At 67.6% G+C, this 55170-nt stretch carries 54 protein-coding genes, 3 tRNA genes and 2 pseudogenes (1 of these 59 only partly in view); 18 read left to right on the top strand and 41 right to left on the bottom strand.

Annotation, left to right across the window (positions count from 1 at the left end):
• Window positions 1-58 precede the first annotated feature (58 nt).
• On the bottom strand, window positions 59-955 hold the full coding sequence (locus AC5Y4S_RS27930; protein ID WP_500035794.1) for a helix-turn-helix transcriptional regulator: 897 nt from the start codon (window positions 953-955) through the stop codon (window positions 59-61).
• A 62-nt stretch (window positions 956-1017) separates the two neighbouring features.
• On the opposite strand from AC5Y4S_RS27930, the gene AC5Y4S_RS27935 reads away from it, so the two are divergent.
• Window positions 1018-1965 (top strand): SDR family NAD(P)-dependent oxidoreductase, encoded by a 948-nt coding sequence (locus AC5Y4S_RS27935; RefSeq protein ID WP_500035795.1) that lies wholly within the window; start codon window positions 1018-1020, stop codon window positions 1963-1965.
• A gap of 1 nt (window position 1966) precedes the next feature.
• On the opposite strand, the gene AC5Y4S_RS27940 is transcribed toward AC5Y4S_RS27935, so the two are convergent.
• From AC5Y4S_RS27940 to AC5Y4S_RS27950, 3 genes are read right to left on the bottom strand one after another with little or no spacing between them, the layout of a single operon-like run.
• Window positions 1967-3751, bottom strand: coding sequence for an acyl-CoA dehydrogenase family protein (locus AC5Y4S_RS27940; RefSeq protein WP_500035796.1), 1785 nt, complete (start codon window positions 3749-3751; stop codon window positions 1967-1969).
• Between the two features lie 12 nt (window positions 3752-3763).
• Window positions 3764-4180, bottom strand: coding sequence for an FHA domain-containing protein (locus AC5Y4S_RS27945; RefSeq protein WP_500035797.1), 417 nt, complete (start codon window positions 4178-4180; stop codon window positions 3764-3766).
• The gene (locus AC5Y4S_RS27950) at window positions 4177-4638 is read right to left on the bottom strand and encodes a hypothetical protein (RefSeq protein WP_500035798.1); all 462 of its coding nucleotides are present in this window, start codon (window positions 4636-4638) and stop codon (window positions 4177-4179) included. Before AC5Y4S_RS27950 ends, AC5Y4S_RS27945 begins: the two co-directional genes overlap by 4 nt.
• Before the next feature lie 174 nt (window positions 4639-4812).
• Between AC5Y4S_RS27950 and AC5Y4S_RS27955 the strand changes: the two genes are divergently transcribed.
• Window positions 4813-5034, top strand: a complete 222-nt coding sequence (locus AC5Y4S_RS27955; protein ID WP_500035799.1) for a DUF1918 domain-containing protein — start codon at window positions 4813-4815, stop codon at window positions 5032-5034.
• On the opposite strand, the gene AC5Y4S_RS27960 is transcribed toward AC5Y4S_RS27955, so the two are convergent.
• From AC5Y4S_RS27960 to AC5Y4S_RS27970, 3 genes are all read right to left on the bottom strand, one after another.
• Window positions 5020-5526 carry a hypothetical protein gene (locus AC5Y4S_RS27960; protein ID WP_500035800.1) on the bottom strand — a complete coding sequence of 169 codons (507 nt, stop codon included), beginning with the start codon at window positions 5524-5526 and terminating at the stop codon, window positions 5020-5022. The genes AC5Y4S_RS27955 and AC5Y4S_RS27960 overlap by 15 nt on opposite strands.
• A 165-nt stretch (window positions 5527-5691) precedes the next feature.
• On the bottom strand, window positions 5692-8940 hold the full coding sequence (locus tag AC5Y4S_RS27965) for an arabinosyltransferase domain-containing protein (protein WP_500035801.1): 3249 nt from the start codon (window positions 8938-8940) through the stop codon (window positions 5692-5694).
• Window positions 8937-12224 (bottom strand): arabinosyltransferase domain-containing protein, encoded by a 3288-nt coding sequence (locus AC5Y4S_RS27970; protein WP_500035802.1) that lies wholly within the window; start codon window positions 12222-12224, stop codon window positions 8937-8939. Before AC5Y4S_RS27970 ends, AC5Y4S_RS27965 begins: the two co-directional genes overlap by 4 nt.
• Before the next feature lie 141 nt (window positions 12225-12365).
• Between AC5Y4S_RS27970 and AC5Y4S_RS27975 the strand changes: the two genes are divergently transcribed.
• A complete protein-coding gene (locus AC5Y4S_RS27975) occupies window positions 12366-13505 on the top strand; it encodes a BTAD domain-containing putative transcriptional regulator (RefSeq protein ID WP_500035803.1) in 1140 nt (379 codons plus the stop codon).
• A 7-nt stretch (window positions 13506-13512) separates the two neighbouring features.
• On the opposite strand, the gene AC5Y4S_RS27980 is transcribed toward AC5Y4S_RS27975, so the two are convergent.
• From AC5Y4S_RS27980 to AC5Y4S_RS27990, 3 genes are read right to left on the bottom strand one after another with little or no spacing between them, the layout of a single operon-like run.
• Complete coding sequence (locus AC5Y4S_RS27980; RefSeq protein WP_500035804.1) at window positions 13513-14136, bottom strand: maleylpyruvate isomerase family mycothiol-dependent enzyme; 624 nt, start codon at window positions 14134-14136, stop codon at window positions 13513-13515.
• Window positions 14133-14615 (bottom strand): SRPBCC family protein, encoded by a 483-nt coding sequence (locus AC5Y4S_RS27985; protein ID WP_500035805.1) that lies wholly within the window; start codon window positions 14613-14615, stop codon window positions 14133-14135. The genes AC5Y4S_RS27980 and AC5Y4S_RS27985 overlap by 4 nt, the downstream gene beginning before the upstream one ends.
• Complete coding sequence (locus AC5Y4S_RS27990; protein WP_500035806.1) at window positions 14612-14944, bottom strand: ArsR/SmtB family transcription factor; 333 nt, start codon at window positions 14942-14944, stop codon at window positions 14612-14614. The genes AC5Y4S_RS27985 and AC5Y4S_RS27990 overlap by 4 nt, the downstream gene beginning before the upstream one ends.
• A gap of 74 nt (window positions 14945-15018) precedes the next feature.
• Here AC5Y4S_RS27990 and AC5Y4S_RS27995 point away from each other — a divergent pair, with 74 nt between their 5' ends.
• The gene (locus AC5Y4S_RS27995; protein ID WP_500035807.1) at window positions 15019-15654 is read left to right on the top strand and encodes a PASTA domain-containing protein; all 636 of its coding nucleotides are present in this window, start codon (window positions 15019-15021) and stop codon (window positions 15652-15654) included.
• Window positions 15655-15711: 57 nt separating this feature from the next.
• Here AC5Y4S_RS27995 and AC5Y4S_RS28000 read toward each other — a convergent pair whose 3' ends face one another.
• The 7 genes from AC5Y4S_RS28000 to AC5Y4S_RS28030 form a co-directional block, all read right to left on the bottom strand.
• Complete coding sequence (locus AC5Y4S_RS28000) at window positions 15712-18978, bottom strand: arabinosyltransferase domain-containing protein (protein WP_500035808.1); 3267 nt, start codon at window positions 18976-18978, stop codon at window positions 15712-15714.
• The gene (locus AC5Y4S_RS28005) at window positions 18978-20849 is read right to left on the bottom strand and encodes a galactan 5-O-arabinofuranosyltransferase (protein ID WP_500035809.1); all 1872 of its coding nucleotides are present in this window, start codon (window positions 20847-20849) and stop codon (window positions 18978-18980) included. Before AC5Y4S_RS28005 ends, AC5Y4S_RS28000 begins: the two co-directional genes overlap by 1 nt.
• A gap of 2 nt (window positions 20850-20851) precedes the next feature.
• Window positions 20852-21616 (bottom strand): decaprenylphospho-beta-D-erythro-pentofuranosid-2-ulose 2-reductase, encoded by a 765-nt coding sequence (gene dprE2, locus AC5Y4S_RS28010; RefSeq protein WP_500035810.1) that lies wholly within the window; start codon window positions 21614-21616, stop codon window positions 20852-20854.
• Between the two features lie 11 nt (window positions 21617-21627).
• A complete protein-coding gene (dprE1, locus tag AC5Y4S_RS28015; protein ID WP_500035811.1) occupies window positions 21628-22992 on the bottom strand; it encodes a decaprenylphosphoryl-beta-D-ribose oxidase in 1365 nt (454 codons plus the stop codon).
• Window positions 22993-23023: 31 nt separating this feature from the next.
• Window positions 23024-23389 carry a GtrA family protein gene (locus AC5Y4S_RS28020; protein ID WP_500035840.1) on the bottom strand — a complete coding sequence of 122 codons (366 nt, stop codon included), beginning with the start codon at window positions 23387-23389 and terminating at the stop codon, window positions 23024-23026.
• Between the two features lie 102 nt (window positions 23390-23491).
• On the bottom strand, window positions 23492-23971 hold the full coding sequence (locus tag AC5Y4S_RS28025) for a GreA/GreB family elongation factor (protein ID WP_500035812.1): 480 nt from the start codon (window positions 23969-23971) through the stop codon (window positions 23492-23494).
• Window positions 23972-24141: 170 nt separating this feature from the next.
• Window positions 24142-24681, bottom strand: a complete 540-nt coding sequence (locus tag AC5Y4S_RS28030; protein WP_500035813.1) for a 6-carboxytetrahydropterin synthase — start codon at window positions 24679-24681, stop codon at window positions 24142-24144.
• A 547-nt stretch (window positions 24682-25228) separates the two neighbouring features.
• On the opposite strand from AC5Y4S_RS28030, the gene AC5Y4S_RS28035 reads away from it, so the two are divergent.
• Window positions 25229-26743 carry an arylsulfatase gene (locus AC5Y4S_RS28035; RefSeq protein WP_500035814.1) on the top strand — a complete coding sequence of 505 codons (1515 nt, stop codon included), beginning with the start codon at window positions 25229-25231 and terminating at the stop codon, window positions 26741-26743.
• Between the two features lie 30 nt (window positions 26744-26773).
• Here AC5Y4S_RS28035 and wzm read toward each other — a convergent pair whose 3' ends face one another.
• Genes wzm through AC5Y4S_RS28060 form a run of 5 tightly spaced genes read right to left on the bottom strand, consistent with a single transcriptional unit; the run spans window position 26774 to window position 31919 of the window.
• Window positions 26774-27604 (bottom strand): galactan export ABC transporter permease subunit Wzm/RfbD, encoded by an 831-nt coding sequence (gene wzm, locus AC5Y4S_RS28040; protein WP_500035815.1) that lies wholly within the window; start codon window positions 27602-27604, stop codon window positions 26774-26776.
• A 49-nt stretch (window positions 27605-27653) separates the two neighbouring features.
• Window positions 27654-28580 (bottom strand): galactofuranosyltransferase GlfT1, encoded by a 927-nt coding sequence (gene glfT1 / locus AC5Y4S_RS28045; protein ID WP_500035816.1) that lies wholly within the window; start codon window positions 28578-28580, stop codon window positions 27654-27656.
• On the bottom strand, window positions 28577-29386 hold the full coding sequence (gene wzt, locus AC5Y4S_RS28050; protein ID WP_068102519.1) for a galactan export ABC transporter ATP-binding subunit Wzt/RfbE: 810 nt from the start codon (window positions 29384-29386) through the stop codon (window positions 28577-28579). The genes glfT1 and wzt overlap by 4 nt, the downstream gene beginning before the upstream one ends.
• A 4-nt stretch (window positions 29387-29390) precedes the next feature.
• Window positions 29391-29936, bottom strand: coding sequence for a bacterial proteasome activator family protein (locus tag AC5Y4S_RS28055; RefSeq protein WP_500035817.1), 546 nt, complete (start codon window positions 29934-29936; stop codon window positions 29391-29393).
• 12 nt (window positions 29937-29948) lie between these two features.
• Window positions 29949-31919, bottom strand: a complete 1971-nt coding sequence (locus tag AC5Y4S_RS28060; protein WP_500035818.1) for a DUF6541 family protein — start codon at window positions 31917-31919, stop codon at window positions 29949-29951.
• Between the two features lie 122 nt (window positions 31920-32041).
• Between AC5Y4S_RS28060 and AC5Y4S_RS28065 the strand changes: the two genes are divergently transcribed.
• Entirely contained in the window at window positions 32042-33238 is a 1197-nt protein-coding gene (locus AC5Y4S_RS28065; protein ID WP_068102523.1) for a cysteine desulfurase-like protein, read from the top strand.
• Window positions 33239-33316: 78 nt separating this feature from the next.
• On the opposite strand, the gene AC5Y4S_RS28070 is transcribed toward AC5Y4S_RS28065, so the two are convergent.
• Window positions 33317-34285 carry an NAD(P)H-quinone oxidoreductase gene (locus AC5Y4S_RS28070; protein ID WP_500035819.1) on the bottom strand — a complete coding sequence of 323 codons (969 nt, stop codon included), beginning with the start codon at window positions 34283-34285 and terminating at the stop codon, window positions 33317-33319.
• A 37-nt stretch (window positions 34286-34322) separates the two neighbouring features.
• Here AC5Y4S_RS28070 and AC5Y4S_RS28075 point away from each other — a divergent pair.
• Window positions 34323-34412 (top strand) — tRNA-Ser (locus tag AC5Y4S_RS28075).
• Between the two features lies 1 nt (window position 34413).
• Here the strand turns inward: AC5Y4S_RS28075 and AC5Y4S_RS28080 are convergent.
• Genes AC5Y4S_RS28080 through AC5Y4S_RS28095 form a run of 4 tightly spaced genes read right to left on the bottom strand, consistent with a single transcriptional unit; the run spans window position 34414 to window position 37866 of the window.
• Window positions 34414-35520 (bottom strand): Rv2629 family ribosome hibernation factor, encoded by a 1107-nt coding sequence (locus AC5Y4S_RS28080; RefSeq protein ID WP_500035820.1) that lies wholly within the window; start codon window positions 35518-35520, stop codon window positions 34414-34416.
• A 35-nt stretch (window positions 35521-35555) separates the two neighbouring features.
• Window positions 35556-35747 carry a hypothetical protein gene (locus AC5Y4S_RS28085; protein WP_066941663.1) on the bottom strand — a complete coding sequence of 64 codons (192 nt, stop codon included), beginning with the start codon at window positions 35745-35747 and terminating at the stop codon, window positions 35556-35558.
• A 30-nt stretch (window positions 35748-35777) separates the two neighbouring features.
• On the bottom strand, window positions 35778-37016 hold the full coding sequence (gene lipE, locus AC5Y4S_RS28090) for a lipase LipE (protein ID WP_500035821.1): 1239 nt from the start codon (window positions 37014-37016) through the stop codon (window positions 35778-35780).
• Window positions 37017-37041: 25 nt separating this feature from the next.
• Window positions 37042-37866, bottom strand: coding sequence for a crotonase/enoyl-CoA hydratase family protein (locus AC5Y4S_RS28095; RefSeq protein WP_500035822.1), 825 nt, complete (start codon window positions 37864-37866; stop codon window positions 37042-37044).
• A gap of 23 nt (window positions 37867-37889) precedes the next feature.
• Between AC5Y4S_RS28095 and AC5Y4S_RS28100 the strand changes: the two genes are divergently transcribed.
• The gene (locus tag AC5Y4S_RS28100) at window positions 37890-38474 is read left to right on the top strand and encodes a TIGR03086 family metal-binding protein (RefSeq protein WP_500035823.1); all 585 of its coding nucleotides are present in this window, start codon (window positions 37890-37892) and stop codon (window positions 38472-38474) included.
• Window positions 38475-38527: 53 nt separating this feature from the next.
• On the opposite strand, the gene AC5Y4S_RS28105 is transcribed toward AC5Y4S_RS28100, so the two are convergent.
• Together AC5Y4S_RS28105 and AC5Y4S_RS28110 are read right to left on the bottom strand one after the other, a co-directional pair.
• Window positions 38528-38989 carry a DUF4334 domain-containing protein gene (locus AC5Y4S_RS28105; RefSeq protein WP_500035824.1) on the bottom strand — a complete coding sequence of 154 codons (462 nt, stop codon included), beginning with the start codon at window positions 38987-38989 and terminating at the stop codon, window positions 38528-38530.
• Complete coding sequence (locus tag AC5Y4S_RS28110) at window positions 38986-40062, bottom strand: aromatic amino acid aminotransferase (protein ID WP_500035825.1); 1077 nt, start codon at window positions 40060-40062, stop codon at window positions 38986-38988. The genes AC5Y4S_RS28105 and AC5Y4S_RS28110 overlap by 4 nt, the downstream gene beginning before the upstream one ends.
• Window positions 40063-40151: 89 nt before the next feature.
• On the opposite strand from AC5Y4S_RS28110, the gene AC5Y4S_RS28115 reads away from it, so the two are divergent.
• The 3 genes and pseudogenes from AC5Y4S_RS28115 to AC5Y4S_RS28125 form a co-directional block, all read left to right on the top strand.
• Window positions 40152-40243 (top strand) — tRNA-Ser (locus tag AC5Y4S_RS28115).
• 32 nt (window positions 40244-40275) lie between these two features.
• A tRNA-Arg gene (locus AC5Y4S_RS28120) sits at window positions 40276-40348 on the top strand.
• Window positions 40349-40494: 146 nt separating this feature from the next.
• Window positions 40495-40656: pseudogene (locus AC5Y4S_RS28125) on the top strand (IS481 family transposase); the annotation flags it as partial.
• 39 nt (window positions 40657-40695) lie between these two features.
• Here AC5Y4S_RS28125 and AC5Y4S_RS28130 read toward each other — a convergent pair.
• The 5 genes and pseudogenes from AC5Y4S_RS28130 to AC5Y4S_RS28150 all read right to left on the bottom strand — a co-directional run.
• Window positions 40696-41247, bottom strand: a pseudogene (locus tag AC5Y4S_RS28130) (hypothetical protein); the annotation flags it as partial.
• Window positions 41248-41377: 130 nt separating this feature from the next.
• On the bottom strand, window positions 41378-42664 hold the full coding sequence (locus AC5Y4S_RS28135; protein ID WP_500035826.1) for a PE family protein: 1287 nt from the start codon (window positions 42662-42664) through the stop codon (window positions 41378-41380).
• 389 nt (window positions 42665-43053) lie between these two features.
• Entirely contained in the window at window positions 43054-44643 is a 1590-nt protein-coding gene (locus tag AC5Y4S_RS28140; protein WP_500035827.1) for an amidohydrolase family protein, read from the bottom strand.
• Window positions 44644-44670: 27 nt separating this feature from the next.
• Entirely contained in the window at window positions 44671-45498 is an 828-nt protein-coding gene (locus AC5Y4S_RS28145; RefSeq protein ID WP_500035828.1) for a uracil-DNA glycosylase family protein, read from the bottom strand.
• Between the two features lie 11 nt (window positions 45499-45509).
• Window positions 45510-46259: a hypothetical protein gene (locus tag AC5Y4S_RS28150; RefSeq protein ID WP_500035829.1), complete on the bottom strand. Its 750-nt coding sequence runs from the start codon at window positions 46257-46259 to the stop codon at window positions 45510-45512.
• Between the two features lie 359 nt (window positions 46260-46618).
• On the opposite strand from AC5Y4S_RS28150, the gene AC5Y4S_RS28155 reads away from it, so the two are divergent.
• Entirely contained in the window at window positions 46619-46828 is a 210-nt protein-coding gene (locus AC5Y4S_RS28155) for a hypothetical protein (protein ID WP_500035830.1), read from the top strand.
• A gap of 30 nt (window positions 46829-46858) precedes the next feature.
• On the opposite strand, the gene AC5Y4S_RS28160 is transcribed toward AC5Y4S_RS28155, so the two are convergent.
• From AC5Y4S_RS28160 to AC5Y4S_RS28180, 5 genes are read right to left on the bottom strand one after another with little or no spacing between them, the layout of a single operon-like run.
• Window positions 46859-47401: a GNAT family N-acetyltransferase gene (locus tag AC5Y4S_RS28160; protein ID WP_500035831.1), complete on the bottom strand. Its 543-nt coding sequence runs from the start codon at window positions 47399-47401 to the stop codon at window positions 46859-46861.
• Window positions 47402-47443: 42 nt separating this feature from the next.
• Entirely contained in the window at window positions 47444-48064 is a 621-nt protein-coding gene (locus tag AC5Y4S_RS28165) for an Rv1289 family protein (protein WP_500035832.1), read from the bottom strand.
• 38 nt (window positions 48065-48102) lie between these two features.
• On the bottom strand, window positions 48103-48603 hold the full coding sequence (locus tag AC5Y4S_RS28170; protein WP_500035833.1) for a hypothetical protein: 501 nt from the start codon (window positions 48601-48603) through the stop codon (window positions 48103-48105).
• Window positions 48604-48622: 19 nt separating this feature from the next.
• Window positions 48623-49621 carry a phosphotransferase family protein gene (locus tag AC5Y4S_RS28175; protein WP_500035841.1) on the bottom strand — a complete coding sequence of 333 codons (999 nt, stop codon included), beginning with the start codon at window positions 49619-49621 and terminating at the stop codon, window positions 48623-48625.
• A gap of 47 nt (window positions 49622-49668) precedes the next feature.
• Window positions 49669-50016 (bottom strand): nuclear transport factor 2 family protein, encoded by a 348-nt coding sequence (locus AC5Y4S_RS28180; protein ID WP_500035834.1) that lies wholly within the window; start codon window positions 50014-50016, stop codon window positions 49669-49671.
• A gap of 104 nt (window positions 50017-50120) precedes the next feature.
• Between AC5Y4S_RS28180 and AC5Y4S_RS28185 the strand changes: the two genes are divergently transcribed.
• Complete coding sequence (locus AC5Y4S_RS28185) at window positions 50121-51065, top strand: class I SAM-dependent methyltransferase (protein ID WP_500035835.1); 945 nt, start codon at window positions 50121-50123, stop codon at window positions 51063-51065.
• Between the two features lie 41 nt (window positions 51066-51106).
• On the opposite strand, the gene AC5Y4S_RS28190 is transcribed toward AC5Y4S_RS28185, so the two are convergent.
• Together AC5Y4S_RS28190 and AC5Y4S_RS28195 are read right to left on the bottom strand one after the other, a co-directional pair.
• On the bottom strand, window positions 51107-51508 hold the full coding sequence (locus AC5Y4S_RS28190) for a hypothetical protein (protein WP_500035836.1): 402 nt from the start codon (window positions 51506-51508) through the stop codon (window positions 51107-51109).
• A gap of 103 nt (window positions 51509-51611) precedes the next feature.
• On the bottom strand, window positions 51612-52448 hold the full coding sequence (locus AC5Y4S_RS28195; protein WP_500035837.1) for a hypothetical protein: 837 nt from the start codon (window positions 52446-52448) through the stop codon (window positions 51612-51614).
• 99 nt (window positions 52449-52547) lie between these two features.
• Between AC5Y4S_RS28195 and AC5Y4S_RS28200 the strand changes: the two genes are divergently transcribed.
• The 5 genes from AC5Y4S_RS28200 to AC5Y4S_RS28220 all read left to right on the top strand — a co-directional run.
• Window positions 52548-52958 (top strand): MmcQ/YjbR family DNA-binding protein, encoded by a 411-nt coding sequence (locus AC5Y4S_RS28200; protein ID WP_500035838.1) that lies wholly within the window; start codon window positions 52548-52550, stop codon window positions 52956-52958.
• 90 nt (window positions 52959-53048) lie between these two features.
• Window positions 53049-53294, top strand: a complete 246-nt coding sequence (locus AC5Y4S_RS28205) for a hypothetical protein (RefSeq protein ID WP_068179979.1) — start codon at window positions 53049-53051, stop codon at window positions 53292-53294.
• Between the two features lie 46 nt (window positions 53295-53340).
• Window positions 53341-53496 (top strand): hypothetical protein, encoded by a 156-nt coding sequence (locus AC5Y4S_RS28210; RefSeq protein ID WP_173817459.1) that lies wholly within the window; start codon window positions 53341-53343, stop codon window positions 53494-53496.
• Between the two features lie 147 nt (window positions 53497-53643).
• Window positions 53644-54348 (top strand): response regulator transcription factor, encoded by a 705-nt coding sequence (locus AC5Y4S_RS28215; RefSeq protein WP_067154759.1) that lies wholly within the window; start codon window positions 53644-53646, stop codon window positions 54346-54348.
• Window positions 54326-55170 carry the 5' portion of a sensor histidine kinase gene (locus tag AC5Y4S_RS28220; RefSeq protein WP_500035839.1) on the top strand. It continues 670 nt past the right edge of the window, so 845 of the gene's 1515 nt are visible here — the first part of the coding sequence; its start codon is at window positions 54326-54328; its stop codon lies off the right edge, out of view. Before AC5Y4S_RS28215 ends, AC5Y4S_RS28220 begins: the two co-directional genes overlap by 23 nt.

Raw genomic sequence — 55170 nt, forward strand, 5'->3', positions numbered from 1 at the left:
TTGCGAAATCGTGCGATTCTGCGTCTGCTCGCGGGTGACGCTAGAGCGCCAGCGCAAGCTAGTCGATCAGCGACTGCGTGCCGAGGACGATCGCCAAGGCAAGGCGCTCGGCGTCCTCGGTGTCGGGTTCGGCCGTGTAGATCATGATGCGAGTGTCGTCGGCCGCGACCATGAGTGTGTCGCAGTCCAGCGTGATGCGGCCGACATCAGGGTGCTCGATGACCTTGCGCCGGCCCAAGTCTTGCGGCGGTGCCGGCGCGCCGGATTCCCAGAGTTCGACGAAGCGCGGGCTGTGCGCGGCCAGGTCGCGAATCAGCTGCTTCAACCGCTTGTCGGCGGGATACCGTGCCGCGGTAAGCCGCAGGTCGGCAACCAGGGTGGCTTCGAGTCGAGCCTTCTCTTCCGAGCTGTGCACGACCCGGGTGCCGAGGTCAGTGAGGTTGCGCCACAAGCTGTTTCGCTCGTTTCCCCGCCAGGTCGTCGTCGGGCCCATCAGGGCGTCGTACGGCGCGTTGGCGATGAGCAGGGTCCAGGTGGCGTCGTAGACGGCGACGGGGGTGTGGGCCAGGCGATCGAGGATGCGTTGCAGGCTCGGCGGAACGCGGGACGACACCAGGTCGAGCCCGGGGGCGGCGTGCCCCGCCAATCGGAACAAGAGGTCGCGCTCGGGGTCGGAGACCCGCAAGGCCCGGGCGAGTGACTCCACCACCTGGATCGAGGGCGAGGTGGCCCGGCCCTGCTCGAGCCTGGTCAGGTAATCCACCGAGATGCCGGCGAGCGCCGCGAGCTCTTCTCGGCGTAGCCCCGCCGCGCGTCGCCGGCCGCCGACGGGGACGCCTACGGCCGAGGGTGTGACGCGGTCGCGCCAGTGACGCACCGTCCGCCCAAACTCCCACGAGGCCATCTCCCCACTCTGCGCGACGACGGCGACCCGGGAAAGGACTTTTCCTGGCACTGGTAGTCCTACGAAAACGGGACGACTACCTCCCGCTGCGAAACCGGCCGAGACTGAACACCATGAACTCGAGCAAATTGGGCACGGTGCTCATCACCGGCCCGACCGGAGGACTGGGCAAGGCGGCGACGTTGGCGATCGCGGGGCGCCCCCCGTCGGAGCGCCCCGACCTGCTGCTGGTCGGTAGGCCCGGCCGCGCGCTGACCGACGTCGCCGACGCGGCCCGGGCTACCGGTGCGACCGTCCATGACATCGGCTGTGATCTGGCCAGGCTGTCCGACGTACGCGAGGCGGGGCGGGCGGTCAAGGACGCGCTGGCCGGGGGCGTGGTGCGCCCGCTGCGCGGCTTGGTGGCGAACGCGGGCCTAATGGTCGCCGATACCCACCGCGCGTCCGCGGACGGATACGAACTGACCTTCGCGGTCAACTACCTCGCCCACGCCCAGCTCATCGGTGACCTCCTCGACTCGTTCGTCGTCCCCGCCCGCATCGTGCTGGTCGGGTCAAACACCTATCACCAGAACGTCTTTCGGCGGATGCTGCGCGTTCCCCCGGCGCACTGGCGCGATCCGCTCGAGCTTGCCCAGCCCACCGCCCCCGACGTGTCCTCGACCTTCGAGCAGAGCGGGACCGCCTACTCGAATTCGAAACTCGCGCTGTTGTACTACGCGCATGAATTGCAGCGCCGCATCGACGCCGGGAACCCCGGCGTATCGGTGAGCGTGTTCGAACCGGGATTCATGCCGGGCACCGGGATCAGCAGAGCGCATGGCCGCACCATGCAACGGGTAGGACGCGTCATCGAGCGGATCCCGGGCGTGTCGTCGCCAACCCGGTCCGGTCCGGTGCTCGCGTCGATCGTCCTCGACGAGCGTTGGGCGCACCTGCGAGCAGGAGCGTTCGTCGTCAAAACCCAAGAGCGCGAGGTCGAGCCGTTCGCGCAGGACCCCGAGCGGGAGGCACGGTTGTGGGAGGCGACGGCCCAACTGCTGGCGCCCGCCGCGTTATGAATCAGGGCGAGAACGCGCCATCCAGAAGTTCCTCGAACCGCTCCAGCGCCTCGTCGGATTCGTCCTCGATGCCGCGCAGCGGACCCCGGTCGGCGAGATAGTGCCGGGCGTACAGCCGGGCAACGAGGGCCTTGCGGTCACCGCCGCGGGTCTCCCGTTCCCACGCCGCCTGCTCGGTGAGCAGCGCGCCCGCGTAGACGTCGCCCATGAACTGGGCCAGCGGGAACAGCCGCGCCTCGGCCACCTCCCGGTCGAGCTTGCTCCACGCCGTGATCGCCGCGTCCAGATCCTCGATGCGCCCGGCCACCAGACGCGTCGTCTCGTCATCGTCGGAAACCGACACCGCGTCGCGCAGCCGCGCCAGCAGCGTCTCGTGTGCGCGGGACTGCTCGATGCCGCGCCGCACATCGAGGCACAGGATGTTGTCGGGACCCTCCCAGATCGTGTTGACCTGGGCGTCACGCAGCAGCCGGGCCACCGGCCACGTCTCGATATAGCCGTTGCCGCCGTGGATTTCGATCGCGTCGGACGCCGCGGTGATGCCCAGCCGGCAGACCTTGAGCTTGGTGACGGGCACCGCGATGCGCTGGCGCATGCCGCGGGGCTGGCGATGGTTGGCGGCGCCGGTGCCGTCGAAGACGAGCGCAAGCGCGGCCTCGACGTCCACGATCATCTCGGCGAGCTTGCGCCGCATCAGCGGCTTGTCGATGAGCGCCCCGCCGAACGCGTGCCGCTGCCGGGCGTAACACAGCGATTCCACCAGGGCGCGACGGGCATTGGCGAGGCCGAACAGGGCGATGCCGAGGCGCGCTGCGTTGGTCAGCTCCATCATGCGGCCGAGCCCCTTGCCGTCGGATGGCCCCGCGTCCGAGCTGGGTTCGTCGGACAGCAGGAACGCCTCCGCGTCGACGAACTCGACCTCGCCCGAGGCCACCGACCGGGTGCCGAGCTTGTCCTTGAGCCGCCGCACCCGGACCCCGTTGCGCGAGCCGTCGCGGCGGTTGCGCAGCACGAGGAAATTCGCGACGCCCCGCGAATTGTCCGGGGCGCCTTCCGGTTTGGCCAGCACGACGAACGCCTCGCCCGCGCAGTTGGACGCGAACCACTTGAACCCGTTGAGGATCCACGCGTCCCCGGCGCGCGTCGCCGTCGTCTCCAGCGCGCCCAGGTCGGACCCGCCGGTGCGTTCGGTGAGCAACTGCGCCGTCTCACCCGCCCACTCACCGGAGGCGAACTTGGCCAGCACGTGCTCGCGCACGTCGGCCGGCGCGTAGGCGGCCACCAGCGACTGGACCATGCCGCCTCCGGTGCCCAGGGCGCAGCCCATCCCGATGTCGGCCTGGTTGAGCAGGTAGTTGGACGCGAACAGGGCCAGGCCCGAGCTGACCTTGGCGGCCCGCGCGTCGCTGCGCAGGGCCTGCTGGGCGTCCAGCACGGCGCGCTTGGACTGCGTGAACGACGCCGGCATGACCACCTGGCTGATGTCGTGTCCCCACCGGTCGTAGCGCTCCAGCCGCGGCGGGTTGCGGTCGGTCTCCTCGGCCCACCGCGCCACCGGGCCGCCCATCAGCTCACCCATGCTCGCCAAATGGGGCTCCACCACGGCCAATTCGTCGGGCCGCAGGTAGTAGGCCATCGTGAACTGCAGGGTCGGATCGGTGCGATACCAATTCAAGCCCACGGCGCCTCGGTAGTTCTCGGTCCGGTAGCGCCGCGACTTTTCCTCGGTGGAGAACGGCAGCCGGTCGACGCCCTCTGACCCGTACTGCGGGTCGTATTCGCTCATGCCGCGACGGTATTACCCCGGCGCCGGTCCCGCCACGAAAATCAGGCGGAAATTGCCGATCCGGATCTCATCACCGTTGGTCAGCACCGCCGTGTCGACGGGCTTGCGGTTGAGGTAGGTCTTGTTCAGGCTGCCCAGGTCGACGACGCGGAATTTGCCGTGCTCCCTTCGGAATTCGGCGTGCCGGCGGCTGACGGTGATGTCGTCGAGGAAGATGTCGCTGGCGGGGTGCCGGCCGGCGGACATGACCGGACGATCCAGCTGGTACTGCGAACCGGCGTTGGGGCCCCGCTTCACGATGAGCATGCCGACGCCGCTCTGCAGCGTTTGCATGTCCTCCACCACCGCCTCGGCGACCGCGTCGAAATCGTCGGTGCGCAGCGGCGAGGCGAGATGCCCCGTCGTTTCGTCGGGCGCGTGCTCGGTCACGCGGCGCGCCGGAGATCGGGGTTCGTCGCGGCCGCTTGTGGCTTTGGCTTGTCGGCGACCGGGGCCCAGCCGGCGTAGGTCAGATACAGCCCGACCAGTGCGAAGACCACGCAGGCCGCCACCCACCAGCCTTGCTCGCCGATCATCCGGTTGGCCGCCGTCACGAAAGCGTGGGGAAAGGCGAACAGGAGCAGTCCGCGCAGGGTGATCAGCCACCCCAGCAGGGAGACGGTGATCGCCGCGGCGCCGCGCCAGTACGGGTGCGCGGCGACGACGAAGAGACCGAACAGCAGGATGAACGCGCCGGTCACCCACGTCCACAGCGAATTCGCCTCGAACTGCGACAGCAGCGCCTGCATGTCGGAGGCCCGGGCCACGGCCGTGGCATCGGCGACGACCAGGAATGGACCGAGCGCGCGGGCGAACAGCCGCGTCCGAGCCTGCGTTGAAGCATCCATGATCGTGCCTCCGTTCCAGACTCCTGTATCGGACCATCCGGCGCGGCGCGGAGATAGGGACGGAAGTCCCGTCCGTCCGGGGCGTTCGTCCCCGCTGCCCCTTCCCTGAAGGCCGGTCGCGGCGCATGATCGGCACCATCGGACTTAGTCGGTCAGCGATCAGGGAGGTCGATGATGAAAGCCGATGTAGGTGACTGGCTCGTGATCAAGGGCACGACGACCGAATTGGCGGATCAGCGCGGCGAAATCACGGAGGTGCGCGGCGCCGACGGCGCACCGCCGTACGTGGTGCACTGGACGAGCGGCCACGTGGCCACGGTGTTTCCCGGCTCCGACGCGCTCGTCGTCAGCGCGGCCGAACAAGAGCCCGGCCGAAAGGGCTTATACCGGCGCTAGGAATTCTGACGTATAGAACTCGGCCGGGTTTTGCGAGTTCGGGTTTGCCCGCTCGACAATCACCCAGACGCCCGTCGTGCCCGGCCGAATGCTGTCCGCGACGGTGACCGTGGCGTTGCCGGCCGCGTCGGTGTCCATTCCGCTGAACGCGGTGCCCGGGTCACCGGGACCACAGGTCGCCGACGACGGGCGGGGCTCCTGGATCAGGCCGACGTCGAAGTGGGTGCCCGGCTCGTTGGAAACCGTCACGTGTACCTGAGCGATGGCCCTTGACCCCGAGGTGCTTATTACGGCCGAACCGTCACCAAGCAGCGGCCGCGGCACCGTCGGCGCCGTGCTCACCAGGCTGAAATCGCAACGCCGCTCGGAGCTGTCCAGAGCGACCCGGGTGCCGCTTTCGGCAGTCGCGGCGGCGATTTCGAATGTCGCTGCCGGGGAGATCACGATGGCAATCGCCGCGGTAAATGTCCCTAAGCGGGTCAGCGTGTGCATCGGGTCACCTTTTTAACGGTTGTGTTAGTTACCTCACAGGGGGAGTAGTTATTGACCGGCGACGCACGAAATTAAACATTTGCTGCGGAATTACTCGAACGTAAATTCCGGGCGCACTATTTGACTAATGGCAAATTAATGGCGGGGCGACCTTAAAACCGTTAATCACGGCTTGATTCGGATCGGTCCCGGCGACCACAACCCGCTACGGGTCGCGGTGCCCAGGTCCAGTTGCGCGGGATGCGCGTCGGCGATGGTGTCGAACTTGCGCAGCGAGCCCCAGTCGCGGCCCCAGTCGCGGGACAGGTAGGTGGACATCACGTGGGCCCGCAGCAGCAGGTCCGTGATGCCCAGCAGGCCGCCGTTCACGCCGTCCTCCCAAGTGTCGGTGTCCTGCTTTTTGGCGTTGTAGTCCGGCGTGATGCGGAACTTCGGGATCTCAGTGACGCCGTAAGCGTGCAGCATCGGATGCTGGCACGGGAACGCCAGCCCCACCGCCCAGTCCATCAGCACCGGCTGCGACGAGCCGACGTACTCCTGCAGGGACCGCAGTTCCGGCACGCGCGGCGGGGTGACCGCGATCCAGTCGTCCGGCGTCAGGGAGAGGTCCTCGGCGACCACCCGGACCGCGACCGCGTCGGCGGGCATCTTGTCCCGGGCGAAGCGCAGGTTGCGCCACGCCTTGGGCTGCTCGCCGTTCAGGTCGTAGGGCACCAGCCGCCCGGACGGCACGATCTCGCCGCCGGGGCCGGGCCGGCCGTATTCGAGCACCACGGTCTGACCGCTGGTGTGTCCGTGCAACACGCTGTTGCCGGCGATGGTCCCGGCCGCGGTCACGACCAGGAGGGGATGCCCGTCGTCGGGCTTGGGCAGCTGATACCACGCCGAGGTCAGCCTGCTCTGCTGCTGGGCGCCGGTGGTGTAGCTGCCGGCCAGCGGAACCTGGTCGGGGTTGAGGCCGTACGGCAACGGAACCAGGGACCCGTTGATGCCCGGGGCCTTCAGCTTGGTCGGCGCGCGCCAGTCGTAGGCGTACCAGTCGTAATCGGTGCCGGGCTGCGGCACCGACGTCTCCTGAAGCGCCTCGGCGACGGTGTGGTCGGGTACGCCGTTGGGGGTGAACCCCGTTGGGTTGACGCCGCCGAGCGGGCCGAGCGGGCCGTAGTCGCCCGGGAGCGGCGCCATGAAGCCGGCGTTGCTGTCCGGCTCGACGAGCACGTCGTCGGCCAGCGCGCAGCCGCCGGCGAATTCGCGCAAGTTGTCCCAGCCGTTGGAGTAGGTGGGGTACTGACGCACGATGCCGGCGACCATCGAGGCGATGAACACCAGCACCATGAATCCGGCCGCGATCGGCACCGGCGCGGCCGTCACCGCGCGCGCCAGGCGGCCCTCGCCGTGTTCGCGCGACGCGAAATGCAGCCAGAAAGCCCAGATCGCCGTGATTGCGAACAGCACGAAAAAGACCGTGCTGACGCTGATTCCGGCGAACCTCGGCATGACGTTGTTGAACGGGACACCGTAACTGGAGACGTACCACCAGCCGTTGGTGGTGGCGAAGCACAGCGCCAGCAGGAACAGCACAGCGGCCGTGAACGCCATCCGGTTGCGCGACCAGCGCAGCACCTTCGGCGAAACCAGCACCGTGGTCAGCGCGGCCATCGCCGCGCCCACCGCGGCGAACAGCCCGAAGTGGTGCACCCACTTGGTGGGCGTGAACATCAGGAAGAACATGGTGCCGAAGATGACGCCCATCAGCCGCCACGCCGGGCCGCGGGCCACCCTCGGAATTCGCTTGCGCCGCAACATGATGAATACGGCGGTGAACAGGCACAGCGCGCTGATCAGGAAGCCGAACCGGCGCGACAGCGAGCCGTCGACGGTGGGCAGGATCAGGTAGTAGTAGCGCAGGTTCTCGGTGTACCAGGCCTGGCTGGGCCCGATCGCGGTGCGAATCCTGGTGGCCTCCAACACCGTTGACAGCGTCTGGTCGGCGAACACCACGGTGAGCACGACGAACCCGGCCGCCAGGAACGGGGCCACCAGCGGCCAGGTGCCGACCACGCGATGCCTGCGCACCAGAATCCGCAGGATCGGTCGGCCGCCGGCGACCAGGGCGGCCACCGCGATCAGGCCGGTGGGCTGGACGCCGAGCGTGAACGCCGCGGTGATGACGGCCAACGCCGCCGGCGTTAGCCGGGAGGCGCACATCGAGCGCTCGATAAGCACGTAGGTGATCAGCGAACCGACGGCGATGATTGGCTCGGGACGCAGGCCGTTGTTGAACGGCATCCACCCCGTCAGCAGGACCATGCCGGCCGCCCAGTTGGCGGCGGTGCTGGACGTCACCGCCGGCCCCAGCCGCGGCAGCACCTCACGCGACAGCAGCAGCCAGCACACCAGCCCGGCGACCAGGTCGGGCAGCCGCATCCACAGGCTAGCGTCGCTCACGTGGGTCATCAGTGCCAGCAGGTTGTAGTACCAGCCGAACGGGTCCTCCGGGCTGCCGAACCAGCGGAAGTAGTTGGACATGTAGCCGGCGTGATCGGCGACCCGGGCCATGCCGAGGATGTAGCCGTCGTCGGAGGAATTGGCGCCGATCAGATGCCATAGCAGGAAGGCGAAGATCACCGTGGCGTCGACGAGGGTGAACTTGCGCCAGCGCGTGGGGATCAACCGGTGCATGCGCCGGCCGTCGAGCTGGTCGAGGCGCCACAGCGCGATCAGCGCGACGATCGTGGACGCGATCGCCAGCACCATCGCGGCCAGCTTCAAAGTCGTTGGCGTGGTGGAGAACCGGGTGTCGATGGTCGCCGAGAACCGCAGGCCGGGCGGGGCCGGACCGGTCAGATCGGTGAACACCCCGACGATCTGCGGGCGCAGGTTGGGATCGGGGAAACCACCGCGCACCGGCTTGCCCGCCGGATCGGTCAACCCGACGAAGGTGGCGAACGTGCCGGCGAGCGTCGACGTGATCTCGATGTGCTGGCATTGCGGCGACGCCGCCTGGTCACGGGGCACGCTGGCAATGACCACATTGCGGTCGGTGACGTCGACGCGCTGGCTGCTGACGACCACGAACAGCGCGTTGAGCGCGGCGTCCTTACCCTTCTTGGGCGCGGTGCTCAGCACCACCCCACCCTCGGGCGGCAAGCTACGCACCACCGAGCACGGCACCGTCACCGACACGTCGACCGGCGTCAGCGAAATCAGCGGCGCCGTAACGTTGTTCAACTGACCGTTTTGCGGCCAGTTCAGCATCGCGGTGGTCTGCACGACGGGCAGCAGCGGCGTGGCGACCGACAGCACGAAACCGATCAGGCCCGCGATTGTCGCGACCCAGCGCGTCACCCGCACGTCCCGAACGGCGTCCGCCGCCGGGGTGGCCACCGAGCGTTCGTGGTCGGTGACGCTCATGGCAGCGCCCTGACGGGTCCGGGGCGGCTCCAGCCGCCAACGGTGGTCACGCCCTGGTCGACGATGGCTGCCGGCGCCTGATCGGCCGGCACTAGCGCGTGATACTGCTCGACCGATCCCCAGTCGCGATACCAGTCGCCGCGCAGGTAGGTCGAGATCGTCGAGGTGCGCAGCATCGCCTGGGTGATCAAGAACGGACCGCCCGTCTCGCTGGCCTCCCACCCGTTGGACGACGACGCCGTCTGTTTGTGATCGGGCAGGATGCGGTACTGCGGAAGTTCGGCCACGCCAAGGTGTTCGGAGTACGGCCGCTGGCAGGGGAAGTTGGCGGCGGTCGCGATGTCCATCAGCACGGGGGCCTGCGACCCGATCAGCTGCTGCAGGGTCTGTAGCACCGGCACGCGCGGCGGCGTGAACGAGAACCACTGCTCGGAACTCAGATTGGGGTCGTAGGCGACGATGCGTGCCGCGTTAGCCTCCGGCGGCGCCCAGGCCAGCGGGAACCTCAGGTTGCGCCACGCCGGCTCCGGGCCGATGTCGATCGGCTGCACCTCGCCGAGCGGCTGGGTGCTGCCGTCGGGGCGAGTCATGCCCCACTGCAGTTTGAGCGATTGGCCGTAGGTGAAGGTGCCGTCCTCCTTGTACGACCAAATGGCGCCCGCGGCCGACACCACCACCAGCGGCTGGGCCGGGATGTGCTCTTTCCAATCTGCGGGCAGTTGGTACCAGGACGACGTGGCGGTCGCGGCCAGCGAGTTTTCGCCGTAGCTGCCCATCACCGGGGTGCGGGCCGGATCCAGGCCGAACGGCAGCGCCGCGTGTGACCCGTTGATTCCGGCCGGGCCCTTCCCGCCGGCGGTGCCGGCGGAGTCACTCATGGCGGCGTTGGGCTTATTCGGCGAGGCGTCGGAATTCACCACCCCCGGCTTGGTGACCACGGGGTTCGACCGCAAGTCCTCGCCCACCCCCTCGGGTTTGAAGCCGACCGGGTTCAGGCCGCCGAGCGGTCCGTCCGGCCCGAACGTCTGCCCCGGAACCGGTTGCAGCAGACCGGCATTGGGATCGGGCTCGGCCAGCACGTCGTCGGCCATGGCGCAGCTGGTTGTCGACAGGCCCGACGTGATCGCGGCGAGGTTGGCCTTGCCGGTGGTGTAGAGCGGGTAGCGGACCACCGCGCCCTTGGCCAGCGAGCCGACCTCGCCCAGCACCATGATCGTGGCCACCACCAGCAGCGGCGTGGAGGCTAGCACGCGGTTGCGCCGGCTGTCCTTGACCTCGGTGTGCCCGGCGTAGTCCATCCGGAAGTGCTGCCAGGCGCCCAGCAGCCCAGTCAGGATCGACAGCGTCAGGAACATCGACGTCACCGGGTGGCTGGCGATGACGGGCTGGATGTCCCACCACGGCACCCCGTAGTTGCCGACGTAGAACCAGCCGTTGACCCCGGATGTCGCGACCGCCAGCACGAACAGCAGCGCCGTCACGTACAGCGTCAGGTTGCGGCGGTTGTGCAGCCCGATGCGGGCGAACGCGAACGCGGTGAGCGCACCCAGCGGGGCGGCCAGCCCGGCGAACGCGCCGAACTGCACGGCCCACTTGGTCGGCGTGAACGTCAGCAGCAGCAGGCCCACCGCGGTGGTGCCGATCAACCGCCATGCCGGTCCGCTGGCCACACCCTGGACCCGGCCGCGGCGCAGCAGCACCACCAGCATGACGAACATGCAAAGCAGCAGCACCAGCACGGCGAAGCGCCGCGCCATCGACCCGTCGGGGTTGGACTCCACGGTGAGGAAGTAGTAGCGCAGCCAGTCCTGGTACCAGGCGATCGTCGGGCCGACCTTGTACTTGATCCGCGCCGACTCGGCGACCGTGGCCAGCGTCTGGCTGCGGAACACCACCACGGTGATCAGCGACAGCGACGCCGCCAACACCATCAGCGGGGCCAGTAGCCCGTCGGTCGCCCTGCGGCGCCGGATGGTCTGGGCGATGGCCCGGGCCCCGGTCAGCAGCGCGGCGACGGCGATCAGCCCCTGCGGAGCCAGCGTCGCGGTCAGCATCGCGACGATGATCGCGACCGCCGCCGGAGCCAGCCGGCCCAGTGCGATGGCGCGTTCCACCAGCACCCAGGTCACGATCACGCCCAGCGCGATGATCGGCTCCGGTCGCAGGCCGTTGTTGAACGGCAGCCAGGCGGCCAGGAAGACCGCACCGGCGGTCAAGACCGCCACCCGGTTGCCCGCCAGGCCGCCGCGGCCGGGCCCCAGCCGCCGCAGCACCCAGTGGCCGATGATCAGCCAGCAGGCGATCCCGGCCAGTGTGGCCGGCAGCCGCATCCACACGCCGGCGGTGCTGACGGCGGCCAGCTTGGCCAGCACCGCGAGATACCAGTCGAACGGCGCGTCCGTCGTCCCGAAGTAGCGGTAGTAGTCGACGACGTACCCGGCCTTCGGGGCGACCCGGGCGATGGTCAGGTTGTAGCCGTCGTCCGACGACGTCGCGCCGATGACGTGCCAGACCAGCAGCGTTCCGATCACGCCGACGTCGGCGAGCCAGGTCGCGGCCCCGACGCGGACCCAATGGAAACGCGGGCGATACCGGGCCAGCCGGCCGCGCCGATCCAGCACCGCCATCGCCGCGATGGCGGTCAGGACCGCCAGGGTCCCCACGGCCATCACGAGCGTCTTGAGCGTCGTGGGCGCCGTGATGAACCGGGTGTCGACGTCGACGCGGGCCGACAGTCCCGGCTGCGGCTGCACCTTCAGGTCGGTGAAGATGCCGCCGACCTGAGGCTTCTTCTCCGAGGGCAGGGTCCCCGACGCGCCGGGGATGCCGACGAAATCGGCTCCGGCCGCGCCCGCGTCGGCCCACACGTGCAGGACACTGCAGGCGCCGGCGGCGACGGCCGCGCGCTTGGCCACCGCTGCCACGGTGTCGCGGAACGCGACGACGACGATGTCCTTGTCGGCACGCACGAAAAGCCCGTTCTTGCCGGTGTCCACGCCACCGACCGGCAGCGTCGAGACGACCAATCCGCCGCTGGGCGGCAGCGTGGCGATCGCCGGACACGGGATCGAGATGTCCAGCGCCCGCGGCGCCCCCGACACCAGCGGGGCGGTGATCTGCGTGACGTGCCCGTCGGCCACGCCCTGGGGCCACAGCACAGTCGCCGTCGTCTGCCTCACCGGAAGCAGCGGGACGACGAGGCACAGCAGCAGACCCGCGAGACCCGCGACTACGGCGATCAGCCGCGGGACGCGCAGCGATCGCTCATTCCGGTCGGGGGGCACGAGGCTCGATCGTAAGGGACGCTGCTTGGTGCGGTTCGGACGCAGGGCCGCCTTGACGGCGCGCTAATTTGCCGCGCCCGGGCTGCGAAATAGACTCTCGTTTCAAGAACGGCCCCGATAACCCAGGAGGCTGGCTGCGCGATGACGAACACAGGTCTCGGGTTTGGCGTCTTGGGACCGTTGCTGATGACCAGCCACGGGGTGCGGGTGCCGGTGGGGGCGCCCAAGCAACGGGCGGTCCTCGCCATGCTGCTGATCAACCGCAACCGGCCGGTTTCCGTCGATTCCTTGATCAACGCGGTGTGGGACGAGGATCCGGTGCCGGCCGCGCGCACCAGCATCCAGGCCCACATCTCGAACCTGCGCCGGTTGCTGCGCGACGCCGGGGCCGACCCGTACCAGGTGCTGGCGAGCGCCCCGCCGGGATACCAGCTCAGCGTCGCCGACGCCGACTGCGACCTGGGGCGCTTCATGGCCGCGAAGCTCGCGGGAAACCAGGCCGCCGCGGCGGGACGCTTCGAGGACGCCAGCCGGCATTTCTCGCTGGCGCTGGGCGAGTGGCGCGGGCCGGTGCTCGACGACCTGCGCGACTACGCCTTCGTCGACGCCTTCGCCACCGCGCTGATGGAAGAAAACGTGGCCACCCACACCGCCCGCGCGGAGGCAGAGATCGCCTGCGGACGCGCCGGCGAGGTCATCGGCGAGCTGGAGGCGTTGACGGCCGAGCATCCCTACCGCGAACCGCTGTGGGCGCAGCTCATCACCGCCTACTACGTCACCGAGCGGCAGTCCGACGCGCTCGGCGCCTACCGTCGGCTGAAGACGGCTCTGGCCGAGGGGCTCGGCATCGACCCCGGCCGCACCGTGAGCGCGCTGCACGAGCGGATCCTGCGGCAGGAGCCGTTGGGGTTGCGGCGGGCCGACCTGACCACCCACAAGCGCGGCGCCTACAAGCAGGAGTCGACGACCGCGGGGATCCAACTGGCCGAATCCGCCCTCGCCCGGCTGATCGACCAGACCGGGCGGGCTCACCCGCTGACCGGCGCGACCACCCGGATCGGACGCTTCACCGACAACGACGTCGTCCTCGACGACACCGACGTCAGCCGCCACCACGCCGTCATCACCGACACCGGAACCGGTTTCATGATCACCGACCTGCGGTCCACCAACGGGGTAGAGGTGCAGGGCCAGCGCATCCGCGGCAGCGCCATCCTGGCCAACGGCGACCGCATCCGCATCGGCGGCCACGAGTTCACCTTCGAAGTCGGCCCGGGCTGACGGTCGGCTACCGACCCAGCCGGTGCGCCAGCGTGTCCCGCCCGGGACCCCCGAGCTCCGCGAGCGCCGCGGGGCGCCCGGTCATCGCCATGAGCAGCGCCTCCCCGGGTCCGCTGACCTCGGGCCCGTTGCCGTGTGCCCAGTCGACGTCGGTGGCGAGCAGGCGCAGCCCCCGGATCCGGCGCCCCGCCCCGAGCCGCGGGTTACCGGGCACCAGGGCCAGCACCCGTTGCAGCCGATCGGCAGGGACGGTGCGGGGCCGGCCGAGCGAGCGGCGGATGTCCTGGTGGTGGACCGTGCCGTCGACGAGCGCGATCATTCCGCCGAAACCCGCTGTCAGACCGCGGGGTTCGAGATGGCCGCGGAGGAATTCGAGCAGCTGCTCGGGGCTCAGCCCGGAGAACTCGTCGACGCCGACCTGGTTGGCCCGCACGACCCAGCCCTTGGCGAACCGCTTCAGCAGCCCGGCGGCGCCCAGCTCCTCGTAGCTGATCACATGCGCGACAACGTCTTTCACGGTCCATTTCGTGCACAGGCTGGGCGCCTCCCAGTCCTGCGGCGCGAGGGTGGACAGGAACTCGGCGAGGTCGGCCCGCTCGGCGCGCGCCATGGTCATCAGGGTGGTCGTCATCGATGCGCCTCGACGCTGAGCAGGCGGCCGTAGCGGTCCAGGTACAGCGGCCAGCCGGCGCCGCCGTCGACGCCGTCGGCGACGGACTCCCAACCCGGGCCGTGCCGGTCGAGGTGGCGGTGTTCGAGCTCGACGCGCGTGCGGTCGTCGGACTCGGCGGTGAACCGGACCTCGACCTCGCTGGCCTTGGCCGGATCGGACTCCACCTGCCAGGTCGGGCCGATGTCCCAACTGAACGTCACCCGATGCGGCGGCTCGTAGACCAGGATGCGCGCCCATCGGCAGACGCTGCCGTCGACGCCGCGGTCGAAGATGTGCCCGCCCACGCGAGGCTCGAACACGGTCTCGGCGATCGGGACGGCGAGCAGGTTGTGCTCGCGGGGCTTGAAGTCGCCGAACCGTTCGGTGAAGACGGCGAACGCGCGCTCGATCGGCGCGTTGACGACGACGTGGTGCGCGACGTTGGGTGTTCGGGTCATGACGGTTCCCCCTCGCTTTCATCGATTGTTTCCGCGTAGGCGGCCAGCGCCTGGGACCAGAACCGGTCGAGCTCGGCGCGCAGCGCCTCGAGACCGGTCGGGTCGAGTTGGTAGACGCGACGCGTTCCCGCGGCGCGGTCGCGAACCAGGCCCGCGGACTTGAGCACCTTTAGGTGCTGCGACACGGCGGGCCGGCTGACCGGCAGGTCGCGGGCCAACTCGCCGACCGCCGCCGGGCCGTGGGCAAGGCGTTCCACGATGGAGCGCCGTGTTCCGTCGGCCAGCGCCAGCCAGGCGTCACCGTCGCGGACGGCTCGGTAAGTGGCCACGAACCGTAAGCCTAGGCTTACCGAGAACGCGGATCAACGTTCCGCTTCGGGCGGCGTCAGGCTACCCTGACAGCATGAGTCTGACCGACGCGTGGGCGCAGGCCCAGCAGGCGTGGCGAAGGCTCGCCGCACGGGGCGGGCTCCCCAGCGACGACGGGCTCGAGGCGCTGTCGGACATTGGCGTGGTTCGCCGGACGCTGGATCAGGCCGAGCTGGCTGCCGTCCGGACCGCCCGGCGGCACGGAAAATCCTGGGCGGAGATCGCCACGCAGTTGGGTGTCACGCGGCAATCCGCGTGGGAACGCTGGCGGGATCTCGACGAGTCACCGCCGGTTGCCGAGCCGACGGCGGTGGGTGACGCCGCCGCGGAGGTGGTTCAGGTGCGGGTCCGGGAGGCGCCGTGGAGCGCGAGGGTGACGGTGCCCAATGTCGTTGGTCTCGAATGGATCGCAGCCCGCGAGGCGCTCAACGACAAGGGCCTCGTCGCGATCGGCGCCGAACCGGACTTGTCGACCCTGCCTGGGTACGAGGGCTGGATCGTCACCGATCAGAGCCCGGAGTCCGGCGCGCGGGTCAAGTCGGGATCGGCGGTCCGGCTATGGCTCACCGGTGACGGTGGCGCCGGGGTCCGCGAACCTCGCCGTCCGCGACCGACGCCGGTGACGGCCCGCGAGATGCGGCCGGAACCCCGCGACCAAGCCGTCGGGTAGACGTCGTCGGGCGACAGCCCCGCGCCGAACCTGGGCAGCATCCCGGGCTGACGGTCGCTAGGTCTTTCGCAACGGCGCCGGGTTCCATAGGCCGCTGCGCGTCGCGATCCCGAGCTGCAACTGGGCGGGCTGGGCGTCGGGGTAGTAGGGCGTCAACCGTTGCAGCGAACCCCAGTCGCGCGACCAGTCGTCCTTAAGGTACGTCGCCATCGTGGTCGCCTTCACCAGCAATTCGGTGACGCCCAACGGACCGCCGCCGTTGTTGTCCATCACCGGGGAGTTGGCCTCGGCGCCGAAGCGGTCCGGCAGGATGCGCCACTTCGGCGTCTCGTCGACGCCGTTTTGGTGGCCGAACGGGCGCTGACACGGAAATGCCAGTCCGACAAGCCAGTCCAGGAACACCGGGTCCTTGGACCCGACGACGTCCTGCAGCGTGCGCAGTTGCGGAATCCGCGGCGGCGTCAGCGCGATCCAGTGTTGGGGCGCCAGGTCTTCGTCGTCGGCGACGAGGCGGATCTGGGTGGCGGCGCTCGGGATGGCCGACAACGGCAGCCGCAGGTTGCGCCAGGCCGGGGAGGCGCCGACGTCCGACAACTGGAACGACCCGCCGGCGTGCCCGGCCGCCGCCTCGTCGTCGGTGGCCCACTGCACCTGAACTTCGCGGGGGTCGAAGCGGCCCGCCGCGCTGACCACGAGCAGCGGGCGCGCCTGCTCACGGGCGGGTAGCCGGTACCAGCCCGAGCGCAGGTGCGCCGGAACCTGGATGCCCGCGCGCCAGCTGCCGAGCACCGGTGTGCGGGCCGGGTCGAGGTTGTAGGGCAGCTGGGCGACCGACCCATTGATTCCCGGCGCCGGGTTGGTGCCGCCCTCAGTGCCGGGCTGGTTGCTGCCGGTCTTCTCTTCGTCGTTGACGAAACTGCGGTCGCCCGGACGCTCCATCACCGGGTCGGCGCGCACGTCGGCTGGAATGCCGTTGGCGGTGAAGGCCTCCGACAGACCCGCTCCGAGGGCGTCTCCTACCGGGCCGGTCACTGGGGTCAGGATGCCGGCGTTGGGATCGGGCTCCACAAGCACGTCCTCGGCCAGCCCGCAAGCCTTCCCGGTCAGCGCCTCAAGGTTGGAGCGACCCACCGACCACGCGGGGTATTGGGCAGTCATCGCCAGGGTCAGAGATACGACCTCGAACACCACCAGGATCCACGTCGCAATTGCCAAGGGGGACTGGATGATTCCGGCCATGCGTGCGCCGTAGCGGGTCTTGGGTGGCCCGTTGTCGGGGTTGACGAAGTGGAACCAAGCTGCCAGCAGCAGCACCAAAAGCGCCAGCCCGAGCAGTGCCGTGGCAAAGGCGTAGTGCCACGCGGGGAACGAATTCGACCACGGCACACCGAAGTTCGACACGTACCACCAGCCGTTGACACTGGCGAACGACAATGCCAGCAGGAACACCACCACGGCGGCGTATACGGTGCGGTTGCGTCGGGACCGCATGGCGACGGAGGTCACGGCGACCGCGGCCAGCGCGCCCAGCGGCCCGGCTAGCCCGGCGAACACCCCGAAGTGGTGGGTCCACTTTGTGGGGGTGAACATCATCGCGACGAACGAGATGATGGTGATTCCAACGATGCGGCGGCTCGGCCCGGCCGCCGTGCCGGGAATTCTGCCCTTGCGCAACGACATTGCGACGGTTATCGCCAGCGCCAACACCAGTGCCAGCACCGCGAATCGGCGGGCGACCGATCCGTCAGGGCTGGCCATGAACAGCCGCTCGTAGCGGAGGTGCTCGTCGAACCAGCTCAGGCTTGGCCCGAGCGCGCGCTTGAGCGCGGTCGCCTGCATTTCGCCGGCCAGGGTCTGGTCACGGAAGATCAGGATCACGGTGACGGTGGCCGCGGCCAACAGGGGCGCCACTAGGGGGAGCACCCCGAACTGTCTGGATCGCCGGTGGAGGATGGTGCGCAGCGGACCGATCGCAACCAGCAGCGCGCCGATCGAGGCGATGCCCGTCGGACCGGAGAACAAGGTCAGCGCGCCGATGATGCACGCAATCGCCACCGGCAGCAGCCGGTTGGTGGCCACCGCCCGTTCCACCGAGCACCAGGTGAGCAGGATGCCCAGGGCGATGATCGGTTCGGGGCGAAGCCCGTTGTCCAGCGGCAACCAGGTCGCCAGGAACAGCCCTGCGGCCGTCCACGCCGCCGCCCGGTTGGTCTTCACGGCGTGGCCCAGGCGGGGCATGACCTCGCGGCTGATCACCCACCAGCACGTCAGCGCCATCGCCAGGGTGGGCAACCGCATCCAGATGCTGGTGGTGCTGACGTGGGCCCACACCGCCAGCAGGTCGTAGTACCAGCCGAACGGGGCCTCCGGCGTGCCCAGCCAGCGGTAGTAGTTGGCCATGTAGCCGGCGTGCTCGGACACCCTCGCCATGGTCAGGATGTAGCCGTCGTCGGAGGTGTTGGCGCCGACGAAATGCCACCACGTCAGCACCGCGATGACGAGCGCGTCCAGGCCGCCGATTGACCACCATCGGGCGGGCAGGAAGCGTCGGTGCCGGGTGCCGTCGGCGGTGTCGAGGACGTGCAGCGCCACCAGGGCGGCGGCGGTTAGCACCACCCCGAGGATCATCGCCGCCATCTTCAGCTGGGTGGGGCTGCTGCTGTAGCGGGTGTCGACGGTGGCCGAGAAGCTCAGGCCCGGCGGGGCCGGCCCGGTGAGATCGGTGAACACGCCCACGATCTGCGGCCGGAAGTCGTAGCCGCTTTTCTCGCCGCGCAGCGGTGCGCCGGGATGCTCGGCGTTGGGCCCCTGGGTCAGGCCGACGAACTCGGCGGTGACGCGGTCGGCGTGCGCGGTGAACGTCAGCCGCTGGCAGGCCGGGCTGAGCACCTGGCTCAGCGGGGCGGTGACCACCGCGACGTTGCGCACCACGAGCACCAGATAGTCGTTGGCGCGCTGGATCAGCAGTCCGCGGTCGACGGCCTTGGGGGCCTGCTTGGGCACGGTCGACAGCAACACCGTCTTGCCGGCGTTCTGCGGGCCGGCCAGCCCGGCGGCGGCCTGACACGGCACGGCGACGTTCAGATCCGTTGCCACGTAACCGATCAGCGGCGCGTCGACGCTGCCGAACGTGCCGTTCTGCGGCCAGTTCAGTTGGGCGGTGGTCTGGTTGACCGGCAGCACCGGGGTGGCGATGGCCAGCAGGGCGCCCAGCAGACCCGCGACGGTAGCAACAATCCGGGCGATCCGGTGGTTACCTCCCGCGTCCTCCACGGGGGTAGATGGTAGTTGTGCGGCCAAGTCAGCCGGGGTTTCGGTGGCCATCAGCTCGGCTTGCGGACGGCCAGCACGAAGGGGCCGACGGTTTCGACGGCGAAACGGGGATCGGCGAACAGCGCCGCCGGCAAGTCAACGGTGTACCGGCGCACGTTGGGCTGGTTCGGGTAGACGTCCTGGGCCAACCGCAACGTGTAGTTGCTGTTCGCGCCGCGCCGCATCAGAAACACCGTCGGCGGCGGCCACGGCGAGGTGTCCAGCGCGTGGATGAACTCGTCGGGGGTCTTGAGCTTGGACCACTTCTCGATCTGCGCGGCTCGCAGGTCGAACTGCGCCAGCGGGTTGGCGTAATGCGATGTCAGCCCCTGGAATCCCCAGTAGGGGTAGTAGGACAGGAAGCTGTAGTCGGCGGTCATGACCACGATCTGGTCGCGCGGCTTGCCGGTCACCTTGAGGATGGCGGCGTCGATGGCCGGGTAGAACTTCTCGGAACTCGGCGGCCGGCGATCGCCGCGCTGGCCGTATCCGTCGGTGTCCGTGTAGGCGATGGTCAGATCCGGCCGCAACACGTCCGGGATGTCCTGGCTGAACGCGATCGCGGCGGCCAGGCCGACGGCGGCCGCGACCGGGGCTATGGCACGGCTGCGTGGGGCGAGCGCGTTGACGGCCTCCACGAAGCCGAACGCCCCGGCCGCGACCAGCAGCACGGTCAGCGTGGGTTGCAGCCGGAACGACAGCAGCGTGGTGCGCGCCAGCGTGGTCAGCATCGACAGCAGCGACCACAGGTAGACGGCCAGCACGCCCATGGCCAGGGCGCCCGCCCGCACGGACGACCGCGCGCGCACCACCAGCCACAGGGCGCCCAGCAGGCAGACCGCCCCGAGCAGCGAGAACTGCAGCATCGGGAAGGTCAGCACGGCGCCGTCGGCCGGCAGGTAGTGGAAGGCGCTACCGCTGTTGCTGACCGGGCTGCTCGCCACGCGCACCAGGAAAGGTAGCCAGGTGATGCTGGCGATGGCCGCCGCGATGGCGGCGATCACGGCCAGCCGGCGCAGCGGGTCGAGCGCGGCGCCGAAGCCGCCGCGCCGCCAGCGCGCCCCGGCCAACAGCATCGCCATGAGGAACACCGTGAACGCGCTGAACCCGAACAGCAGCGTGTACCAGGTGGCCGCCCAGCCGAGGAACAGCCCGGCGCCGACGACCGCGGCCCACCCGCCCCGCTGGCCGGCACGCAAGCCCGACCACGTCAACACGAGGACGGGCGGCAACAGCACGGTGATCATCGCGGCGTAGGGCTCCGGCGAGCCGTAGGCCAGCGTCACCGCGGCGGTGGCGGTGGTGACGATCAGCGCGTACTCGAAGCGGATCATCCGCCACCACAGCACCAGCGCGACCGCGACCGCGATGGTGATCGAGGTGATGGCCCACGGCTTATACATCTCCCAGGCCGGTGTCCCGGTGAGCGCCGCGACGCGGCCGCCGATCCAGAACCAGCCCGGCGGGTAGAACGTCGGCAGCCCGCGATAGGTCATGTCGTGCAGCGCCGGGCTGTCGGCGAGCCGCGTGAGGTATTCGGTGCGGAACTGCTGGTCCACCGAGATGCCGAACAGATAAAGCTTGGTGGCACCCAGCGGCATGCCCAGCGTCACGACCGTGAAAGCGGAGACGAACACCAGCCCGCCCACCTGTGCGAGCCGTCGGTTTCGCGGACGCCCGGAACGCCGCCACAGCCAGCCGACGGCGACCAGGCCGGCCAGGCAGCCGACCTGCCCGACGGTGGTCAGCGCGTGCAGCTGGTTCGACGACGGATACGCCGGCCATTGCACGCCGGCGATCGCGATCAGCGACGGCACCGCCACGGCGACGGCGACCGCCACCGCGGCGGCCATCTGGCCCAGGGTGGCCAGCGCGTTGCGCATCGTCAGATTGGCAGCTTGCGGAAGATCCTCCGCGGGACGTGTCGCAACACCATCATCACGTAACGGAATGCTGCTGGTGCCCAAACCAATTCCTTACCTTGTGCCGCCGCGGTCACCGCGAGGTTGGCGACATACTCCTTGTCGACGGTGAGGGGGGCCTCCTTGACATGCGCGCTCATCCGGGTACGCACCTGGCCCGGACGGATCACCAGCACGCGAACCCCATACTCGCGCAGCGCTTCTCCGAGTCCGAGATAGAAGCCGTCCAGGCCCGCCTTGGTCGAGCCGTAGACGAAGTTTGAACGCCGCACCCGCTCGCCGGCGGCCGAACTCATCGCGATGATCTGGCCGAAGCCCTGAGCGCGCATCTTCTCGCCCAGCAGTACGCCGACGGAAACCGCCGCGGTGTAGTTGATTTCGGCGGCCAGGACCGCCTTGCGCTGGTTCTGCCACAGCTCCTCGGCGTCGCCGAGGATGCCGAACGCCACGATGGCCACGTCGACGTCGCCATCCGCGAAGGCCTGGTCAATCATCTTTGGGTGGCTGTCCGCGTCGGTGGCCTCGAAGTCGATCAGCTGCACCGACCGCGCGCCCGCGGCCGTCATCTGGGCCACCGCGGCCTCGCGGCCGGGGTCATCGGGCATGGCTGCCAACACGATTCGCGCGTGCGCGTTCTGCAGGTAGCGTTCGCAGATGGCGAGCCCGATCTCGGAGGTGCCACCGAGCAGCAGGATAGTCTGCGGATTTCCCACGGCATCTAAAACCATTGGAGCACCATCTACAACAACTCCAATCGTCGGGCCATGTCGGAGGCGAACACCCGCAGGGGATCGACCTTGCGGCGCAAGGCGATCCACTCGTCGATGCGCGGATACATGGCGTGGAAGATTTCGGCGTTCACTCGCGAGTCCTTGGCGGTGTAGACCCGTCCACCGAATTCCAGGACTCTGCGGTCGAGTTCGTTGAGGAACTCGTTGAGCCCCGGCTTGATGGGGAAGTCGACGCAGACGTTCCAACCCGGAATGGGAAAGCTCAGCGGGGCCTGATTGCCCGGCCCGAACAGCTTGAACACATTGAGAAATGAATAGTGCCCGGACTTTTGGATGTCGCGGATGATGCCCTTGAACTCCTCGACGGCGGTAGTTGGCACGACGAATTGGTACTGAGTGAAGCCAGCAGGTCCGTACGCCCGGTTCCATTCGCCGAACATGTCCAGCGGGTGGTAGAACTGCGTCAGGTTCTGAACCTTGCCGCGGTAGGTCCCGGACTTGCGGTACCACAACTCGCCGATCGACCCGAACGTGTATTTGTTGGCCAATCCGTTCGGGAATGCGTCGGGAAACGTAAGCAGTTGTGGCGCATCGAATTTCAGCGGATTGCGCCGGAGCTTTGGCGGCAACTGGTCGAGCTTGGCCAGCGAGCCGCGTGAAATCGCCGCGCGACCTAGCTTCGGCGGCGCGCTGATCGCGTCGAACCACGCGCTGGAATAGGTGTAGTCGGCCTCGCTGCCGTCGCTGTGAAATGCGACGGTTTCGTCCAGGCTGGCGGTGACGTCGCCGTCGGCAATGAAATAAGCGGTCTCCGTCGGCGTCATCTCGATGGTGGCCCGCAGGATGATCCCGGTTAGACCGTTGCCCCCGACCGTGGCCCAGAACAGCTCGGAGTCCTCACCGGTTCCAGTGAGGTGGCGGACCTGGCCGTCGGCGGTCAGCAGGTCCATGCTGCGCACGTGGTTCCCGAAGCTGCCCGCGCTGTGATGGTTCTTGCCGTGGATGTCGCAGGCGATCGCGCCGCCGATGGTGACCTGCCTGGTGCCGGGCAGCACCGGCACCCACAGGCCGAACGGCAGCGCGGCCTTCATCAACTGGTCGAGGTTGACCCCGGCGTCGAGGTCGGCCAGCTTGGTATCGGCGCTGATCGAGTGAATGGTGTTCAGCTCGGTCATGTCGATCACCAGACCGCCGCCATTTTGCGCGTTGTCGCCGTACGAACGGCCCAGCCCGCGGGCGATCACACCGCGGCCGCCGGCGTCGGCCGTGTTGGCCACGGCTTTCGCGATCTCCTCCGGGTCCGGCGTGGAAAGCACCGTCGCCAAAGAGGGCGCGGTACGCCCCCAGCCCGCGAGCCGCTTGGTGGTGAACATCGTCAAAGAGGGTACCGCTTGGCCAGGTCGGTCAGCGGAGGCGGAAGATAACGGCTCGCTGCACGATGAAGTTGATCACCGTGGCCGTGCCTTGCGCGATCACGAACGCGACCGGTATCGCCCAGCTGCGATAGTGCAAAAGCGACAGGCAGAGGTGGTTGAGGCCGACCTGCACCGAGAACGTGACCGCGTAGAGGACCATGACCGCGACGAATCGCGCGGTGCTGGGCGCCGCCTGAAACGTCCATCGGCGGTTGATCAGGTAGGCGGTGATGGTGCCGACGACGAAGCTCGTCGCCTTGGACAGGTCGACCTGCAGTCCCACCACCTTGTAGAGGACCAGGTAGAGGCCGAAGTCGACGATTCCGGCCATCCCGCCGGTGACGACGAAGCGCATTACCTGTGTCGTCAAACCCAGGTGCGGGCGCGCAGGAGCGGCGTCGGGCTCGGGCGGGATCATTGCGGCGAGTCTATCGGGGCCGGTGTCGACGGCAGGGAGTTAACGGGGCAGCTTCACCGCGATGAGCTCGACCTGGTTTTCCCCTTGCGGCGTCGTGTAAGTCACCGTGTCGCCGGCTTTGCGGCCCGCCAGGGCCTGCCCCAACGGGCTGCGGGCGGTCAACGTCTCGGCCTCGCGGCCGATGGGGGTCTCTTCGACGATGGAAATCACGTGCATGGTGACGACTTCACCGTCGGGGAACCGCAGCGTGACCTCGGTGCCGCCGGGCAGCGTTTCGGAGTCGTCCGAGGGCGACGGTCCGCTGCGCAAGCGGCGGTCCAGTTCGTTGATCCGGTCGCCGAGCACGACGAGCTCGTCCGCGCGTTGTATCGCCTCTGCCGCGTCTCCGTGGTCGCCGACCATGCCGCGGTCGTTTTTGACCTCGACCTCGAGGCGATCACGCCGCTGCTTGAGGCGGTCCAGCTCCGCGGCGAGGTTCTCCCGCGCCTCATCCACCGCCGACTTGGCTTTTTTGCTCACGTCAGTCGACCCGATCCTGTCTGCCGTCACTTGCTGACCTGTAGCGCTACAGTGTTGCACCACCGCCAGGCAGCCGCCACCTTACGCGTAGGGAAACTTGGTTGTTGTACACATACCCAGTAGTGCGGCGAATCTATCCTCGTTTGCTGGCGGGCGCTGATTTCGCGCGGTCACGCCCAGCCTGTGGCCCCAATCGGTCCTGCCGTGAGGGTGACCACGTTGTTGCGGCTTTCCCGCGCCTCGATCCGTGATACCCACACCCGGCCGCCGGTCGCCAGCGCGACGATCCGTTCGGCGGTCTCGAACACCCAGGCCGCCGAGCCCTCCATGCCGGTGTTCTCCATGATCCGCAGGTCGACGACGCCCCGGTCGGCCAGCAGTTCGAACAGGTCGCGCTGCGGGTCGTCGTGTGCGATCAGGGTGGTGTGGTCGAACTGGTATCGCACTGCCGACCGGACTTCGGCGATCGCGCTGCCGTCCACCACCAGGCCCGTGCCGGGTTCGGTCTCGGCGCAAGCGAATTCGATTTCGAAGGCCCGCTCGTAGCCGTGCAGGAAGAAACGCTTGCCCCGATTGGCCCACGAGCGATGGCAGCACGGCAACTCGTCGAACAGCTTGCTGATGTGGAATTGCGCCGCCCGGCCGATCGGTGTGTCGGCGCGATGGATGGTGGCGACGTACACGTCGTCGTCGAAAGCGATGTGGCTCATGGGCCCAGCGTTGGGCCGCAGCCTCGATGGATTCTTGGAGGATTCTTGGCGCGCCTAGAACTCCGGCGGCTCGCAGCTCGCGGCGATGCGCGCGGCGCTCTCCTGGGCGCGGGTTCGTCGCCGGTTGGGCATCACGAGTCCGCGGCGGTCTCCCCCCGGGGTGGCACACTCTTCGGCAGCACGAGCGCTCCGGTGGGGACGGCGAGGGCCTGAAACAGCAGCTTCCATCGGGTTTCTCCGCGTAGTCTTGCCCCGACCGAGAGGTCGACACCATGGTGCAGTGGGCTAGCTGTTGATCCACCCAGCCATCCACGCCGTCCAAAAGTCTTAAGCGACTGGGGACGAAAATCACAACCGCGCTGAGCCCCTACCGGTTCTTCTCGCCCGAGCGGGTCGCTGACGGGACGAGAGTAAACGTCAGCAGAACACTCCTTGGCCGGTGAGATGGTCGTCTTGGAGAAGCTTCCGTGGGATCAAGGTCGGGCGTAGCGTCCGTCAAGCGGAGCAAATCAGCGGGTCCTGTCCTGGGATCGAATGGAGGATCGCCATGCCTGCGACGGACAAGCCGAACATCTTGTTCATCATGAGCGATGACATCGGTTGGTTTAATCTCAGCTGCTACAACCACGGAATCATGGGGTATCGAACCCCGAACATCGACCGCATCGCCGCTGAGGGGGCGATGTTCACCGACTTCTACGGTCAACAAAGCTGCACCGCCGGACGCGCCGCCTTCATCACCGGCCAGCAACCGATCCGCACCGGACTAACTAAGGTCGGGATGCCCGGTGCCAAAGAAGGGCTGAGCGCCGAGGACCCAACCATCGCGCAGTTTTTGAAGAATTTCGGCTATGCGACAGGCCAGTTCGGCAAGAACCATCTTGGTGATCGCAACGAGCATCTGCCCACGGTGCACGGCTTTGACGAGTTCTTCGGCAACCTGTATCACCTCAACGCCGAGGAGGAACCGGAGAACGTCGATTATCCGAAGGACCCGGCGTTTCGGGAGCGCTTCGGCCCACGCGGTGTCCTGCGCTGCAAAGCCAGCGACACCGACGACCCGACCGTCGACGACCGCTTCGGCAGGGTCGGCAAGCAGGTGATCGAGGACACCGGCCCGCTGACCCGCACGCGCATGGAGACAGTTGATGAGGAATTCCTGTCCGCCGCAATCGATTTCGTTGAGCGCAACACGCGAGAAGAGGTGCCCTGGTTCTGCTACTGGAACACCACGCGTATGCATGTCTTCACGCATCTGAAGCCCGAGTCGGAGGGCAAGACGGGGCTAGGCGTCTATCCCGACGGAATGGTGGAACTGGACGACTACGTCGGCCAAATGCTGGCCAAGCTCGAGCAGCTGGGCGTGGCTGACAACACGGTCGTGGTGTTCACCACCGACAACGGCGCGGAGGTGCTGTCGTGGCCGGACGGGGGCACCACGCCGTTTCGCGGCGAGAAGGACACCAATTGGGAAGGTGGTTGGCGCATGCCGTGCGTGATGCGCTGGCCCGGTGTGATCGAGCCTGGCCGAGTGATCAATGACATCGTCTCGTTGCAGGACTTCATACCCACTTTCGCTGCTGCTGCCGGGGAGCCGGACCTGGTCGAAAAGGTGAAGAAGGGCTATCAGATTGGCGAACGGATGTTCAGGGTGCACATGGACGGGATCAACATGCTTCCATTCCTCAGCGGTGAGCAAGAAGAGTGCCCACGGGAGGGATTCGTTTACTGGAGCGATGACGGCGACTTGCTGGCGTTGCGGGTGAGGCGCTGGAAGGTGGTGTTCGCCGAGCAGCGCAGCACCGGGATGGCGGTGTGGCGCGAGCCTTTCTCGCATCTGCGATGGCCAAAAACGTTCGACCTGCGCTCCGACCCGTTCGAGCGCGGCGACGAAAGCGACGTGTACTACGCCAAGTGGGCAGCCGAGCGCACCTTCCTGCTCTACCCCGCCCAAGCCCTCGTCGCCCAATGGTTGGAAAGCTTCAAGGACTTCCCGCCACGGGCCAAAGCGGCCAGCTTCTCAATCGACAAAGTCATGGAACAGCTAATGCCGAAAAGCTAAGGGATGTATCGGCTAACCACGCGGGCCGCGCTAAACCCAGTACGGCACCCGGGCGCGGTACTGCCGCATTCCGAAGGCCGCCAGCAGCCACCCGACGACCGTCAGCACCAAGACCACCACCCAGTGCCGCAGTTCCTGGTGGGCGCCCAGCAGCGGGGCGCGAACGATGTCGAGGTAATGCAGCAGCGGGTTGAGTTCGACGATGCTCGCCCAGTGTCCGGCGCCCTGTTGCCGCAGCGTGTCGTCGTTCCAGATGATTGGCGTCATGAAGAACAGCAACTGCACGACCGAGAACAGCAGCGGGCCGATGTCGCGATAGCGGGTGGCCAGGATGCCGAAACACAGTGACACCCAGATGGAATTGAGCACGATCAGCGCCAAAGCGGGGATGACGGACAGGTCGGCCCACGACCACGGCTTGGGGAAGATGATCGCGACGACGACGTAGATCACGATGTTGTGCGCGAACAACAGTATCTGCCGCCACACCAGCCGGTAGACGTGCACGGAGAGCGGTGTGGGCAGCTGCTTGATCAGCCCCTCGTTGGCCACGAACACGTCGGCGCCCTCCAGGATCGAGGCGTTGATCAGGTTCCAGATGATCAGCCCAAGCGTGACGTAGGGCAGGTGGACCGCCAGGTCCAGGTGGAACAGCTTCGAATAGAGGCCGCCCATCGCGACAGCCGTCGTCCCGGTGGCGATGGTGATCCAGAACGGCCCCAGCACCGAGCGGCGGTAGCGCTGTTTGATGTCCTGCCAGCCCAGGTGCAGCCACAGCTCGTGCCGACGGAATCCGTCGACCAGGTCGTTGCGGGCTCGGGCGAAGGTCCGCGACTGCGCGGCGGCGTCGATGAATGTCATTTGCGCCGCTCCTCCTCATCGCTTCGCTCTGCATCGTCGCCGGCGCGTGTCACGCGGTCCCTCCCGGCTTGCCGAAGCGCTCGCGGCGCCCCAAGCGGCGCAACCGAATCCAGTCGGCCAGGCCCTTGGGGTCGCGGCGGGTCACCAGGAAGAACCAGCCGAATCGGACCCATTCCTGGAACAGCAGCTTGCGCAGGCCCGGCTGCGCCATCAGGTAGCCGCGGTTGCGGTAGGTGAAGAACCGCTTGGTGGCGTCGTCGGGATACTGCGTGTGCATCCGGCCGCCCAGGATCGGCTTGAACTCTTCTGATCCGCACGGATGCAGGTAGACCGCGTCCAGGCAGGTGCCGAACGGCAGGCCGGAGCGAACCAGCCGGCGGTGCATCTCCACCTCGTCGCCGCGCACGAACAGCCGCAGGTCCGGCACGCCGATCGACTCCAGCGTCGACGCCTTGAACAGCGCCCCGTTGAACAACGACGCGATCCCGCGCAGCAGGTCCTGCCCTTCCTCGGTGCGCAATTCGCTTGTCCGCCTGCGCCATACCAGGCCGCGCCGCAGCGGGAACGCCAGCCGCTCAGGATCTTCCAGGTTGCACACCATCGGCGACACCTCGGCCAGGCCGTACTTCTTGGCGCAGGCCAGCAGCGTCGCCAGCACGTGCGAGTCCTGGGGCCGCCCGTCGTCGTCGGCGAGCCACACCCAGTCGGCGCCCTGCGCTAGCGCGTGCAGCATGCCCAGCGCGAAACCGCCCGCGCCACCCAGGTTTCGGCGCGAGCTCAGGTAGGTCGTCGAAATGGGTTGGCCGGCAACCAGGTCGCGGACGCGGCCGGACGCGGCGCCTTCGCCGGAAAAATCATTGTCGACCACGATCAGGTGATCCGGCAGCCGGGTCTGGCTGCTGAGCGCGTCCAGCGATTTGGCGAGCTCGTCGGGGCGCCGGTGGGTGACCACGACGGCGAAGACGCTGTCGCTCATGGCTGTCCGGCGGTTTCGGCCAGCACCTCGCGCACGTGCCGGGCCGCGTCCTCGCCCTCGTACGCGCGCACCACGTCCTCGATGCCGCCCGACATGCGGATGACGCCGTGATCGATCCACATCGCCGTCTTGCACAGCCGGGCCAGGAATTCGTTGGAATGGCTTGCGAACACCAGGATTCCGGAGCGCTCGACCAGGCGCTGCAGCCGGGTCTGGGCCTTCTTCAGGAAGTCGGCGTCCACGGCACCGATGCCCTCGTCCAGTAGCAGGATCTCGGGGTCGATGCTGGTGACCACGCCCATCGCCAGGCGGACCCGCATCCCGGTGGAGTAGGTGCGCAGCGGCATCGACAGGTAGTCGCCGAGCTCGGTGAACTCGGCGATCTCGTCGACCTTGGACATCATCTGCTTTCGGGTCTGCCCGAGAAACAGGCCACGGATGATGATGTTCTCGTAGCCCGAAATCTCCGGGTCCATGCCCACCCCGAGGTCGAACACCGGCGCGACCCGGCCGGTTACCTTCGCCCACCCGCGGGTGGGCTCGTAGATGCCCGAAAGTAGGCGCAGCAGAGTCGATTTCCCGGCCCCGTTGTGGCCGACGAGACCGACCCGGTCGCCGAGCTCGAGCTTCATCGTGATGTCGCGCAACGCCTCGACGACGACGACGTTGGAGCTGTTGCGACCGATCGTGCCGCCCGCCTTGCCCAGGAACGCCTTCTTCAGCGACCGCGATTTGGCGTCGAAGATGGGAAATTCCACCCACGCGTCGCGCGTCTCGATGTGCGGACCCGGCCCCGGCAGCGTCATGTGCTTACAGGTATTGGCCGGTGCCCGAACCCGGGCCGTGGCCCGACCTGATGCCCGGCGGAAGCGCACCCTGGCGCATCTGCTCCAGTTGCGCGCGGGCGGCCATCTGCTGGGCGAACAGCGCGGTCTGGATGCCGTGGAACAGCCCCTCCAGCCACCCGACCAGCTGCGCCTGCGCGATGCGCAACTCGGCGTCCGACGGCGCGGCGCCCTCGTTGAACGGCAGGGTGAGCCGATCGAGCTCCTCACGCAGTTCCGGCGCCAGGCCGTCCTCGAGCTCGCGGATGCTGGTGGCGTGGATGTCGCGCAGCCGGTTGCGGCTGGCCTCGTCCAGCGGTGCGGCGCGCACCTCCTCCAGCAGCTGCTTGATCATCGTGCCGATCCGCATCACCTTGGCGGGCTGCTCGACGAGGTCGGTCAGGGAGCGCTCGTCGGAGTCAGCGTCACTGTCGGCCTCGTGGAGCGCCATGATCCGGGGGTCGACGCCGCCGATCACCTCGATGCCGTCGTCGTCTGGGCCGTCGTTGCCGTTAGTCAATCCGTTCACCATCCTCTTGTGCGTCTAAGGGGGCGGCGCCGCGCTGTCCTCGCGCCATTCGAAGATTCGAGCGCCGCCATTGTCGTAGATCATCGTCCACGACTTCGACTTATCCAGAGACACTAGTCCTTCGGGTGTGGCAAACCCTCTGACGTTGGGCGCGCTGGTCAGGATGTACCTGATATTGAGCGCTTTAATCGCCTCGACCACCTTGGGATCGGATTCACCCCTGCGTGCCGCAATCCAGAAGATGTAGCGGTAGTAGCCCGGACCCGTCTGCTGTGGGAAGTCGTAGTGGGTCCACAGCGGGTGCAGGTCGGCCACCGCGTACATCCACGCGGTGCCGTCGACGTTGGAGTTGCCGATCAGGGTGTTGCGGGCACCGGGCAACTTGGCCAGATACGCCATCGCCATCAGGTCTCGCTGGTCGATGATCACCGAGTCGTACTTGTCGCCGAACAAAACCAGGTGCCGGTAGAGGTATTGCCGGCCGGCGACGAGGACGGCCGCCACCAGCAGGAACGCCGTCGCCGCGGTCCAGACCGGGGCGGGCAGGCGGGTGAACCGCTCGGTGAGCCGCCTGGCGAGGGCGACGAAGCCCACGACGATCGCGAACAGCGCGATGCCCGCCATCGGCGTCACCAGCATCGTCACCACCGCCGAGAGCCGGCGCGGATCGTTGTAAAAGAACTGGCTGAACACCTCGATCGCCCGACCGAGGGGATTGCGAAACGGCGCCCCGGAATAGATGGTCGCCACGGTCAGCACCACCCAGACGGCGGGTGGCCACCAGATCCTCTTGTACAGCAGTATCGCCATGCCGATGAACGCCAGAAACACCAGGCTGTATTGGGTCGGGAAGTCGTTGAGGTGGCGGGTGTGCAGCAGCAGCGCGTCGATCACGCCCTGCTTCACGCTCTTGAAGCTGGGGAACGCGTGCCCGGCGATGATGTCGGCCTGCCGCAGCACGCCGAGGAATTGCGGCGCCAGGATCGCGGCGGTGGGCACGGCCACGGCGGCCAGGGTCAGCGCGTCGGTGAGGCGTCCGCGCACCGGATGCCACAGCGCGTCGAGCAGCCACCAGGCCAGCAGGAAGAGGATGACGATGAATCCCCCGGTTAGGTGCACCGAGAGGACACCCACCAGCGCCAGCACGGCCGCCGGGATGCGGTCGCGGTGCCGCAGCGTCGAGGCGATCAGCACGAACGTCGGGATCGCGACGCCGTACGCGGCCAGGTTGGGCATCGCCGCGACGCCGAACTCGACGTAGGGCACCGAGGTGAACGACGCCGACAGCGCGGCGGCGGTGGCGGACACGCTCGCGGCGCGCCACTGGCTGCTGATGGGGCGCAGCAGGAACCAGGTGAGGGTGGCCGCGCTGGAGGGAAACAGCCAGACCGACGCGGCCAACGAGTTCAGGGTGTAGCCGGTGGTGGGCGCCGCGCCGGTGAGCTGACAGTAGACCGCGGTCAGCGCGTGAAACACCGACGGGTAGTAGAGCGGTTGGTGGGTCTCGACGTTGCGAAGCTCGCCCATATGGGTCGAGGACGCCTGGCCGGTGTCGAGCATGAAGCGCACCTCGTTGGCGTGCCAGACGGCGTCCCAGGTGCTCGGGATGGACTGCCAGTGCGTGAGGCCGCGATAGCCGGCCCACATGATCAGCGCCGCGCCCAACAGCACACCGGCGGCCACCGTCACCGCCGGCCAGCGGCTGACCCCGCGTGCCTCGGCCTCGGGGTCCCGATAGCGGGCGAGCGCCAGCTGCAAACCCGTCGCCACCACACACACCACCGCGAGCGTGGCGAGCGCGGTCCACCCGTTCCACGGGATGCCGAGCGCACCGAGCGGGATAATCGCCAGCGCCACAACGCCGTACGTCAGCGCAGGACCAACCGCGATGGCCACCGGCCACGTCAGCTGGGTGATGCGCGCGACTATCACACCCGGCGCGATCAGCAAGAACAGTGCGATCAGCGTTCCGGTCCACAGGCCCACTGGACTAGTATGGCTGCCCGGGTGACTCGGCTCGCCAAGCCACCATCCGGCTTGGATCGCCGAGGGGGCACCCGCTACCGTCACAATTTTCGCGAAATTGCGGAAGCCTTAAGGTGGCTGTCATGGCTTACGACGTCGCCCGGGTGCGCGGACTGCATCCATCGCTGGGTGACGGGTGGGTGCACTTCGACGCGCCGGTCGGCATGCTCATCCCGGACTCCGTGGCGACGACGGTGTCGACGGCCTTCCGCCGGTCCGCCGCCACCATGGTGGGGGCACACCCGTCGGCGCGGCGCAGCGCCGCCGTGCTGGAGGCCGCGCGTGCGGCCGTCGCCGACCTGTTCAACGCGGACCCGGCGGGCGTCGTGCTCGGTGCCGATCGCGCCATCCTGCTGTCGTCGTTGGCCGAAGCTTCGTCTTCGCGGGCCGGCCTGGGCTACGAGGTGATCGTCAGCCGGCTCGACGACGAGGCCAACATCGCGCCCTGGCTGCGCGCGGCACACCGCTACGGCGCCAAGGTGAAATGGGCCGAGATCGACATCGAGACCGGTGAGCTGCCGACCTGGCAGTGGGAGAGCCTGATCGGCAAGTCGACGCGGCTGGTCGCCGTCGCGTCGGCGTCGGCGACGCTGGGCACGGTCACCGACCTGCGGGCGATGACCAAGCTGGTGCACGAAGTGGGCGGGCTGGTGGTCGTCGACCATTCCGCCGCGGCGCCGTACCGACTGCTCGACGTCAAGGAGACCGACGCCGACGTCGTCGCGGTCAACGCCCTGGCGTGGGGCGGTCCCCCGATCGGCGCGATGGTCTTTCGCGATCCGGCGCTGATCAACTCGTTCAGCGCCGTCTCGTCCGACCCCCAGGCCGTCGGCCCGGCGCGCCTCGAGGTCGGCGCCCATCAGTTCGGCCTGCTGGCCGGGTTGGTCGCCAGCATCGAGTACCTCGCGTCGCTCGACGAGTCGGCCCGCGGCAGCCGGCGCGAACGCCTGTCGGTGTCGACGCAGTCGGCCACCGCGTACCTGAACCGGGTCTTCGACTACCTCATGGTGTCCTTGCGGTCGCTGCCGCTGGTGATGGTCATTGGCCGGCCCGAGGCGCAGATCCCCGTGGTCAGCTTCGCGTTGCAGGACGTCCCCGCCGAGCGTGTGGTGCAACGCTTGGCGGACAACGGCATTCTCGCCGTCACCAACGAGAGCTCCCGCGCGCTGGACGTGCTAGGCGTCAACGACGTCGGCGGCGCCGTCACCGTCGGCCTGGCGCATTACTCGACGACGGCCGAGGTCGACCAGCTGGTGCGGGCGCTGGCGTCGCTGGGCTGAGCCTTTCGTCGCGAGCCTAACCACACTGCGAAAATTCAGGCCCAAACTCGCAGCCAGGTTAGGTTCGCGAGCCGGCCGCTAGACGGTCAGCACGATCTTTCCGGTCACCTTGCCGGCCACCAAGTCTTGGTGCGCCTCACCGGCCCGCTGGATGGGCATGCGCGCGCCGATGATCTCCCGCACCCGGCCCTCGGCGATCATCGGCCACACCGACCCCGTCACCGCCTGCACGATCTCGGTCTTGCTGTTCGGGCCGGTCACCGGTCGGGCGCGCAGCGTGGTGCCGATCACCCGTGCCCGCTTGGCGAGCAGCTTGCCGATGTTGAGCTCGCCCTTGATCCCGCCCTGCATGCCGATGATGACCAGCTGACCGTCGGTGGCCAGCGCGTCGATGTTGCGGTCCAGGTAGGCGGCACCCATGATGTCGAAAATCACGTCGGCACCGCCGTTTTCCTGCAGGCGCGCGACGAAGTCCTCGTCGTGGTAGTTGATGGTGATTTCGGCGCCCAGCTGCCGGCAGAACTCCAGCTTCTCCGCCGACCCCGCGGTGACGGCCACCCGGGCGCCCAGCGCCCGCGCGACCTGGATCGCGTGTGTGCCGATACCGCTGGCTCCGCCGTGCATCAGCAGCAGCTGCCCCTTGCCCAGGTGCGCGACCATCACCAGGTTCGACCACACCGTGCACGCCACCTCCGGCAACCCGGCTGCGTCGACCAGGTCCACCCCGTCGGGGACGGGCATCACCTGCCCCGCGGGGACGGCGACGTATTCGGCGTAGCCGCCGCCCGCCAGCAGCGCGCAAACCTGTTGTCCGACGGGCCATTCCGTCACGCCCGAGCCGGCGTCGGCGACGACGCCGGACACCTCCATGCCGATGATCTCGCTGGCCCCCGGCGGGGGTGGGTACTTGCCGGCCGCCTGCAACACGTCGGCGCGGTTGACGCCGGCCGCGGTGACCTTGATCAGCACCTCGCCGGGGCCGGCGGTGACGTCGGGCACCTCTTGCCAGGACAGTTGGTCGGGGGATTCGGCGACAATCGCGCGCATGACCGCGACGTTACTAGCCCCCGTTACCCTTATGGGCGGTGGCGTGGCAGAGCGGCCTAATGCACTCGCCTTGAAAGCGAGAGACGGCTAAAACCGTCCGGGGGTTCAAATCCCTCCGCCACCGCCAATCAGTGCAGGGTCGGCGCGTAGCGCAGCACGGCGCCGACACCGTCGGCCGGGGTGATCCGTTCGTCGGTGCGCACCAGCGACGCCCCGACGGAAACCGCGAACATGGGCAGCGCCTCGTCGGCCCGCAACGTTTTGTCGGGAGCGGCGCCCTGCTCGGACAGCACGTTCTCGTCGGGGGCGACCGTCGTCAGGCCCTCGTCGGCGACGACGGTGGCGTCCCCGACGTCGCCGATGATCAGGGTCTCCACCGCGCCCTGGCGCAGCGCGGAGCAGACCGGCCCCAATCCCTCAGCGGCCAGGCCGGATTCGCGGCCGATCTCGGCGCTGAAGCGCTGCGCGGCAGCGTCGATCGTGCGCAACTGGCGGTTGACGAATTCGTCCTCGATGGCCTGCTCGATCTCGCCGAAGTCATGACCGCTGTGCCGCGCCCCGACCTCGAGCGGGACCGCCCGGTCGCGCAACCGTTCCGGCAACGCCGCGAGCAGGTCCGAGCGCGACCGCACCTCGCCGACGACGAAGATCACGTCGATGCCCTTGTCGTCGACGAGTTCGCCGACGCGGTCGGCGACCGCGCGCATGTTCTTGCGGGCGGCCTCTTCGGTGCGCAACTGCGGGTCGCCGTAACCCGCGTTCTCGGCGCCGGCGGCCTTGTGCACGGGGTGGCCACCGCCGTCGACCGTTTCCGAATGCAGCGTGCCGCCGAGTTGGGTGGTGATGTCGGCGCCGCTGTGGTCGACGACCACCAGCACGTAGTCCGGGTGATCGAAGCTCTGCTCGAGAATCGGTACCAGATAAGGTAATTCGGACACACGGACGACGGTCATCGCGGTGGGCCGCGCCAGATGCTCGTTGATCACCACGCCGTCGGCGCTGGCGACCACCGCGCGCCCGCTGCGGCCGATCGGCGGCCGCAGGTCCATGACGGCGGCTTCGATCTCGTCGATCACCGCTTGGGCGGCGCCCTTCTGCTCGAGTTCCTCGCGCGCCGCCCGCCACTTGAGCTCGAGCTGGGCCTCGGCGTCGTGGGTGTCGTGCGAGTCCTCGAAGTAGACCGAGGCGAACGGCCCCGGTGCGTCCAGCAGCTTGCGGAAGCGTTCAGATTGCATACGTAGTTGGTTGCCCCGCCCGTCGGGAGGCAAAACTAGTAGCTTCGATCACCCTCGCTGTCGTCGAAGAAGTGCCATTCGCCGTCGCGCTCGACCTCCATTCGCCAGCCGAGTTCGTTGCCCTCGACTTTGTTGTCGGCGAACCACGCGTGCGCCTTGTCGGCGCTTTCGATGTCCTCGGTGGCGACGACGTCGCCCTTCGGGTTGAGCACTCGATATGTAGCCATGCGTTGCAGTGTTCCCACCGCCGCGCGGCCTCAACCGGTGCGGATCTCCGCGGCGATGGTGTCCATCAGGGCGGTGTATCGGCGGACTTCCGGGTCGCGGCCGGGCTTGCCGCTGCTGATCACGCCGGCGGCCATGTCGCGCTCCGGGTCGGCCCAGACGGCGATGTTCGTCAGACCGAGGTGACCGAACGCCGCCGTCGCGTTGCGACCGAACGGTCCGAACCGCTTGGTTCCCAGGATGAATCCGGTGCCCCAGCGGGCCGGCATCAGGCCGATCGCGAAATCCGGTCGCAAACGCCGGCATTCGGCGGCCGCGCCCCGCATCGTCTCCGGGCTCACCACCCGAACGCCGTCGAGTTCGCCTCCGCGGCGCCAGATTTCGGCGAACCGAGACAGCTCGTCGGCGGTCGAAATGGTGTTGGACGACGGGACGATCGTGGTGAGGAACATCGGGGTGTTCGTGTACGGGATGATCTCGTGCACGGTTCCGCCGATCGCCTTGCGGAAGATCTGGGCGATCACCGGCGGCAGGGTCCGGCCGGTGGGGTGACTGGGTGCGACCAGCGGAACGTCTTGCTTGGCGACGCCGAAGTTGGTCCACCGGAAGCCCAGCGGGTCGAGGATCTCCGTGGCGAGGATCTCGCGAATCTCCTTGCCGGTGGCCGCGTAGATGATCTCGCGCATCAGCGGGCCCCACGTCAGCGCGTGATACATGTGCACCAGCCCGGGGCGGTAGAGGGGCCGCAGTTCGCCGAGCTTCTGCTGCGCGTATTCGTGGTCGTCGGCGCGCTTGACGTCCGGCCTCGGCCCGGTGGGGAAGGGCAGGCCCGCGCTGTGGGTCATCACGTGCCGGATCGTGATGCGGTCCTTGCCGTGGCTGGTGAAGGTGGGCAGGTATTCGCAGACCCGGTCGTCCAGCGAGAAGACGCCCCGCTCGGCGAGCATGTGCACGACGGTCGCGGTGATGCCCTTGGCCGCCGAGTACACGCAGAAGGGTGTGTCCGTGGTGACGGGGATCTTCTCGGCGTCGGGCGGGTCGGTCGGCGCGTTGCCCCAGCCGTGGCCGATCGCGCGGTTGAGCACGACGCGCCCGTGCTGGCGGATGCACACCTGGATCGCCGGGTGCAGGCCGGCCTCATACCAGTGCCGCGCGGCCTGCCAGATCCGTTCGACCGCCGCGCTGTCGATCTCGGAGTGATCCTCTGCGCCGATGGCCGTCACGGAGTCCAGGTCGGCCGGGACGCGGATTCTTCCGTCGGTGGTGGTCACTTCAGCGAGAGTAGCCAAGGGCGCGCTACTCGCCGGTGAACTGCGGCGGACGCTTCTCGAACGTCGCGGCGATGCCTTCGGTCAGGTCCTTGGACGGCAGGAAGGCGGCGTTCCAGGCGGCGACGTACCGCAGGCTGTCCGAGACGGCGGCGATGCGCTGCTGGTCGAGGACGTCCTTGACGCCGTGGACGGTCAGCGGCGGGTTGGCGGCGATCTCGGCCGCGGTGGCGTGGGCGGCCGCCAGCGTGGCGTCGGCGTCGTCGTACACGTCGTTGACCAGGCCGATCTTCTCGGCCCGGGCCGCGTCGATGTCCTTGCCGGTCAATGCGAGCTCGCGCAGGTGCCCGTCATTGAGGATCAGCGGCAGCCGGGCGAGGCTGCCCACGTCGGCCACGATCGCGAGCTTGACCTCCCGGACCGAGAACTTGGCGTCGGCGCTGGCGTAGCGGATGTCGACCGCGGAGATCAGGTCGACTCCGCCGCCGATGCACCAGCCGTGCACCGACGCGATGGTGGGGGTGCGGCAGTCGGCGACGGCGTTGATCGCGCCCTGCATGCGCTTGACCTCGCGGTGGAACACCGCGCGGGGGCCGGCCAGCGCGACGCCCGACAACAGCGGGGCGAACGAACCGCCCATCGCGGGCACGTCCAGGCCATAGCTGAAGTTCTTGCCCGATCCGGTGATCACGATGGCCCGCACGTCGGGGTCGGCGTCCAGCGCCGCGAACACCTCGGGCATCTCCGACCAGAACGCCGGCCCCATGGCGTTGCCCTTGCCCGGGCCGATCAGCGTCACCTGTGCGACGTTGTCTTTGGTCTCGATGGTGACGGATTCGTATGTCTCGCCCATATCGAGACCGTAGCGTGGCAAATATGGCTCCTGACTTGCGACCCGGCCCTGATTCGCCACCCACCGACGAGCTGCGCAGCGCCGAGAACACGCTGGCGGTCTTGCAGCGAGTCCTGCACCCCATCGCGACCGACGACCTGACCCGGCAGACGCCGTGCCGCGAGTTCGACGTGACACGGCTGACCGAGCACCTGCTGAACTCGATCACGGGTCTTGGGCGCATGGTAGGCGCGGAACTTCCGGAGCGCGACGCCAGCGATTCGGTGGAGCGGCAGGTCGTCGCCGCGGCGCGCCCGGCCCTGGATGCGTGGCATCGCCACGGCCTGGACGGCACCGTGCCGTTCGGCAAGGGGGAGATGCCGGCCAGGGGCGCGTGCGGCATCCTGTCGCTCGAATTCCTGGTTCACGCCTGGGATTACGCCAAGGCCGTGGGGCACGATATCGACGCTCCGGAGCCGTTGGCCGAATACGTGCTGGGCCTGGCGCACCAGATCATCCGCCCAGAGCAACGCAGCCGCGCCGGGTTCGACGAGCCCGTCGACGTGCCGGCCGACGCCGGTGCCCTCGAGCAGCTGATCGCGTTCACGGGCCGCGACCCGGCGCGGTAGCTTTCCGCCGTATCGCCGAGCGTGCGGCCAGGCGCACGCTCGACGCGTAAGAGCTACACCCGCTCGAGGAAGAAGTAGTAATAACGGCCGGCGTCTAGCACGCCCTTGCCGTTCATGATGCCCATCACCGCGTCGTCGTCGATCTTCTTGAAGTGGTCGTGCACGGGCTGACCGTCGTAGACCATGGTCGCGGTGACTTCGCCGCGGAACTCCTCCAGCCACAGGCTGGCCTCGCCCTTGCCCATCGCCTTGTTGGAGAACTTGTTCCCGTCGGCGTCCAGGCACACCAGCGGCTGCACGTCGCCGGCCGACTTGAAGGTCTTGCCGTACCAGCCGGCCTTTTCCAACTGGCCGTTCATCTTGTGGCCGGTGACGAACTCGCCGCCCTTCCACTCGCCCATCATCTCGTCGATGGCGGCCGGCTGCAGCGTCGCCCAGAAGTCGTCGAGCTCGGCATCGGCGATGTCGCCGGCGCGTTCCTTGAATTCGGTGAACTTCTTGCGCGCCAAGCTCATTGGTTCTCCTTTATCCAGTCGCGGGCAAACCGCAGCAGCGCGTCGTTTTCCTCCGGCGCCCCGATGGTGACCCGCACCCCGTCCGGCGCGAACGGGCGCACCACGATGCGCGCCTCGGCCGCCCGCGCCACGAAGTCCTGTGTCCGTGTCCCCAGGGGCAGCCAGACGAAGTTGGCCTGCGACGGCGGCAGGGCGAACCCGGCGTCGCGCAAACCGGCACTGACACGAGCGCGCTCGGCGACCACGGCGTCGGTGCGGGCCAGCAGCTCGTCGGCGGCGTCCAGCGAGGCCATGGCGGCGGCCTGCGAGATGCTCGTCACCGCGAACGGCACATAGACCTGGTCCAGCGCGGTGATCACGTCGGGATGCCCGACCGCGTAGCCCACGCGCAGGCCCGCCAGCCCGTAGGCCTTCGAAAAGGTCCGCAGCACAACGACATTGCTGTGGGTGCGGGCCAGCTGCAGGCTGTCGGGCAGCATGCCGTCGCGGATGTACTCGACGTAGGCCTCGTCGATGGCGATCAGGATGTGCGGCGGCACGGCCTCGACGAAACGGGCCAACGCTTCCGGGTCGACGACCGTCGACGTCGGATTGTTGGGGTTGCACACGAAGATCAGCCGGGTGCGCTCGGTGACCGCGGCAAGCATCGCGTACAGGTCGTGCGTGTGGTCGGTCAACGGCACCTTGACGGCGGCGGCGCCGGCCACCTGAACCATGGGCGGATACAGCTCGAAGCTGTGCCACCCCATCACCACCTCGTCCCCCGCGGCGGCGGTGATCTGGATGACCTGCTGGCACAGGCTGACCGAACCGCAGCTCACCGCGACCTGCTCCGGCGCGAAGTCCGCGGCGCTTGCCGAGCTGAGGTGCTTGGCCAGCGCCGCCTTGAGCTGCAGGTTCGCGCTGTCCGGGTAGCGGTGGATCGTGTCGGTGGCCCGTTCGATCGCCGCGCGGACGCTGGGCAGCGGCCCGTGCACCGTTTCGTTGCTGGCCAGTTTGATCAAGCCCGGCACCGTCTTGCCGGGAACGTAGACGGGAAGCCCCGCCAGCTCGGGTCGCAGGCGGGCGGTCACTTCGACAGCATATGTCGGCGCTGTGTACGCTATGCCTCCGGCGGTTCAGGGACGGCTGTAAGGGTTCGGGTACCCTCAGGAAGTCCGATGGAGGCGTGCCAGAGCGGCCGAATGGGGCTCACTGCTAATGAGTTGTCCCCCTCAAAGGGGACCGGAGGTTCAAATCCTCTCGCCTCCGCCACGCCCTTTCGGGGGCGAGACAACTGAAGACAGGCGCCCGTAGCTCAACGGATAGAGCATCTGACTACGGATCAGAAGGTTAGGGGTTCGAATCCCTTCGGGCGCGCACATTTCCTGTATTACCTCGGCTGATGGTTGACATTTCGTCTTCGGGTGATGCCTGACAGTGTTTCGGCTGATGCTTGACAGTTACTTCGGCTGATCCTTGACACTCCCTGGATGAGGGAGTTGAGCGTGGCCGAGCAGCGGTATCTGGCCGTGGGCCGCCACTATGCCGGCGCCCGCTGCGATGTCCACGTCGACGGTGAGCTACTGCGGTTTTGGATCGGCGACGATCTCGTCAAAACCGCCGCCCGCACCAGCCGCGGCACGGTACGAAATAAACGGGCCCTGCGCACCAGCGCACAGGCCTAACCACAACATGAGTGTCAAGGATCAACCGACATAGAAACGTCAAGCATCAACCGACTCTGAACAGGCGCGCACATTTCCAGCGGAAACGCACCGCAGCACACTCGCGACACGCGTATCACCCGCTACTTTCCTGATACTTTCCGTTGCTACTTTCCCGGCGGCGTAGCGGTCGAGGGTTTCGCGGACGTCGGGACCGCTGGTTCGGCGCTGCAGATGATGCGCTTCGGTCGTCGCGAGTTTGGCGTGACTCAGTTGCTGCTGCGCCGCCGCGGGACCATGACGTCGCGCACTGCGGTCGCAACAGATCTCCGGAATGGGTAAGGCGTCACCCACGCCAGATCGTCGGGCAGCGCGGCCCGTAGCGCGCGGCGCATATTCGCCAGACTCATCCATCCGCCGTCACGGTTGGCGAAGACCGGCCCTTCGAGGCCGCCTGTCGGCGATGAGCGCCGTCAGTGCCTCGACACAAAACCGGAGGAGCACCACCGTGTGTGGCGGCGCACGGTGCTTGCGGTGGTCCTGCCGATGTAGCGGCTTGCGCCGGATCTTGCCGCGATCAATCAGAGTGCCGGTCGCCCGCGCGGACAATGGTTGGACCCGACCATGATTCAGCCGAGCCTCTGGGCGCGCTCGCGCTCGATTAGGGTTTCATGAGTCGCGGCGTGAGCCTCTGTGCTTTCTGCTGCACCCAAAGAACTACTCGCCTGGGGTGAATGCGGGATCAGGGGAAGGTATTTGCCAAGTAATTCAATAGAGCCGCCTGGCCGGGGAGGCCGCCCGAGAAGGAGAAGTGGGGTGACCCCCCAATTGGGTTGGATACGGATCCCGACTCGCTGATGCCGAAAACGGTCGCGCTTTCCGTCGCCATGCCTCCGTACATATCGGCGGCCGACATCCCTTGGAAAGAGCCGACCTGCACGTTGAAGGGCCCAGCTCCGAAGGTAAATACCCCCGTCACGTCTTGCTGGATTCCGTCGGCGCCCCACGGCCCGACTAAGTCGCTGGTAATGGTAACGCTCGGACCGAATCCATACCAGCCAGAAAGGGATCCGCCGGTGCCGAACAGAGAATTTATATACGATGAGACACCCGCAAAGGGATTTTGCCCATTGAGTAGCTGCGTAATACTATATTGAAGGCCCAGTTGACCTATCGCGTGTCCAAGCCAATCCGGATATTTGTATCCAAGATATCCTCCGACAAGAGCACCACCTAGAACGCCCCACGGCCCACCTGGTATTCCCAGTTCAGCACCAGTTTCAATACCGAGCCAAATGGTTTCACCACCAACAATTTTACCGATAATCCAACTCCCCACTTTATCCGAAATCTGCTCTCCAAACCAATTGTTAAAGTCCTGAATGGTCTTGCCCGACGTAAGGTCATTCCATAGCTGTGAGTCAATCTTAAATAAGTCCCAGTTGAGCGATATTTTGTCAAGTAACGACGACGCAGAGACTGCCTCGGCGCCAGCATAGGTGCTTCCGGCCGCGCCCAGCAGCTTCACAAACTGACTGTGAAACGCCGCCGCCTCGGCCTGGGCGGCCTGAAATCCTCGGGCGTGGGCACCGAACAGTGCCGCAATCGCCACCGACACCTCATCAGCAGCGGGTGCCGCGATGGCCGTCGTTTGACTCGCCGCCGCCGCATTCGCGCTGCGTAGCGCGGAGCCCAAGTTCTCCAAGTTCCCACTCGCTGCTGCCACGATGTCCGGCGCGATGCTGAGGGACGACATAGTTGACTCCTTTGCGGACGTCTTTAACGTCACCCCCGGGATGGGCGAGTTTACTATGCGGATCGTATGAGTTTCAATGGGCTGCTTGACTTCCGGTCTTCGATCTGGAGTAAGTGCAACAACGCGGCATCCGTCCGCCACAGCTTGCGGGTTTCCGGTTATGCGCACGAGTCTGCCGCGATCGCTTTCAAGATCTGTCAGGTAGGCGATCTGCTCGGGCGTGAGCTGGTCGGTCAGGTCCCGCCAGCCCGCGGCGCTGTTTTCGGGTGTCATACTTATTGTTGTCGAACTCCTTGGTAGCTCGTCCATTCCCCCGGGCTGTTCGCGCAGCCGCCGGAGCCTTTGGTTTCTCGGATAGGGTCTCGGATCGCTCTGACATCGGCGGCCCGCGAACGCGATAATCTCCACTTTCCTGATACAAACGCCCGCGAATCGGCCCGGATTCGCCCGCACTTTCACGGACGGTCGTTTCGGTAAACCACTGCGCCACAGGGCGATAACGGACCCATGCGGACTCCGGCGGACGTTGGGAAAGTATCAGAAGGTTAGGGGTTCGAATCCCTTCGGGCGCGCACATTTCCGCACATTTCCGCATCGGATGCCGGTGAAAGCGACGCGCGGCCTTCGCATTCAGTCACAATTCAGCGCTGTGCCACGGCGGGTCAGTAGTAGGCCTTTAGAGCCTGCTTGACCTCAGCGGGCAGATTCAGCTGGCCTTGCAGGCCGTCGCCGTACGCGGCGTCAACCGCCACGCACACGGGGTCGAGGCTGAGCGACTTGGGCGCCGCTGCCGCTGCCGCCAACGCCGGTAACCGCGCGTCCGGCCCCGTCTGCTGCCCGGCAAGGGGCAGGCTGGGACGGAGAGCAAACCCGCTCAAGTGCTCCTCATCGAGCGCCAGGCGCATCTCGGGTTCCGACGCGGCCGTCAGGCTTCGCCCGGCGACACCCTGCCCGCGCTGTTCGTCCGCGAGCAGGGTCGGCAACCGCTGCAACGCGTCGGTCAACGCGGCCCGGGCGTCGGCAAAAGTGATGGGCGGGACCTTCGGATCATTCGGCCCATAGTCCGCCACGCGCGTATCGGTCCCGAGCGCCAACGCCTCGCCGGCGACGCCGAAGCCGGACATTAGGTCCCTGGTTCCGATGACCGGGCGCCCGTCGACCAGCACCAGCACGACGTCGGTTTCCTTGGCATCGATCAAAGCCGCATAAGGATCTGCCGACGGCGCCGCCGCAATCACAGTGACGCCGGCGCGCTTGGACGGCTCGATGCTGCCGATCAGTGCGCCCCATTTCACGATCGCCGCCGGTGCGCTCGTCGCCATCGCGACAATGTCGCGGTCGGAGAGTCCTATCTGATCGATCTCATTGACGATCTTGGCAACCTTGAGCTCGTTCAGCAGGTTCTTGCTGCCCGAGGGCGACCAGTCCGAGCCGAGGGCGACGGGCACTCCGGCGGCGCGGGCGGACTTGACGTCCGCGGTGCCGCCATAGAGTAGAAGGTTGCTCAATGGCGACCACACCATCGACGCCTGGTTCTGGGCCAGCACGGCGAAGTCCTCTGGTTTGAGCGCGGCGCAATGGATGCCGGCCAGTGCCGGACCGATCGCCCATTGCGTGCCATTGTTCAGCGCGAGGAAGGCGTTGCGCGCTTCGTCGTCCAGGCCTTCGCTCAGGTGGAGCAGCAGACAGGACGCCTTGTCGACCTCCTTCTTGAATTGCGCCCATTGCGACGCTGCCACGTCGGGAATGTGCGTCGTGGCTCGATGAAACGCGGCGTCGTTGGGATCGTCGACCGCCCGTAGGGCGCCGTGGTAGTACGCCTGCAACTGGTCGGACTTGAGCGAGATGCCCTCACTGGTCGTCACACCCCCGAGCAGGCACTTGGTTTCGGCGTAGCGCGCGACCGCCGCAAGCAGGTGCGGGTCCTTGGAATTCGCGATTGTCGTCATCGGGGCGGACACCGAGCGGACATAGTCCTTGTCGTTCTGCCATTGGCCGCGGTTCGTGTAGAGCTTCGGAACCTGCCACATCGGCAAGGCGTCGTAGCTCAGGTGATTGTGCAGCTCGATCAGTCCCGGGAAAATGAACCCGCCCGTCTCGACGACCGGGGCTCCGGCGAACCCCTGGGGCGCCGCGGCGCCACGGTCGCCGGCCGAAACGATCTGGTTGCCGTCGATGTAGACCGCACCGTTCGGCCAGGTATCGAAGGCGGTGTTCATCGTGACCACAGAGCCGTGCAGGACGAATTTCATGGGTCTACTCCCTCCGCGAGGGTCGCCTTAAGGGGTGGCCGGGATGATGCCGTCGGGGACCTGGACGGTAATGGTGCGCCGCTTCAGCGCCGCCGTCGTGCCGGTGCGCGTCGCCCATCCGCTATCGCCCTGCATCCAGGCCGGCGTTCCCGCCGGCAGATCGAATGCCGGAATGGGCGGCAATTCGGCCGGAAGGAATGTGGCGCCATAGGGAACGAACTGGCGTGCCGCGTCGGGCTGGGTGACCGCGCTGCGGAGAACCTGCAGCGCCGCGTTCCATTGGACCAGCATGGCCGTGGTCGCGGCGGCGATCTGTGCCGGCGTCCCGCCCGTGCCCTCCGGCGAGGTCGGGTGGGGCACATGCTGATACGCGAGTGCCTTCCAGTCCGCATTGGCCGGATCCTGAAGAAAGTCACGCCAGGCTTGATCCGCGAGGGAGCCGAACGCCACGACCGCCTCGATCGCCCCCGGTGCCAGCAGCGCGGAGAGCCACCGGTTGCGGTACTGGACGACGGGCGGGTCGCTGACATGCTGGTTACCCCCGCTCTGACCGTAGACGCTGTAGAGGAAGGTATTGACCATCACATAGCTTCGGTCGAGGCCGAGCTTCGCCAGAAAGCCCTGGACGCGATGTCCCGCCGTCCCGACCAGGATCCGGCGGACCACCGCCTCGTGCTGGGCTGGATCCTGGCCGATGCAGAGGAGACGCGCCGTACCGTCGAGCCGGCCACGATGGAAGATCGGGCCCCATTCGACTCGGAACGCGTCGTAGGGATACACCGCCGCCGCCGGCGCCTGATCGCAGAGGGTCAGGAACGGCTCGGCGACGTAACCGGGATCAAAGGTCTGGGGCATCAGACTGAGCGTCACTGGTTGCCCCGTTCTTGCCGGGTTTTGTGCGATGTCGCGGGCGTCTGCGAAGCAGTGACCGGGACAGTAACGTCGCCGCTCTCGGCGAGTAGTTGTTCCCAGGTGCCGAACGACATGCAGAACCGTCCGCCGCGACCGAAGTTGGTCCCCCAGCTATTCCATAGCCAGATCAATTGGTTGTCGGCGTCGATGCCGTCGACCACCACCTCGTGGCCGCCACGCACGGTGGCATCGTCAGTGATCGTGACCAGGCCGGTGTTCGGGTCGGGCTCGTCGAAGCTGGTGTACCAGTTGAAGCCGGTGATCACCGGCTGGATCACCAGCGCCGTCAAAGCGTGTTGCAGCCCAAATGCGTGCCGGTACGAGGAGATCCAGCCGAGCTGTTGGGCGGCCTTGCACACCATGAGCCCCGAGCCGCCGGGGTCGTTGGGCGGATACGGCTGGCCCTCGAGTTTGGTTTCCAATTCGTAGAGCATGACCGCATCGGATTCGGTGTAGGACTTGGCGCCGGTGTAGTCGGGCGCGGAATTTAGCGCCCCGCACAATGCATTTGCGGTGCACGAGCCGATCTGGCCCTGGTCGAGTGGCAAGCCGGTCGCACGATGGTCGACCGAGACGATGGCCTGCGCCCTCTCGGCCGGGAAGTCACGCGACCGCGGGTCGTGTTCGATGTGTCGTCCAAGGCGCCGAGTTTGCACGACGGTCTCGGCGAGTCGCTTGCGGACGATGTGGGTCTGGCTTGCCATCAGTTTCTCCTTGGAATTTGAAAAGCAAACGGCGCGACCGCTAATGCGTCCACGTCGTGGTCCGCCGAGCGGACCGAGGCACCATCGAACAGGTTGCACCGATGCTCTGAGTGCCATCACCGGTTCGTTCGGTGTCAGAACTATTACGCAAGGTCACGCGGAGCACATGAGTAGCGCACTACCCCACTTACATTCGCATCCCGGCTTTGTCGGCGGCCGTGGCGGATTCAAGATCGGAGCCGGTGTCGGGCGCGCTCACGAGGTGGTGGTCGACTTCCCCAAAAAGATTCGAATCGTTAAGAGTCCGTTCATTGTGGGTGCGCGGTTTCGGCGCTAACTTCCGCACATGACTAACAGCATTGCGCGAATCGGTGGTGGCGGCGGCGGCTTCGTGGGTGGCGGCGCCGGTGGACGTGTCGGGGGTGGTGCCGGTGGACGCCTCGGCGGTGGCGCCGGTGGCCGCGTGGGCGGTGGCGCGGGTGGACGCCTCGGCGGTGGCGCGGGCGGCCGCGTGGGCGGTGGCGCCGGAGGCCGCGTCGGCGGTGGCGCCGGCGGTCGCTAGCCCCTAACTCTTTTCATTCGGTAAAGGCGCCCCCGGCTCAGACGATCGGGCCGGGCGGCGCTTCCGTGTCGGCCGAACCGGCCAGATCGAGCTGCATCCACGCGACGTCGTGCCAGCGGCCGTGTTTCCATTCGACGCGCCGGTACAGCCCGGCCTCTTCGAATCCGAAGGATCGATGGAAACGGTTGCTGGCCTCGTTGGGTTGGGTGATGCCGGCGAGGGCCTGCCGGTAGCCGCGTTCCGTCAGCCGGCGCAGTAGCCGGGTGTAGAGCGCGCGGCCGACGCCCGCGCGGTGGTGGTCCGGATGGACGTAGAGTCCGGTCTCGGCCGTCCACCGGTAGGAGGGCAGGCGATTGAGCGTGTGCCCGAAGGCGAATCCGACAATCCGATCGTCGCGTTCGAGGACGAGCCACTCGTGGGTCTCGCGGGCGGCGGTGATCCGCGCCGCCATCTCCGCTTCGCTCGGGACTTCGAGCTCCCAGCTGATCGCCGTCTCCAGCACATAGGGGCGGTAGATCGCGACGCAGGCGGCCGCGTCGTGCGCGGAAGCGGGGCGCACCAGGCCGATGCTCGTTTGCATGTAAGCAGTCTGTCACTGCTTGCAGGCGAGCGACTTTGGCCGCTACACCGGCGACCAGTCGTCCCAGGACTCGGCGAAGTCGAGAGTCGTCCGCGGGATCTGGGCGGTGGCGATGATCTCGCGAAAGTGGTCCTGCCAACCCCACCACATGGAGACGTGAAAGACGTACTGGTACCAGCTGAGCTGGTACCCATCGGGGATGTCCTCGCCCTTGTTCTCGGGGGAGAACACCGCGACGGCCAACAGCCCGATCACCGTCGAGGCGGGAAGCTGGATCCTCCCGGTTCGCCAGATCTGCACTCCCGCGGGGCGGGGCCCATGCGGCGTCAGTTCGAAACCCTCGCGCAGTTCGGCCTCGTGGCCGTGGTTCCAGCGGTGCACGCCGTATAGGACGTCGGCGATGTCGGGACGGCCGTCGGGCAGGTCCGATTTCACCGCGATGGGAAAGCGGCTCTGATCGAAATCGATGCCGGGCGCGGCCATCACCTGAAAGATGTCCAGCGAGTCTCGGATCGTGCGCTTGAACCGGGTCGCGATGCCCTGCTGCGAATAGCGCTTCTTCGAGGTGCCGTCGACCGCGTTGCAGGCGTGCAGCATCGCCGCGTCCCAATCGCGGTGCTCCCAATGGTCAAGCGAGCGCCTGACCGATTCCCCGACGTCCACGGATGGAGGCTAGCCCCGTGGCCCCCAACGTGTCCCGGTTATGGGCGCGGTTGGAACGGCCGACGCGGCGGGATGGTCACCGTCTGGGTCACCGTGCTGGTTTCGGTGCTCGGCGAAACGGTGACCGTGCTCGGCGGAACCGTCGTCGTCGGAGTGTCGGTGCTCGGGGTGCCGGTGTCGGTGCTCGCCGGCGGGGCGGTCTCGGTGACGGTCTGCGTCGGCGCGCCACCGCCGCCGCCGTGGTGGTGCGGCGGCTCCGTCGTGGTGGGCGCCGCCGAAGCGGTGGTGGTGGGAGCCGGTGTCGTCGTGGTGGTGGTCGGAGCCGGCGACGGCGAACCGGCCACCAGCTTGACCACCGCGTACGCCGCGAGGCCGAGCACGATCACCCCGAGAGCGCCGGCCGCGACCAGCGCCGCCGGGCGGCGATACCAGGGAGTCGGTGGCTCGGGCGGCTGAGCGGCCGGTTCGTCGTAATAGCCGCCGTAGGCGGCCTGGGTCGGCTCGGAGTAGAAGTCGGGGTTCTCGGGGTAGGGCGGCACGAAGGGAGATGTTAGTGGGTCAGGATTCGTCGCCGATAAGCGTCAGCGCCCGCTCGAACAGGTGCACCGTGGCGGCGTGCAGCTGGTCGCCGACCGCTTTTTCGGCCTTGCCCGCGCAGGCCCGGGCCAGCGTCCCCTCGATCACGATGCCGAGCTTGAAGCAGGCCAGCACGGTGTACCAGGTGATGTTCGACAGGTCGCGGGTGGTGTTGGCGGCGTACCGCTGGAACAGGTCGTCGGTGCTGGCCAAACCGTCCTGGCCGCCGAGGGCGTGGCTGAACACGCTCGAGCCGTCGGGCTGGCGCCAGGTCGCCAGCAGCCAGCCCAGGTCCAGCAGCGGGTCACCGATCGTGCACATCTCCCAGTCGACGATGGCGACCACCTCGGGTCCGGTGCGGGAAAACATCACATTGGCGGCGTGGTAGTCGCCGTGCATGATGCCGGGGGTCCAGGCCGTCGGTCGCCGGCGCTCCAGCCAGGCGGAGACCTCCTCGATCCCCGGGATGTCGGGCCCGGGGTAGCCGTCGTACTCGCTGTAGGAATCCAGCTCCGAGAGCCACCGCGGCACCTGACGCTCCAGGAAACCGTCCGGCTTGCCGAAGTCGGCCAGCCCGACGGCGACGTGGTCGACGGCGCCGAGCCGCGCCAGCGCGTCGGCCATCGACAGGCCCATCCCGAACCGCACGCTGGCGTCGCCCGCGTGCAAAGGCGGCAGCCCCTCGCCGGCGTTGAACCCGTCGACCGGCTCCATCAGGTAGAAGACCGCATCGCCGAGCACGCTGGTGTCGTCGCAGGTGGCGATCAGGTGCGGGTGCGGCACATCGGAGCCGGCCAGCGCCGCAAGGACTTTCGTCTCGCGCAGGATCACGCTGTTGCTGCGCGGGCGCAGATGCCGCGGTCCGCGCCGCAACACGTACGGGCGCCCGGCCCGGGTGAATCGCAGCATGACGTTCTGGGTGCCCCCGGTGACGGTGGCGACGTCCTCCAGCGGACCCTCACCGAGCCCCTGCGCGGACATCCATTCCGCTACGGCCTCGAGGGCCCCGACGTCGGTGGGCTCCACGGTCAGCCCTTGGGCCGCGGGGTGTAGCGAATGGTCTGCGCCCAGATCATGCCGTCGCGAAAGACGAAGGTATCGACGCCGTCGTCGACCCGATTGAGCGGTGAATCGGCCGCCCACTCCAGGAACAGCACGTCGCCCTCGAAGACCTGGTTCTTGAGATCCCATGCCGCGTCGGGCAGGTCGTCGAGCAATTTCGCGAAGACCCCGCGAATCTCGTCTCGGCCGCGCGCGACGCCGGCCCCGGTGATGACCACGGAATCCTCGGTGTAGTCGGCGACGATCCCGTCCAGGTCGCCTGCGCCGAGCGCCTGCCCGTGGTGGGCAAATATCTCCTGCGGCGTACGGGTCATGGGAAGAAGCGTAGGTCACCGGCGGTGGGCAGCCGGCACCGCCGGAGTCCTGGAACAATAGTGTGGGCAACTAACGAACTGAAGGCTTGGGAAGGGAAACCGCGATGCCGCGTACCGACAACGATTCCTGGGACATCACTCAAAGCGTGGGAGCCACCGCGCTGGGCGTCGCGGCGGCGCGTGCCGCTGAGACCGAGAGCGAGAACCCGCTCATCAAGGACCCGTTCGCGCGCCTGTTCGTCGACGCGGCAGGCGAGGGGATGTGGAGCCTCTATGCCGACCCCAAGCGGCTCGCCAAGGCGGTCGAGCTCGAACCGGAGGTTCGGTCACGGATTCAGCTGATGATCGACTTCATGGCCACGCGCACAGCGTTTTTCGACGAGTTCTTCATGGGCGCGGCCGACGCCGGCGTCCGCCAGGTGGTGATCCTGGCCGCCGGCCTGGACGCGCGCACCTGGCGGCTGCCCTGGCCCGACGGCACCGTCGTGTACGAGCTGGACCAGCCCAAGGTGCTGGAGTTCAAGTCCAACACGTTGCGCGAGCACGGCGCGCAACCTAACGCCCGGCTGGTGAACGTGGCGATCGATCTGCGTCAAGATTGGCCAAAGGCGTTGCAGGAAGCCGGGTTCGACGCGTCGCGCCCGGCGGTGTGGTCGGCCGAGGGCCTCGTGCGTTATCTGCCGGCGCAGGCCCAGGACCTGCTGTTCGAGCGCATACATGCGCTCAGCGCGCAGGGTAGTTGGCTCGCCTCCAACGTCCCCGGCGAGGGCTTCACCGACCCCGAGCTCGTTCGTCGACAGCGCGAGGACATGCAGCGGATGCGGGCCGCGGCGGCCAGGCTGGTCGACACCGAAATCACCGACTTCGACGACCTCTGGTACCCCGAGGAGCGCACGCCCGTCGACGGCTGGCTGCGCGAGCACGGCTGGGACGTGTCCACGGCGACCTTCGCGGAGCTGATGGCCCGCTACGGCCGCACCATTCCGCAGGACGGGGGGAACGTTATGCCGCCCACCCTCTACGTGTCCGCGCAGCGGCGAGCGGGCTGACCGCGATCTCGTTGAGAGCCAACGGCTTTCATGGTGAACCGCTAGGGGGACATGCCGGAGTCGATCCAGCGCTGAAAGACGTCGACTTTCTGGGCTGACCACGCCCCGTCGCATGGCATCGAGCCATCGCGAAGGCGTTGGACGATGGCCGCCGCGTGAGCCTTGACGTCGTTGTAGGACCACAGGTCGAACGCCCACTTCATCGAGTCGCGGTCGTCCGCCCGGAAGAGCGGCTTGATGTTGCGTTCGAACAGGACCTCCTCGCCGGCGCCCGGCAGGGGCTGGCCCGTGCCGGTGGCCGTGCCGACTTCCGAACCGACGGTGACCGACGGTTGGCGCTGAGTCGCCGAATCGGTGTGGGAGCAGCCGGAGGCCAACGCGACGGCCGCGGCTGTCGCGGCGACGGCCGGCAGCGCGGCGAGCGAGCGATGAGGCTGGCGCATAACGGTGGTAACCCTCCTGGTCGGTGCGCACCCTTGGATGGGAACGACTCTCCGTGGGATAGGACCCCGGGTTACTCGTGAGCGGCCGTGCGGCGAGGGGCGGCTAACTCGAAGCCTGCAGGCCCGCCGAACTTTCCACGTCGCGCTTGATCGCCGCGATCGCGTCGACGGGTGTCAGGTCCTGACCCTCGCTGTTCTGACCGAGTTGCGGCCAGCCCGCGCCGCCGGGCCCTCGCAGCTGGTCCCAGATGTCGCGGACCTTGCTCAGCAGTTCGGCTTGTTCGTCGTCGGTGAGCGCCATCAACCATCCTCCGTTCGTACTGATGCCGCACGCGGCGGCGAAATCCTGCGGTGTCAGCCCGTCGGCGGAATTCATGTCGCAACGGCCGAACGGTGGGCACCCCTGCGGCAGGTTGGGGCTGTAGCCCGTGCCGTCGGTGTACTGGTGCGCGACTTGACCCGGAAGGTCCGGGTTGGACCCGTAACCGGCCGCGATGACGCGCAAGCCCGCGGGCCGCGTGCGCCACATGTTGGAGAAGTCATAGGCGTTGGCGTACCCGATGATTCGCGCCGCGGACCCGGCGTAGTCGGCCAGGTTCCAGTACAGGCTGTTGATCCAGCTCGAGCCGTCACCGGGTGGGTTGCCGCCGGCTTCGACGTCGAGCATCAGCGTGACCCGCGGGTGCAAGCCGCCCGCCGCATCGATCATCGAGCGCACGGTGTTGGCATTGTCCAACCAGTTCGGCCGCACGTAGGTGTAGACGATCCCGAAGGTCAGGCGCCCGCTGTCCAAGGCCGCGCGCATCCATGCGTAGTTCGCCGCGAAGTTGTGATCTCGATAGGTGCCGTCGCACACCCGGATGGAAAGCACCGGGTACGGATAGGAATCGTCCACGGGCACTTGGAATTCGGAGACGTCGGCGAACAGGGTGTCGGTCACGGCGCATCGACCCGAGAGTTCAGCCGAGAGCGATCCATCTCAATCCCCCTTCACCGCAACCCCACTCGCCATGCTACCGACCACGGTAATCTCGCGGTTATGGCTGAGCGGCCGGCCCGGGTCAGTGACGTGCATCGGATCGCCGCGTCGATGCCACACGTCAAGCGCTTGGAGGGCCCGAAGGGCAACCCCATCTATCAGGTCGGCGGGAAGTCGTTCGTGTTCTTCCGCACTCCACAGCCCGACGCGATGGATCCGGACACCGGTGAACGCTACGGCGACGTGATCATGCTGTGGGTGGAGTCGGAAAGCGACAAGCTCGCGCTCGTCCAGGATCCCGCGTCGCCGTTCTTCACCACAAGCCATTTCGACGGGCATCCCTCGGTGCTGGTACGGGCCTGCCGACTCGCCGAGATCACCAGGACCGAACTCGCGGAGCTGATTCAGGACGCGTGGCTCTCCCGCGCCTCCAGGCGGCGCGCCGAGGCCTGGCTCGCGGAGCATTCCTGATAACGGGCGCGTTAAGGCGTCGGCGCGGACCACGTTTAGACGCAAGTCCAACGGGTAACGCTAGGTCCACGAGATTTTTTCTCGAACACAATGGAGGTCACCATGGGTGGTCGCGGAGTGATCGGCGGGATTGTCCTGATCTGGTTGCTCATCGGAGTCTTCGCGGCTTTTCAGCGCGACTACTTCAAGGGCGGCGCAACGAATTGTGTCACCGCGGGAAACATTGCGTTGACGGTTATCGCCGGTCCCCTGAATTATGCGGGCGTCAATCCCAAAGTCAAGGATTGCCATGTCCCGCAGCCCAGTTCAATGCCCAGTGGTCTAGCGGTGGTCTAGAAACGGCCAGGAAATAACGTAGACCCCTCACAAAAAGGAAGTTGTCATGATCATCCTCGGCGTAGTGCTACTCATTCTCGGGTTTGTGTTTAGCCTCCCGCTGTTGTGGGAGATCGGCATCGTCGTGCTCGTCATCGGCGCGGTGCTGTGGATCATGGGCTCCGTCGGCCGGCCGGTCGCCGGCAGGCGGTATTGGTACTAGGCACCCCGTGAAACCGGATCGCGTGACTGCTCGGCAGTCACGCGATCTTTTCACAGGTGACGCAAAGGAACGCCATAGCGTTGCCTCAGCCCGGCGCGGATACTGGAACCTGTGACGCAGTCCCGGGCTTCTGTAGAGCGGGTTGTCATGTGCCGCGCGGACGGCAACCCGATCAATGTCCTCGTCGTTGACGACGAAGCGGTGCTGGCCGAAATGGTCTCCATGGCGCTGCGATACGAGGGCTGGACCATCTCCACCGCGGGCGACGGCGCATCGGCGATCGCCGCGGCCAGGGCCCAGCGACCCGACGTTGTCGTGCTTGACGTGATGCTGCCTGACATGAGCGGGCTGGATGTGCTGCACAAGCTGCGCGAGGACAATCCGCAGCTGCCGGTGCTGCTGCTGACGGCCAAGGACGCCGTCGAGGACCGCATCGCGGGCCTGACCGCCGGCGGCGACGACTATGTGACCAAGCCCTTCAGCATCGAAGAGGTCGTGTTGCGGCTCCGGGCGCTGCTTCGTCGCACCGGGGTGACGACCGTGGACAGCGGCGCGCAGCTGGTGGTCGGGGACCTGGTGCTGGACGAGGACAGCCACGAGGTGACCCGCGCGGGCGAACCAATCTCGTTGACCTCCACCGAGTTCGAGCTGCTGCGGTTCATGATGCGCAACTCCAAGCGGGTGCTGAGTAAGGCCCAAATCCTGGACCGGGTGTGGAGTTACGACTTCGGCGGGCGGTCGAACATCGTCGAGCTCTACATTTCCTACCTGCGCAAAAAGATCGACAACGGTCGTGAACCCATGATCCACACGCTGCGCGGCGCGGGCTATGTCCTCAAGCCGGCCCGCTAGGACGCGGCGGGTCTGGTCACTTCGGCTCCGGCTGCTGGTCGGCCAGATCGTCGTGCTCGCCATCGTCTGCATCGGCATCACCGCGGCGACCGAACTGGCGTTGTTGCACCACTTGGTCGCGCAGCTCGACGGGCAACTTGCGGGGACCTCGTACCGCTCCGCGCTGATGTACCCCGAACCGAAACGCCCGGGCTGGCGCCACGAGTCGCACTTCTATCCCAGACCGGGTTCCGGCCCGCGGTTCCTCGATGCCCCGGGCCAGCCCGCCGGGATGGTCGCCGCGGTCATCACCGACGGCAAGATCGTCGACGCCGGATACCTGACCAGCGACGGCGCGCGGGCCTCGTTGACCCAGGCCGCGCAGACGCAACTTGAACACATCGCCGGCAGCCGCAAGCCGGTGACGCTCGAACTGGACGGACTCGGTCGATACCGCGTCGTCGCCGCCCCGAGCCGCAGCGGCGGGGACGTGATCGTCACCGGCCTGTCGATGTCGAACATCGACGCCACCATGATCCGGATGCTGGTCATCCTCGGGATCGTCACGGTGATCGCGCTGGTCGCAGCGACCAGTGCCGGCGTCGTCATCATCCGGCGGGCGCTGGCCCCGCTGCGTCGCGTCGCGCAAACCGCCAGCGAGGTCGTCGAACTGCCGCTGGACCGCGGCGAGGTCGAGTTGCCGGTGCGGGTGGCCGAGTCCGACGCGAATCCGTCCACCGAGGTGGGTCAGCTCGGGTCGGCTCTGAACCGGATGCTCGACCACATCGCGGCGGCGCTGTCGGCCCGGCAGGCCAGCGAGACCCGGGTACGCCAGTTCGTCGC

This window comes from Mycobacterium sp. NGS64, assembly GCF_059812245.1.

Bases quoted from the DNA above. Each gene is read 5' to 3' on its own strand.
- AC5Y4S_RS27935 (WP_500035795.1), top strand. From the start codon at position 1,018: ATGAACTCGAGCAAATTGGGCACGGTGCTCATCACCGGCCCGACCGGA.
- AC5Y4S_RS27940 (WP_500035796.1), bottom strand. From the start codon at position 3,751: ATGAGCGAATACGACCCGCAGTACGGGTCAGAGGGCGTCGACCGGCTG.
- AC5Y4S_RS27950 (WP_500035798.1), bottom strand. From the start codon at position 4,638: ATGGATGCTTCAACGCAGGCTCGGACGCGGCTGTTCGCCCGCGCGCTC.
- AC5Y4S_RS27955 (WP_500035799.1), top strand. From the start codon at position 4,813: ATGAAAGCCGATGTAGGTGACTGGCTCGTGATCAAGGGCACGACGACC.
- AC5Y4S_RS27960 (WP_500035800.1), bottom strand. From the start codon at position 5,526: ATGCACACGCTGACCCGCTTAGGGACATTTACCGCGGCGATTGCCATC.
- AC5Y4S_RS27965 (WP_500035801.1), bottom strand. From the start codon at position 8,940: ATGAGCGTCACCGACCACGAACGCTCGGTGGCCACCCCGGCGGCGGAC.
- AC5Y4S_RS27975 (WP_500035803.1), top strand. From the start codon at position 12,366: ATGACGAACACAGGTCTCGGGTTTGGCGTCTTGGGACCGTTGCTGATG.
- AC5Y4S_RS27980 (WP_500035804.1), bottom strand. From the start codon at position 14,136: ATGACGACCACCCTGATGACCATGGCGCGCGCCGAGCGGGCCGACCTC.
- AC5Y4S_RS27985 (WP_500035805.1), bottom strand. From the start codon at position 14,615: ATGACCCGAACACCCAACGTCGCGCACCACGTCGTCGTCAACGCGCCG.
- AC5Y4S_RS27995 (WP_500035807.1), top strand. From the start codon at position 15,019: ATGAGTCTGACCGACGCGTGGGCGCAGGCCCAGCAGGCGTGGCGAAGG.
- AC5Y4S_RS28000 (WP_500035808.1), bottom strand. From the start codon at position 18,978: ATGGCCACCGAAACCCCGGCTGACTTGGCCGCACAACTACCATCTACC.
- AC5Y4S_RS28005 (WP_500035809.1), bottom strand. From the start codon at position 20,849: ATGCGCAACGCGCTGGCCACCCTGGGCCAGATGGCCGCCGCGGTGGCG.
- dprE2 (WP_500035810.1), bottom strand. From the start codon at position 21,616: ATGGTTTTAGATGCCGTGGGAAATCCGCAGACTATCCTGCTGCTCGGT.
- dprE1 (WP_500035811.1), bottom strand. From the start codon at position 22,992: ATGTTCACCACCAAGCGGCTCGCGGGCTGGGGGCGTACCGCGCCCTCT.
- AC5Y4S_RS28020 (WP_500035840.1), bottom strand. From the start codon at position 23,389: ATGCGCTTCGTCGTCACCGGCGGGATGGCCGGAATCGTCGACTTCGGC.
- AC5Y4S_RS28030 (WP_500035813.1), bottom strand. From the start codon at position 24,681: ATGAGCCACATCGCTTTCGACGACGACGTGTACGTCGCCACCATCCAT.
- AC5Y4S_RS28035 (WP_500035814.1), top strand. From the start codon at position 25,229: ATGCCTGCGACGGACAAGCCGAACATCTTGTTCATCATGAGCGATGAC.
- wzm (WP_500035815.1), bottom strand. From the start codon at position 27,604: ATGACATTCATCGACGCCGCCGCGCAGTCGCGGACCTTCGCCCGAGCC.
- glfT1 (WP_500035816.1), bottom strand. From the start codon at position 28,580: ATGAGCGACAGCGTCTTCGCCGTCGTGGTCACCCACCGGCGCCCCGAC.
- wzt (WP_068102519.1), bottom strand. From the start codon at position 29,386: ATGACGCTGCCGGGGCCGGGTCCGCACATCGAGACGCGCGACGCGTGG.
- AC5Y4S_RS28055 (WP_500035817.1), bottom strand. From the start codon at position 29,936: ATGGTGAACGGATTGACTAACGGCAACGACGGCCCAGACGACGACGGC.
- AC5Y4S_RS28065 (WP_068102523.1), top strand. From the start codon at position 32,042: ATGGCTTACGACGTCGCCCGGGTGCGCGGACTGCATCCATCGCTGGGT.
- AC5Y4S_RS28070 (WP_500035819.1), bottom strand. From the start codon at position 34,285: ATGCGCGCGATTGTCGCCGAATCCCCCGACCAACTGTCCTGGCAAGAG.
- AC5Y4S_RS28080 (WP_500035820.1), bottom strand. From the start codon at position 35,520: ATGCAATCTGAACGCTTCCGCAAGCTGCTGGACGCACCGGGGCCGTTC.
- AC5Y4S_RS28085 (WP_066941663.1), bottom strand. From the start codon at position 35,747: ATGGCTACATATCGAGTGCTCAACCCGAAGGGCGACGTCGTCGCCACC.
- AC5Y4S_RS28095 (WP_500035822.1), bottom strand. From the start codon at position 37,866: ATGGGCGAGACATACGAATCCGTCACCATCGAGACCAAAGACAACGTC.
- AC5Y4S_RS28100 (WP_500035823.1), top strand. From the start codon at position 37,890: ATGGCTCCTGACTTGCGACCCGGCCCTGATTCGCCACCCACCGACGAG.
- AC5Y4S_RS28105 (WP_500035824.1), bottom strand. From the start codon at position 38,989: ATGAGCTTGGCGCGCAAGAAGTTCACCGAATTCAAGGAACGCGCCGGC.
- AC5Y4S_RS28135 (WP_500035826.1), bottom strand. From the start codon at position 42,664: ATGACACCCGAAAACAGCGCCGCGGGCTGGCGGGACCTGACCGACCAG.
- AC5Y4S_RS28140 (WP_500035827.1), bottom strand. From the start codon at position 44,643: ATGAAATTCGTCCTGCACGGCTCTGTGGTCACGATGAACACCGCCTTC.
- AC5Y4S_RS28145 (WP_500035828.1), bottom strand. From the start codon at position 45,498: ATGCCCCAGACCTTTGATCCCGGTTACGTCGCCGAGCCGTTCCTGACC.
- AC5Y4S_RS28150 (WP_500035829.1), bottom strand. From the start codon at position 46,259: ATGGCAAGCCAGACCCACATCGTCCGCAAGCGACTCGCCGAGACCGTC.
- AC5Y4S_RS28160 (WP_500035831.1), bottom strand. From the start codon at position 47,401: ATGCAAACGAGCATCGGCCTGGTGCGCCCCGCTTCCGCGCACGACGCG.
- AC5Y4S_RS28175 (WP_500035841.1), bottom strand. From the start codon at position 49,621: ATGTCCGCGCAGGGGCTCGGTGAGGGTCCGCTGGAGGACGTCGCCACC.
- AC5Y4S_RS28180 (WP_500035834.1), bottom strand. From the start codon at position 50,016: ATGACCCGTACGCCGCAGGAGATATTTGCCCACCACGGGCAGGCGCTC.
- AC5Y4S_RS28185 (WP_500035835.1), top strand. From the start codon at position 50,121: ATGCCGCGTACCGACAACGATTCCTGGGACATCACTCAAAGCGTGGGA.
- AC5Y4S_RS28190 (WP_500035836.1), bottom strand. From the start codon at position 51,508: ATGCGCCAGCCTCATCGCTCGCTCGCCGCGCTGCCGGCCGTCGCCGCG.
- AC5Y4S_RS28200 (WP_500035838.1), top strand. From the start codon at position 52,548: ATGGCTGAGCGGCCGGCCCGGGTCAGTGACGTGCATCGGATCGCCGCG.
- AC5Y4S_RS28205 (WP_068179979.1), top strand. From the start codon at position 53,049: ATGGAGGTCACCATGGGTGGTCGCGGAGTGATCGGCGGGATTGTCCTG.
- AC5Y4S_RS28210 (WP_173817459.1), top strand. From the start codon at position 53,341: ATGATCATCCTCGGCGTAGTGCTACTCATTCTCGGGTTTGTGTTTAGC.
- AC5Y4S_RS28215 (WP_067154759.1), top strand. From the start codon at position 53,644: ATGTGCCGCGCGGACGGCAACCCGATCAATGTCCTCGTCGTTGACGAC.